General features: G+C 71.9%; 50 protein-coding genes, 1 tRNA gene and 1 pseudogene (2 of these 52 cut by a window edge). 18 read left to right on the top strand and 34 right to left on the bottom strand.

Annotated elements, in window-relative coordinates:
- From ACIP4X_RS10865 to ACIP4X_RS10880, 4 genes are all read left to right on the top strand, one after another.
- On the top strand, positions 1 to 285 hold the 3' portion of the coding sequence (locus ACIP4X_RS10865) for a nuclear transport factor 2 family protein (RefSeq protein ID WP_358733393.1). Its footprint begins 219 nt before the window's first position; only the last 285 of its 504 coding nucleotides appear in the window; the start codon falls outside the window, past its left edge; the stop codon is at positions 283 to 285.
- Positions 286 to 533: 248 nt separating this feature from the next.
- A complete protein-coding gene (folB, locus tag ACIP4X_RS10870; RefSeq protein WP_358733395.1) occupies positions 534 to 893 on the top strand; it encodes a dihydroneopterin aldolase in 360 nt (119 codons plus the stop codon).
- Positions 890 to 1,501: a 2-amino-4-hydroxy-6-hydroxymethyldihydropteridine diphosphokinase gene (gene folK / locus ACIP4X_RS10875; RefSeq protein WP_391458809.1), complete on the top strand. Its 612-nt coding sequence runs from the start codon at positions 890 to 892 to the stop codon at positions 1,499 to 1,501. The genes folB and folK overlap by 4 nt, the downstream gene beginning before the upstream one ends.
- Before the next feature lie 65 nt (positions 1,502 to 1,566).
- Positions 1,567 to 2,055 (top strand): DUF3180 family protein, encoded by a 489-nt coding sequence (locus tag ACIP4X_RS10880; RefSeq protein WP_391458807.1) that lies wholly within the window; start codon positions 1,567 to 1,569, stop codon positions 2,053 to 2,055.
- Between the two features lie 61 nt (positions 2,056 to 2,116).
- On the opposite strand, the gene folE is transcribed toward ACIP4X_RS10880, so the two are convergent.
- The 6 genes from folE to dacB form a co-directional block, all read right to left on the bottom strand.
- The gene (folE, locus tag ACIP4X_RS10885) at positions 2,117 to 2,722 is read right to left on the bottom strand and encodes a GTP cyclohydrolase I FolE (protein ID WP_141359601.1); all 606 of its coding nucleotides are present in this window, start codon (positions 2,720 to 2,722) and stop codon (positions 2,117 to 2,119) included.
- A 119-nt stretch (positions 2,723 to 2,841) separates the two neighbouring features.
- Complete coding sequence (gene ftsH / locus ACIP4X_RS10890; RefSeq protein WP_358733401.1) at positions 2,842 to 4,881, bottom strand: ATP-dependent zinc metalloprotease FtsH; 2,040 nt, start codon at positions 4,879 to 4,881, stop codon at positions 2,842 to 2,844.
- A 184-nt stretch (positions 4,882 to 5,065) separates the two neighbouring features.
- On the bottom strand, positions 5,066 to 5,626 hold the full coding sequence (hpt, locus tag ACIP4X_RS10895; protein WP_100568520.1) for a hypoxanthine phosphoribosyltransferase: 561 nt from the start codon (positions 5,624 to 5,626) through the stop codon (positions 5,066 to 5,068).
- A gap of 76 nt (positions 5,627 to 5,702) precedes the next feature.
- Entirely contained in the window at positions 5,703 to 6,905 is a 1,203-nt protein-coding gene (gene tilS / locus ACIP4X_RS10900) for a tRNA lysidine(34) synthetase TilS (protein ID WP_358733403.1), read from the bottom strand.
- Between the two features lie 193 nt (positions 6,906 to 7,098).
- On the bottom strand, positions 7,099 to 8,238 hold the full coding sequence (locus tag ACIP4X_RS10905; RefSeq protein ID WP_358733405.1) for a zinc-dependent metalloprotease: 1,140 nt from the start codon (positions 8,236 to 8,238) through the stop codon (positions 7,099 to 7,101).
- 221 nt (positions 8,239 to 8,459) lie between these two features.
- Positions 8,460 to 10,076 carry a D-alanyl-D-alanine carboxypeptidase/D-alanyl-D-alanine-endopeptidase gene (dacB, locus tag ACIP4X_RS10910; RefSeq protein WP_358733407.1) on the bottom strand — a complete coding sequence of 539 codons (1,617 nt, stop codon included), beginning with the start codon at positions 10,074 to 10,076 and terminating at the stop codon, positions 8,460 to 8,462.
- Positions 10,077 to 10,155: 79 nt separating this feature from the next.
- On the opposite strand from dacB, the gene ACIP4X_RS10915 reads away from it, so the two are divergent.
- Both ACIP4X_RS10915 and ACIP4X_RS10920 read left to right on the top strand, forming a co-directional pair.
- Entirely contained in the window at positions 10,156 to 10,647 is a 492-nt protein-coding gene (locus ACIP4X_RS10915) for an inorganic diphosphatase (protein ID WP_141366388.1), read from the top strand.
- A 120-nt stretch (positions 10,648 to 10,767) separates the two neighbouring features.
- Positions 10,768 to 12,510, top strand: a complete 1,743-nt coding sequence (locus ACIP4X_RS10920; RefSeq protein WP_358733409.1) for a threonine/serine exporter family protein — start codon at positions 10,768 to 10,770, stop codon at positions 12,508 to 12,510.
- A gap of 25 nt (positions 12,511 to 12,535) precedes the next feature.
- Here the strand turns inward: ACIP4X_RS10920 and ACIP4X_RS10925 are convergent, their stop codons facing one another.
- Entirely contained in the window at positions 12,536 to 13,516 is a 981-nt protein-coding gene (locus ACIP4X_RS10925) for a VTT domain-containing protein (protein ID WP_358733411.1), read from the bottom strand.
- A 157-nt stretch (positions 13,517 to 13,673) separates the two neighbouring features.
- On the opposite strand from ACIP4X_RS10925, the gene ACIP4X_RS10930 reads away from it, so the two are divergent.
- Positions 13,674 to 14,039, top strand: a complete 366-nt coding sequence (locus ACIP4X_RS10930) for a YbjQ family protein (RefSeq protein ID WP_358733412.1) — start codon at positions 13,674 to 13,676, stop codon at positions 14,037 to 14,039.
- A gap of 87 nt (positions 14,040 to 14,126) precedes the next feature.
- On the opposite strand, the gene ACIP4X_RS10935 is transcribed toward ACIP4X_RS10930, so the two are convergent.
- Complete coding sequence (locus tag ACIP4X_RS10935; RefSeq protein WP_358733414.1) at positions 14,127 to 14,888, bottom strand: MerR family transcriptional regulator; 762 nt, start codon at positions 14,886 to 14,888, stop codon at positions 14,127 to 14,129.
- Positions 14,889 to 14,997: 109 nt separating this feature from the next.
- On the opposite strand from ACIP4X_RS10935, the gene ACIP4X_RS10940 reads away from it, so the two are divergent.
- Together ACIP4X_RS10940 and ACIP4X_RS10945 are read left to right on the top strand one after the other, a co-directional pair.
- A complete protein-coding gene (locus ACIP4X_RS10940) occupies positions 14,998 to 16,281 on the top strand; it encodes an ion channel protein (RefSeq protein ID WP_358733415.1) in 1,284 nt (427 codons plus the stop codon).
- A gap of 79 nt (positions 16,282 to 16,360) precedes the next feature.
- Positions 16,361 to 17,773, top strand: coding sequence for a glutamate decarboxylase (locus ACIP4X_RS10945; RefSeq protein WP_391458800.1), 1,413 nt, complete (start codon positions 16,361 to 16,363; stop codon positions 17,771 to 17,773).
- 7 nt (positions 17,774 to 17,780) lie between these two features.
- Here ACIP4X_RS10945 and ACIP4X_RS10950 read toward each other — a convergent pair whose 3' ends face one another.
- Together ACIP4X_RS10950 and ACIP4X_RS10955 are read right to left on the bottom strand one after the other, a co-directional pair.
- Positions 17,781 to 19,241 (bottom strand): aldehyde dehydrogenase family protein, encoded by a 1,461-nt coding sequence (locus ACIP4X_RS10950; RefSeq protein ID WP_391458798.1) that lies wholly within the window; start codon positions 19,239 to 19,241, stop codon positions 17,781 to 17,783.
- A 148-nt stretch (positions 19,242 to 19,389) separates the two neighbouring features.
- Positions 19,390 to 20,214, bottom strand: a complete 825-nt coding sequence (locus tag ACIP4X_RS10955) for a helix-turn-helix transcriptional regulator (RefSeq protein WP_358733578.1) — start codon at positions 20,212 to 20,214, stop codon at positions 19,390 to 19,392.
- 355 nt (positions 20,215 to 20,569) lie between these two features.
- On the opposite strand from ACIP4X_RS10955, the gene ACIP4X_RS10960 reads away from it, so the two are divergent.
- Positions 20,570 to 21,049: an ATP-binding protein gene (locus ACIP4X_RS10960; protein WP_391458796.1), complete on the top strand. Its 480-nt coding sequence runs from the start codon at positions 20,570 to 20,572 to the stop codon at positions 21,047 to 21,049.
- Between the two features lie 94 nt (positions 21,050 to 21,143).
- On the opposite strand, the gene ACIP4X_RS10965 is transcribed toward ACIP4X_RS10960, so the two are convergent.
- The 8 genes from ACIP4X_RS10965 to rpmG all read right to left on the bottom strand — a co-directional run bounded on the left by ACIP4X_RS10965 (position 21,144) and on the right by rpmG (position 24,760).
- Positions 21,144 to 21,410, bottom strand: coding sequence for a DUF397 domain-containing protein (locus ACIP4X_RS10965; RefSeq protein WP_391458794.1), 267 nt, complete (start codon positions 21,408 to 21,410; stop codon positions 21,144 to 21,146).
- Positions 21,411 to 21,556: 146 nt separating this feature from the next.
- Positions 21,557 to 22,021 (bottom strand): SRPBCC domain-containing protein, encoded by a 465-nt coding sequence (locus tag ACIP4X_RS10970; RefSeq protein ID WP_358733423.1) that lies wholly within the window; start codon positions 22,019 to 22,021, stop codon positions 21,557 to 21,559.
- A 56-nt stretch (positions 22,022 to 22,077) separates the two neighbouring features.
- On the bottom strand, positions 22,078 to 22,425 hold the full coding sequence (locus ACIP4X_RS10975) for a metalloregulator ArsR/SmtB family transcription factor (RefSeq protein WP_358733425.1): 348 nt from the start codon (positions 22,423 to 22,425) through the stop codon (positions 22,078 to 22,080).
- A gap of 28 nt (positions 22,426 to 22,453) precedes the next feature.
- Positions 22,454 to 22,828 (bottom strand): VOC family protein, encoded by a 375-nt coding sequence (locus ACIP4X_RS10980; RefSeq protein WP_391458791.1) that lies wholly within the window; start codon positions 22,826 to 22,828, stop codon positions 22,454 to 22,456.
- An 83-nt stretch (positions 22,829 to 22,911) separates the two neighbouring features.
- Positions 22,912 to 23,148 (bottom strand): 30S ribosomal protein S18, encoded by a 237-nt coding sequence (rpsR, locus tag ACIP4X_RS10985; protein WP_358733428.1) that lies wholly within the window; start codon positions 23,146 to 23,148, stop codon positions 22,912 to 22,914.
- Positions 23,149 to 23,152: 4 nt separating this feature from the next.
- On the bottom strand, positions 23,153 to 24,337 hold the full coding sequence (locus ACIP4X_RS10990) for a GTP-binding protein (RefSeq protein ID WP_358733430.1): 1,185 nt from the start codon (positions 24,335 to 24,337) through the stop codon (positions 23,153 to 23,155).
- Positions 24,334 to 24,588 carry a type B 50S ribosomal protein L31 gene (locus tag ACIP4X_RS10995; protein WP_358733432.1) on the bottom strand — a complete coding sequence of 85 codons (255 nt, stop codon included), beginning with the start codon at positions 24,586 to 24,588 and terminating at the stop codon, positions 24,334 to 24,336. Before ACIP4X_RS10995 ends, ACIP4X_RS10990 begins: the two co-directional genes overlap by 4 nt.
- A 7-nt stretch (positions 24,589 to 24,595) precedes the next feature.
- Positions 24,596 to 24,760 carry a 50S ribosomal protein L33 gene (gene rpmG, locus ACIP4X_RS11000; RefSeq protein ID WP_100568502.1) on the bottom strand — a complete coding sequence of 55 codons (165 nt, stop codon included), beginning with the start codon at positions 24,758 to 24,760 and terminating at the stop codon, positions 24,596 to 24,598.
- A 62-nt stretch (positions 24,761 to 24,822) separates the two neighbouring features.
- Here rpmG and rpmB point away from each other — a divergent pair, with 62 nt between their 5' ends.
- From rpmB to ACIP4X_RS11020, 4 genes are all read left to right on the top strand, one after another.
- A complete protein-coding gene (gene rpmB / locus ACIP4X_RS11005) occupies positions 24,823 to 25,059 on the top strand; it encodes a 50S ribosomal protein L28 (RefSeq protein ID WP_358733434.1) in 237 nt (78 codons plus the stop codon).
- 35 nt (positions 25,060 to 25,094) lie between these two features.
- Positions 25,095 to 25,400 (top strand): 30S ribosomal protein S14, encoded by a 306-nt coding sequence (gene rpsN, locus ACIP4X_RS11010; RefSeq protein WP_358733436.1) that lies wholly within the window; start codon positions 25,095 to 25,097, stop codon positions 25,398 to 25,400.
- A gap of 105 nt (positions 25,401 to 25,505) precedes the next feature.
- Positions 25,506 to 25,766 (top strand): hypothetical protein, encoded by a 261-nt coding sequence (locus ACIP4X_RS11015; RefSeq protein ID WP_358733438.1) that lies wholly within the window; start codon positions 25,506 to 25,508, stop codon positions 25,764 to 25,766.
- A 91-nt stretch (positions 25,767 to 25,857) separates the two neighbouring features.
- Entirely contained in the window at positions 25,858 to 26,385 is a 528-nt protein-coding gene (locus ACIP4X_RS11020) for a DUF4232 domain-containing protein (RefSeq protein WP_358733439.1), read from the top strand.
- Between the two features lie 99 nt (positions 26,386 to 26,484).
- Here the strand turns inward: ACIP4X_RS11020 and ACIP4X_RS11025 are convergent, their stop codons facing one another.
- Complete coding sequence (locus tag ACIP4X_RS11025) at positions 26,485 to 27,606, bottom strand: DUF2786 domain-containing protein (RefSeq protein ID WP_401347836.1); 1,122 nt, start codon at positions 27,604 to 27,606, stop codon at positions 26,485 to 26,487.
- 125 nt (positions 27,607 to 27,731) lie between these two features.
- Here ACIP4X_RS11025 and ACIP4X_RS11030 point away from each other — a divergent pair, with 125 nt between their 5' ends.
- Together ACIP4X_RS11030 and ACIP4X_RS11035 are read left to right on the top strand one after the other, a co-directional pair.
- Entirely contained in the window at positions 27,732 to 28,502 is a 771-nt protein-coding gene (locus tag ACIP4X_RS11030) for a Clp protease N-terminal domain-containing protein (protein WP_358733442.1), read from the top strand.
- Between the two features lie 81 nt (positions 28,503 to 28,583).
- Entirely contained in the window at positions 28,584 to 30,278 is a 1,695-nt protein-coding gene (locus ACIP4X_RS11035) for a bifunctional 3'-5' exonuclease/DNA polymerase (RefSeq protein ID WP_358733444.1), read from the top strand.
- A 79-nt stretch (positions 30,279 to 30,357) separates the two neighbouring features.
- Here ACIP4X_RS11035 and ACIP4X_RS11040 read toward each other — a convergent pair whose 3' ends face one another.
- Positions 30,358 to 31,251 (bottom strand): glycosyltransferase, encoded by an 894-nt coding sequence (locus ACIP4X_RS11040; RefSeq protein WP_358733446.1) that lies wholly within the window; start codon positions 31,249 to 31,251, stop codon positions 30,358 to 30,360.
- Positions 31,252 to 31,546: 295 nt separating this feature from the next.
- Here ACIP4X_RS11040 and ACIP4X_RS11045 point away from each other — a divergent pair, with 295 nt between their 5' ends.
- Complete coding sequence (locus tag ACIP4X_RS11045; RefSeq protein WP_391458782.1) at positions 31,547 to 33,193, top strand: adenosine deaminase; 1,647 nt, start codon at positions 31,547 to 31,549, stop codon at positions 33,191 to 33,193.
- A 157-nt stretch (positions 33,194 to 33,350) separates the two neighbouring features.
- On the opposite strand, the gene ACIP4X_RS11050 is transcribed toward ACIP4X_RS11045, so the two are convergent.
- The 12 genes from ACIP4X_RS11050 to bldG all read right to left on the bottom strand — a co-directional run bounded on the left by ACIP4X_RS11050 (position 33,351) and on the right by bldG (position 52,546).
- Positions 33,351 to 35,699 (bottom strand): SpoIIE family protein phosphatase, encoded by a 2,349-nt coding sequence (locus ACIP4X_RS11050; RefSeq protein ID WP_391458780.1) that lies wholly within the window; start codon positions 35,697 to 35,699, stop codon positions 33,351 to 33,353.
- 275 nt (positions 35,700 to 35,974) lie between these two features.
- A tRNA-Thr gene (locus ACIP4X_RS11055) sits at positions 35,975 to 36,051 on the bottom strand.
- 116 nt (positions 36,052 to 36,167) lie between these two features.
- Positions 36,168 to 37,787 carry an alpha/beta hydrolase gene (locus tag ACIP4X_RS11060; protein ID WP_358733451.1) on the bottom strand — a complete coding sequence of 540 codons (1,620 nt, stop codon included), beginning with the start codon at positions 37,785 to 37,787 and terminating at the stop codon, positions 36,168 to 36,170.
- Positions 37,788 to 37,880: 93 nt separating this feature from the next.
- A complete protein-coding gene (locus tag ACIP4X_RS11065; RefSeq protein ID WP_358733453.1) occupies positions 37,881 to 39,086 on the bottom strand; it encodes a DNA polymerase III subunit delta' in 1,206 nt (401 codons plus the stop codon).
- Between the two features lie 205 nt (positions 39,087 to 39,291).
- On the bottom strand, positions 39,292 to 42,654 hold the full coding sequence (gene tmk / locus ACIP4X_RS11070) for a dTMP kinase (RefSeq protein ID WP_391458777.1): 3,363 nt from the start codon (positions 42,652 to 42,654) through the stop codon (positions 39,292 to 39,294).
- Positions 42,655 to 42,819: 165 nt separating this feature from the next.
- Entirely contained in the window at positions 42,820 to 45,678 is a 2,859-nt protein-coding gene (topA, locus tag ACIP4X_RS11075; protein ID WP_358733456.1) for a type I DNA topoisomerase, read from the bottom strand.
- 248 nt (positions 45,679 to 45,926) lie between these two features.
- The gene (locus ACIP4X_RS11080; RefSeq protein ID WP_391458775.1) at positions 45,927 to 46,124 is read right to left on the bottom strand and encodes a hypothetical protein; all 198 of its coding nucleotides are present in this window, start codon (positions 46,122 to 46,124) and stop codon (positions 45,927 to 45,929) included.
- Positions 46,125 to 46,447: 323 nt separating this feature from the next.
- Entirely contained in the window at positions 46,448 to 48,001 is a 1,554-nt protein-coding gene (locus ACIP4X_RS11085; protein ID WP_391458773.1) for a methyltransferase, read from the bottom strand.
- Positions 48,002 to 48,138: 137 nt separating this feature from the next.
- Entirely contained in the window at positions 48,139 to 48,756 is a 618-nt protein-coding gene (locus ACIP4X_RS11090) for a small secreted protein (protein ID WP_358733462.1), read from the bottom strand.
- Positions 48,757 to 48,947: 191 nt separating this feature from the next.
- Positions 48,948 to 51,350 carry a sodium-translocating pyrophosphatase gene (locus ACIP4X_RS11095; protein ID WP_358733463.1) on the bottom strand — a complete coding sequence of 801 codons (2,403 nt, stop codon included), beginning with the start codon at positions 51,348 to 51,350 and terminating at the stop codon, positions 48,948 to 48,950.
- Positions 51,351 to 51,663: 313 nt separating this feature from the next.
- Entirely contained in the window at positions 51,664 to 52,098 is a 435-nt protein-coding gene (locus tag ACIP4X_RS11100; protein WP_358733465.1) for an ATP-binding protein, read from the bottom strand.
- 106 nt (positions 52,099 to 52,204) lie between these two features.
- The gene (bldG, locus tag ACIP4X_RS11105; protein WP_009189842.1) at positions 52,205 to 52,546 is read right to left on the bottom strand and encodes an anti-sigma factor antagonist BldG; all 342 of its coding nucleotides are present in this window, start codon (positions 52,544 to 52,546) and stop codon (positions 52,205 to 52,207) included.
- Positions 52,547 to 52,628: 82 nt separating this feature from the next.
- Here bldG and ACIP4X_RS11110 point away from each other — a divergent pair, with 82 nt between their 5' ends.
- Positions 52,629 to 55,163: a DEAD/DEAH box helicase gene (locus tag ACIP4X_RS11110; protein ID WP_401347848.1), complete on the top strand. Its 2,535-nt coding sequence runs from the start codon at positions 52,629 to 52,631 to the stop codon at positions 55,161 to 55,163.
- Between the two features lie 301 nt (positions 55,164 to 55,464).
- Here the strand turns inward: ACIP4X_RS11110 and ACIP4X_RS11115 are convergent.
- Together ACIP4X_RS11115 and ACIP4X_RS11120 are read right to left on the bottom strand one after the other, a co-directional pair.
- A pseudogene (locus tag ACIP4X_RS11115) lies at positions 55,465 to 55,821 on the bottom strand (Rv3654c family TadE-like protein); the annotation flags it as partial.
- A 58-nt stretch (positions 55,822 to 55,879) separates the two neighbouring features.
- Positions 55,880 to 56,084 carry the 3' portion of a TadE family type IV pilus minor pilin gene (locus ACIP4X_RS11120; protein WP_401347850.1) on the bottom strand. The gene runs 188 nt beyond the window's last position, so the window shows 205 of its 393 coding nt (coding positions 189-393); the start codon falls outside the window, past its right edge; its stop codon occupies positions 55,880 to 55,882.

Consider the following 56,084-nt stretch of genomic DNA (forward strand, 5'->3'; position numbering starts at 1 on the left):
TCCTACGCGCTGATCATGGCGAACACCGACTACATCCAGTTCTTCCTGACCGACGTGCACGTCTCGGTGACCGGCGACACCGCCCTGGTGAACTGCACGGAGAACATCCTCAGCGGCGGCCCCGCACCGGCGGCCGGCGACGAGCTCGGCCCGCTGGTGGGACAGCTCGTCGTCGCCACCAACGTCTTCCGGCGCACCGGCCTCGGCTGGAAACTCTGGTCCCATCACGCCTCCCCGGTTCTGGCCGAAAACGACGGTGCCGAGGACGACGACACACCCGCCTGAGTGGGTAGGCGCCTGGGCAGGAACGCGGAGTGGCCGGAATCACGGACCTCGGGAAAAGGGCCGCCCACCGGTCCGTGAGCAACCGGGTCCTCCAGGGGAAACACACGGTGAAACCTGGCGGACCCGGCTCACCCCGCCTCCCCGCGGCCCGGCTCCGTCAGTGCCCGCGGGTAGATTCGTGCCAGACCGGTGTGCCGCCCGTACGCGGCAGGGACCGGTCGCCGCCGACGATTGCAGGAGTGATTCGCGTGGATCGTGTCGCGCTGCGCGGCCTGAGGGCCCGCGGGCACCACGGTGTGTTCCCCAAGGAACGCGAGGAGGGCCAGACCTTCCTCGTGGACATCGTCCTGGGAGTCGACACCCGGCCGGCCGCGGCCGACGACGACCTGGCGAAGACCGTGCACTACGGCATCGTGGCCGAGGAGGTCGTGGCCGTGGTGGAGGGCGAGCCCGTGAACCTCATCGAGACGCTCGCCGAGCGCATCGCCCAGGTCTGTCTGAAGCACGACGGGGTCATGGAGGTCGAGGTCTGCGTCCACAAGCCGGACGCCCCGATCACCGTGCCCTTCGACGACGTGACCGTCACCATCACCCGGAGCCGAGTATGAACGCGCCTTTCACCAAAGGGCCCACCGACCCGACCGTCCAGCCGGTGCCCGCCTCGGTCGTCGAGAAGGTCGACGCCGCCGACACCACGCTGCAGAACCCGAAGCGGGCCGTGATCTCGATCGGCTCCAACCTCGGCAACCGCCTGGAGACCCTCCAGGGTGCCGTCGACGCCCTGGAGGACACCCCCGGCGTCCGCGTCAAGGCCGTCTCCCCGGTCTACGAGACGGAGCCGTGGGGCGTCGAGCCCGGCTCCCAGCCGTCGTACTTCAACGCGGTGGTGGTCCTGAAGACCACGCTGCCGCCGTCCTCCCTGCTGGAGCGCGCCCACGCCGTCGAGGAGGCCTTCAGCCGGGTCCGCGACGAGCGCTGGGGTCCGCGCACCCTGGACGTCGACATCGTCGCCTACGCGGAACGCGTCTCCGACGACCCGGTTCTCACGCTCCCTCACCCCCGGGCGCACGAGCGCGCCTTTGTCCTCGCCCCGTGGTACGACGTGGACCCGGACGCGCAGCTCCCGGGCCGGGGCACGGTGGCCGATCTGCTGACCGCGCTCACCCGCGAGGGCGTCGAGCCGCGGGCGGACCTGGAACTCCGGCTGCCCGAGTAGTCGTTAAGGTCAGGGCGACGCAAGGTCTGCGACCGGCACCGGTCCGGGGGAGCTGAAGGGACACCGTGAGAGAGCTGCGTATCAGGCTGCTGGCAGGCGTGTTCGTCGTCGCCGGAGTGCTGTCCTGGGCGGGTGCCCGGCTGTGGACCGCGGTGGGAACGCTCCCCGGCGTCCCGCTGGCCGCCCCCATCGTCCTCGCCCTGATCGCCGCCGTCCTCCTGGCCACGGCGCTCTCCCTGCGGGCCCGGCTGAAGGCGCAGCGCGAGCGCCGGCCCGGCGCCAAGGGGGTCGACCCCATGATGGCCGCCCGCGCGGTCGTCTTCGGCCAGGCCAGCGCCCTGGTCGCCGCCCTCGTCGCCGGCGTGTACGGCGGCACGTGCGTCGCCCTGCTGGAACTCCTCGACATCCCCGCCCGCCGCGACCAGGCCTTCTACGCCGGTTTCTCGGTCCTCGCCGGGATCGCGGTGATAGCGGCCGCCCTGTTCCTCGAACGGGTCTGCAAGCTCCCGGAGGACGACGACCAGAACCCGCCGGGGGCGCAGCCGACGGCGTGAGCCCCTGCGGGCGGCGCAGAGGGTCGCCCGCGCGGCCCGGCGTGGCGGGGCGCCGTGCGCGTCAGCGCGCCATGATGAGGCTCATCGCCTCGTTCCGCGTCGCCGCGTCCCGCAGCTGGCCGCGCACCGCCGAGGTGATGGTCTTCGCGCCGGGCTTGCGGATGCCCCGCATCGACATGCACATGTGCTCGCACTCCACCACGACGATCACACCGCGCGGCTCCAGGATCTCCATCAGCGAGTCCGCGATCTGGGTGGTGAGCCGCTCCTGCACCTGCGGGCGGCGGGCGTAGACGTCCACGAGCCGGGCCAGCTTCGAAAGGCCCGTGATCTTCCCGCTGGTGGACGGGATGTAGCCGACGTGCGCGACGCCGCGGAACGGCACGAGGTGGTGCTCGCAGGTCGAGAACACCTCGATGTCCTTGACCAGCACCATCTCGTCGTGGCCCAGGTCGAACGTCGTCGTCAGCACGTCCTCGGGCTGCTGCCACAGTCCCGCGAATATCTCCTTGTACGCCCGGGCCACCCGTCCCGGTGTCTCCCGCAGGCCTTCACGGTCCGGGTCCTCGCCGACCGCGATGAGGAGTTCGCGCACGGCGTTCTCGGCGCGCTTCTCGTCGAACTCACCGAGGAAGCCCTCGCCGTCCAGCGTCACGGGGTCGGTCATGTGAAGCCTCGTTCCTGTCTGTCTGATCTGCGGACATGCGAAATGCCGCGTCCCCCAGGCTAGAACCTGGGGGACGCGGCATGCATTCCGGGGCCGGTGGACCCCGCGCGGGCCTCCGGTCAGTTGTCCGGACGGTCCTCCGGCACCTGCTCCGTGGCCGGGGCGGGCTCCGTCGCCTGGGACTTGACGGTGCTGATCGCCGCCGTCGAACCGTTGGCCCCGTTCGTCAGCGCGAGCTCCTTCGGCGAGAGCACCGGCGGACGGGTGGACGGGGTCCGGCGGGAGGAGCCGGTCCAGGCGGGCCGCGGCGGCCGCTTGACGATCGGCGCGAAGATCTCGGCGATCTCCTCCTTGCCCAGGGTCTCCTTCTCCAGGAGGGCCAGGACCAGGTTGTCGAGCACGTCGCGGTTCTCGACCAGGATCTCCCAGGCCTCGTTGTGCGCGGTCTCGATGAGCTTCTTGACTTCCTCGTCCACCAGCGCGGCGACCTCTTCCGAGTAGTCGCGCTGGTGAGCCATCTCACGGCCGAGGAACGGCTCGGTGTTGTCGCCGCCGAACTTGATCGCGCCCAGCCGCTCGGTCATGCCGTACTGGGTGACCATCGCGCGGGCCGTGGTGGTGGCCTTCTCGATGTCGTTCGCCGCGCCCGTGGTCGGGTCGTGGAAGACCAGCTCCTCGGCCGCGCGGCCGCCCAGCATGTACGCGAGCTGGTCCAGCATCTCGTTGCGGGTCGTGGAGTACTTGTCCTCGTCGGGCAGGACCATCGTGTAGCCGAGGGCCCGGCCGCGGGACAGGATCGTGATCTTGTGGACCGGGTCGGAGTTCGGCGAGGCCGCCGCGACCAGGGCGTGACCGCCCTCGTGGTACGCGGTGATCTTCTTCTCCTTGTCCGACATGATCCGGGTCCGCTTCTGCGGTCCCGCGACCACGCGGTCGATCGCCTCGTCCAGCATGTGGTTGTCGATCAGCTTCTTGTCACTGCGGGCCGTGAGCAGCGCGGCCTCGTTCAGGACGTTGGACAGATCGGCACCCGTGAAGCCGGGGGTGCGGCGGGCGACGGCGGACAGGTCGACGTCGGGCGCGACCGGCTTGCCCTTCTGGTGGACCTTGAGGATCTCCAGACGGCCCTGCATGTCGGGGCGGTCCACGGCGATCTGGCGGTCGAAGCGGCCCGGACGCAGCAGCGCCGGGTCGAGGATGTCGGGCCGGTTGGTGGCCGCGATCAGGATCACGCCGCCCTTGACGTCGAAGCCGTCCATCTCGACCAGCAGCTGGTTCAGCGTCTGCTCGCGCTCGTCGTGACCGCCGCCGAGGCCGGCGCCGCGGTGGCGGCCGACCGCGTCGATCTCGTCGACGAAGACGATCGCCGGGGCGTTCGCCTTGGCCTGCTCGAACAGGTCGCGGACGCGGGAGGCGCCGACGCCGACGAACATCTCGACGAAGTCGGAACCGGAGATCGAGTAGAACGGCACGCCGGCCTCGCCCGCGACGGCGCGCGCCAGCAGGGTCTTGCCGGTGCCGGGCGGGCCGTAGAGCAGCACACCCTTGGGGATCTTCGCCCCGACGGCCTGGAACTTGGCCGGTTCCTGGAGGAACTCCTTGATCTCGTGGAGCTCCTCGACGGCCTCGTCCGCGCCCGCGACGTCCGCGAACGTCGTCTTCGGGGTGTCCTTGGTGATGAGCTTGGCCTTCGACTTGCCGAAGTTCATCACCCGGGAGCCGCCGCCCTGCATCTGATTCATCAGGAACAGGAAGACGACCACGATGAGGACGAAGGGGAGCAGCGTGAGCAGGATGCCGACGAAGGGGCTCTGCTTCGACGGCGAGACCGTGTAGCCCTTCGGGATCTGCTTGTCCTGGTACTTGGTCTGCAGGGTGTTGGCGATGGTCACGCCCTGGTCGCCGATGTAGCTCGCCTGGATCTTCGAGCTGCCGTCGACCTTCAGGCCGTCCTTGAGCTCGACCTTGATGGTCTGCTCGTCGCCCGTGACCAGCTTGGCCTGCTGGACCCTGTTGTCATTGATCGCCGCAACGACCTTGCCCGTGTCAACCGTCTTGTAGCCGCCGGACTGACCGACGACATTCATCAACACGACCACGGCAAGGACGGCCAGCACGATCCACATGACCGGCCCACGGAAGTATCGCTTCACGTCCATCCATACGGAGCGGTGCCGCCCCGTCCCTCCTGCCACAGTGAGTTTGATAAGACAGTTCTTCTGACGGTACCCCAGCATCGAGGCTCGAAGCCGCACGGTAGGGCCGACGTACCCGTCTGCTTGCTCCAACGGCTCCGGCGCCGCCGGGGTTCCCGATCACGTTCCGCGCTTGAGCCCTTCGGGGTCAGCCGCCGTAGACGTGGGGTGCGAGCGTACCGACGAACGGCAGGTTCCGGTACTTCTCGGCGTAGTCCAGGCCATAGCCGACGACGAACTCGTTGGGAATGTCGAAACCGACCCACTCCACGTCGATGGCGACCTTCGCGGCCTCGGGCTTGCGCAGCAGCGTGCACACCTTCAGGGAGGCGGGCTCGCGCGAGCCGAGGTTGGAGATCAGCCAGGAGAGGGTCAGGCCGGAGTCGATGATGTCCTCGACGATCAGGACGTGCCGGCCCTTGATGTCGGTGTCGAGGTCCTTGAGGATCCGCACCACGCCGGAGGACTGGGTGCCCGCGCCGTACGAGGACACGGCCATCCAGTCCATGGTGAGGGGGGTGGACAGCGCCCGGGCGAGGTCCGCCATGACCATCACCGCGCCCTTGAGGACGCCGACGATCAGCAGGTCCTTGCCCGCGTACTCCGCGTCGATCTTCGCGGCCAGCTCGGCCAGCTTCGCGTCGATCTCTTCCTTGGTGATGAGCACCTTCTCGAGGTCGGCACCCATGTCTTTCGCGTCCACCCGCATCACTTTCGGTCGTCTCACCGGCCTCGACGGCCCTCCTCCGGACTCCGCGTCAGCGGGCCGGCGGGAGGGTCCCGGTTCAGCCTTGCCGAATCACCAGTCTGCCACCCTGCCGCTGGGCGACCACCCTGCCGGGCAGGTTGATGGCCTTCTGGCCGCGCCAGCCGGTGATCAGCCGGTCGACCTCCTCGATGTGCCGGGCGAACAGCGACCCGGCCGGAGCGCCGGCGTCGATGGCGGCCCGGCGCAGGATGCGGCGGCGTACGGCGGGCGGCAGGGCGTACAGCTTGGCGCACTCCAGACGGCCCGCGTCGTCGCGGACGGTGGCCTCGGCCTGGCCGGCCCAGGCGTCGAGGGCGTCGGCGTCGTCGCGGGAGAGCTGGGCGGTGCGCGCGAGTGCCTCCACGACGCCCTTGCCGAGGGCCTTCTCCAGGGCCGGGAGGCCCTCGTGGCGCAGCCGGGAGCGGGTGTAGGCCGGGTCGGTGTTGTGCGGGTCGTCCCAGACGGGCAGGGACTGGACCATGCAGGCCTTGCGGGCGGTCTGCCGGTCGATGTGCAGGAAGGGGCGCCGGTAACGGCCGCCGGCCCCCGAGACCGCGGCCATTCCCGACAGGGAGCGGATGCCGGAGCCGCGGGCGAGGCCGAGGAGCACCGTCTCGGCCTGGTCGTCGCGGGTGTGGCCGAGCAGGACGGCGTGGGCGCCGTGGCGCTCCACCGCGGCGTCGAGGGCGGCGTAGCGGGCGTCGCGGGCGGCGGCCTCCGGACCGCCGTCCCGGCCGACGGTGACGGCGACGGCCTCGACCGGGTCGAGGCCGAGGGCGCGCAGCCGCTGGGCGACCTCGTCGGCGCGTACCCCGGAGCCCGCCTGCAGACCGTGGTCGACGGTGACACCGCCGGCCCGGACGCCGAGCCTGGGGGCCTCGAAGGCGAGGGCGGAGGCGAGCGCCATGGAATCGGCGCCGCCGGAGCAGGCCACGAGCACGAGCGGTGACGGCGGACGCTCGGGCGGGGCCGGTGTGTCCGGTGTGTCCGGGGCGGCATGCGCCGCCGGTGCGGCGTGGGCGGCCGGCGAGCCGTAGGAGGCCTGCGCGGATGCCGCCCGGACGCGGCCCGGCTTCGACGCGCCGAGCGGCGGCTGTCCGGGGAGCTGCGCGGCCAGGGGGCCCGGCCGGGCGTGCGCGGCCGGTTGCGCAGGGTGGGGCGAGAGCTGTTCGTCGAGGATGTCGTGGAGGACGCGGCGTACCGCCAGGCGTATCGCCGCGACCGCAGGATGGGGACCCATGTCCGGTTCCCTTCACGGAGTCTTCGGGGGGTGAGCCCGATATCGGTCACTCAGAGTGCGTCGATGGTGACAGAAACAGGCCGTTCCCCGAGCATTGCACGCCTACGCATGGCTCACGGTCCCTCGGACGAGTGATTGAAGCGGCGTTCGTCTGCCGTAGGCCGGATTCCTCTTCCGGGCGTCGCACACATGGTCACGGTTCGGCCCTGCGGTGCACGCGGGCGATCCAGTCCTCCGGCTTGGAGATCTCCCCCTTGGTGGGGAGGGTGTTGGGCGAGGTCCACACCCGGTTGAAGCCGTCCATGCCGACCTGCTCGACGACCGCGCGCACGAAGCGCTCGCCGTCGCGGTACTGGCGCAGCTTGGCGTCCAGGCCGAGCAGCTTGCGCAGGGCCATGTCCAGGCGGGAGGCGCCCTTGGCACGGCGCTGCTGGAACTTCTCGCGGATCTCCGCCACGGTCGGTACGACGTCCGGGCCGACGCCGTCCATCACGAAGTCGGCGTGGCCCTCCAGGAGGGACATCACGGCGGTGAGGCGGCCGAGGATCTCGCGCTGGGCCGGGGACTGGACCATCTCGACCAGGGAGTGGCCGCCGTCGTCCTCCTCGCCCTCGGGACGGCCGCCCGCCAGGGACTGGGCGGCCTCGCGGATGCGCTCCAGGAGCGCCATGGGGTCGACGTCCGTCTCCGCCAGGAAGGACTGGATCTCGCCCTCGAGGTGGTCGCGCAGCCAGGGCACGGCGGTGAACTGCGTGCGGTGCGTCTCCTCGTGCAGGCACACCCACAGCCGGAAGTCGTGGGGCTCGACGTCGAGTTCGCGCTCGACGTGGACGATGTTGGGGGCGACGAGCAGCAGCCGGCCGCCGCCGGCCGAGCCGTCACCGGCGGGCAGGTCGCGGGCGGCGGGGGCGAAGGTCTCGTACTGGCCGAGAACGCGGGAGGCGAGGAAGGACAGCAGCATCCCGAGTTCCACGCCGGTGACCTTGCCGCCGACGGCGCCGAGGACCGCGCCGCCCGGGGTGCCGCCGCGCCGCTCCTGCATCTTGTCCAGGAGCGGTTTGAGGATCTCCCGGAACCCGGCGACGTTCGCCCGGATCCAGCCGGGGCGGTCGACCACCAGCACGGGGGTGTCGTCCGTCCCGCGCGTGCCCAGGCGGGTGAAGCCGCGCACGTGCCCCTCGGACGCCTTGGCGTGCCGGCGCAGTTCCGCGACGACGGCCCGCGCCTCGTCCCGGCTCACCTCGGGCCCCGGCCGCACCAGCCGGGTCGCGGTCGCGACCGCGAGATTCCAGTCGACCATCCCGGAACTTGCCGCACCACCGATGCTCGTCATGCGTCAACGGTACGTGAGCCCTGCCACTCGGGGCAGGCCGTGACGCTGGGTGAATCTGCCCTTCGTGTTCCAGCCACGCCCCTGGCGCACCGAGTCACCACCGAGCCACCCGGGCCTGCCGGGACCCGGCTCGGGACGCGACTACGCCACCCGCACGGCCGACCTGGTGGTCGTGAACCAGCCCGGCCTGAAGGGGCCTGGACCGGTCGTGAGCCGGGGTGTCAGGTGCAGGTGCAGGTTGCCAGGGTTGTGGCCGCGTGGTCCAGGGCCGTCTGGGCTGCTTCCGGGGCCGTGGTGTTCTCCGCGAGGAAGGCGAAGGCCAGGAGGTGGCCGTTGTGGGCCACGAGCGTGCCCGCGAGGGTGTTGACGCCCGTCAGCGTGCCCGTCTTGGCCCGTACGAGCCCGGCGGCGCCGTCCGTGTAGCGGCTGGTCAGGGTGCCGGTGAAGCCGGCGACGGGCAGGCCGGTGAGGACCGGGCGGAGGCCGGGGGCGGCGGGGTCGGCCGCCTTGGCCAGCAGGGCCGTGAGCAGGTCCGCGGTGAGCCGGTCGGAGCGGTCGAGTCCGCTGCCGTCGTGGAAGTCGGCGCCCTTCAGGGGCAGGCCCAGCTTCCTCAGCTGGGCGGTGATCGCGGCGGCGCCCCCGGCGAAGTCAGGCCGCCCGCCCGTCGCGGCGGCCGTCTGGCGGGCCAGGGCCTCGGCGATGTCGTTGTCGCTGTTGGTGAGCATCCGTTCGACCAGGCTCGACAGCGGGGGCGAGGAGACCGTGGCCAGGGTCTCCGCGCGGCCCGTCGCCCCGGCCGCGCCGGCGACCGTGGTGCGGACGCCGTGTCCGGACAGCAGGTCGGCGAAGACGCGGGCCGCGTCCGCCGCCGGGTCGGCCACGCGCGGGGCCGGTCCGCTGGTCGAGTCGCCGGTGCGGCCCTCGTCGGCCATCAGGGCGGTGACCGGGGCGAGGTTGTCGTTCACGCCGATGGGGTGCAGGGAGGTACCGGCGTACAGGGTGGTGTCGTAGGAGAGCGTCACCTCGGTCACACGCCGCTTGCTCAGCGCGGTCGCCGTGTCGGCGGCGAGGGTGCGCAGGCTCGCCAGGTTCCCGGCGTCCTTGCGTGCGGTGAGCGTGGGGTCGCCGCCCCCGATCAGGGCGAGTTTCCCGGTGCCGGGTTCCAGGGCGGCGCGGGTGGTGAGCCGGTGGTCGGGGCCGAGGGCGGACAGCGCGGCGACGGCGGTGGCGATCTTGGTGGTGGAGGCGGGGACGTGCGGGTCGTCGGCGTCCTGGCCGTAGAGCCGCTCGCCGGTGGTGACGTCGATCACGGCCGCCGCGTGGCGGGTGCCGAGGGCGGCGTCCCGCAGCAGCGGGTCGAGGGCGGCCGCGAGGGCCGAGGTGTCCGACGCCGGCCGCGCCGGGTCGCCCGCCCCGCCGAGGCCCACCAGCACCGGGACGGCACTGGGCGCGGGCTTCACCCCGCCGTCGGCCGCAGACCCGGACACATCGGATGCATCCGACGGATCCGGCGTACCGGTCCGGCGACCGTGATCTGCGCCACCCGTGCGCCCCAGGGCCGCGGCCCGGTCCCGCTCGGCCGTACGCTGGCCGGAGGAGTCCCAGGGCCCGGCGGCCGTCACCACACCGGCGGCGAGCGCCAGCCCGGCCGTGGCGGCACCCGCGGTGTAGTGCCAGGTCTTCGGCTTGGTGAGCCGCGTTCCGGCGGCCTCCGTGAGTCGCGCGACCCGCGGTCCCACGGTCCGCGCGGCCCGTACGAGCCGCGGCCGTGCGGCCCGTGCGAGACGGGCCAGGCGCGGTCTCGCGGCCCGCCAGGCTCTCAGCTCCGGCACGACCACCAGCCCCTTTCGCGATCACACACCTGCGTGAGGGACACTTAATCACCAGAACTATGTGCTGATCATGGAGGAGCCACCGGTGGAGTTCGACGTCACGATCGAGATTCCGAAGGGTTCGCGGAACAAGTACGAGGTGGACCACGAGACCGGTCGTATCCGCCTGGACCGTCGACTCTTCACTTCGACCAGCTACCCGGCGGACTACGGCTTCGTCGAGAACACCCTCGGCGAGGACGGCGACCCGCTGGACGCGCTGGTCATCCTGGACGAGCCGACCTTCCCCGGCTGCCTCATCAAGTGCCGCGCGATCGGCATGTTCCGGATGACCGACGAGGCCGGCGGCGACGACAAGCTGCTGTGCGTGCCGGCGTCCGACCCGCGTGTGGAGCACCTGCGGGACATCCACCACGTGTCGGAGTTCGACCGCCTGGAGATCCAGCACTTCTTCGAGGTCTACAAGGACCTGGAGCCCGGCAAGTCCGTCGAGGGCGCCGACTGGGTGGGCCGCACCGACGCCGAGGCGGAGATCGAGCGTTCCATCAAGCGTTTCCAGGAGCACGGCGGTCACTGAGCCCCACGCCTCCCACGCGCCGCGCCGTCCCCACGGGGGCGGTGCGGCCGTTCGCGTACCGGTACCTCCGTCTGCGCATACTGAGGCAGACGGAAGGTGTCGTTCAGGGAGCGTTTCTCAGTGACGGACGCGGAGGACCGCAAGCCGCAGTCGGACGAGGCGAGGAGTGCGTTCAGGGTTCCCGCCGGCTCGTCGGTGACCCGGATGACCCAGGCGATCCCGGTCGTACCGGCCGCCGACGCCGAGTCGTCCACGACGTCCGAGTTCGCCGTGCCCGAGGGGCTGACGGCGCCCAGGACGGGGAGCGCCGAGTCGGAGACCACGTCCGAGTTCGCCGTGCCGGACGGCCTCGGCGTCGCTCCGCCGCCGGCGGTGGAGCCGGAGGGGTCCGCCTTCAGCCCGCCGAGCACCTACAGCACCCGCCAGGGCCCGCCCGCCTTCACCCCGGCGGGCGGCATCCCGGCGATCAACCTGCCCAAGGACGTCCCCTGGCAGGACCGGATGCGCACCATGCTGCGCATGTCGGTGGCCGACCGGCCCGCGCCCGAACCGGTGCACAAGGCGGAGGAGGGCGGCCCCGCCGTCCCGCGCGTGCTCGACCTGACCCTGCGTATCGGCGAGCTGCTGCTCGCGGGCGGTGAGGGCGCCGAGGACGTCGAGGCGGCGATGTTCGCGGTCTGCCGTTCCTACGGCCTGGACCGCTGCGAGCCGAACGTCACCTTCACCCTGCTGTCGATCTCCCACCAGCCGTCCCTGGTCGACGACCCCGTGACGGCGTCGAGGACGGTACGCCGCCGGGGCACCGACTACACGCGCCTGGCGGCCGTCTTCCGGCTCGTCGACGACCTGAGCGACCCGGAGAGCCACCTCTCCCTGGAGGAGGCCTACCGGCGGCTGGCCGAGATCCGCCGCAACCGGCACCCCTACCCCGGCTGGGCGCTGACCGCGGCCGCCGGGCTGCTCGCGGGCACGGCCTCCGTCCTGGTCGGCGGCGATCTGATCGTCTTCGTGGCCGCGGCGCTCGGCGCGATGCTCGGCGACCGCCTGGCATGGCTGTGCGCGGGGCGCGGGCTGCCGGAGTTCTACCAGTTCACGGTCGCCGCGATGCCGCCGGCCGCGCTCGGCGTCGCGCTCACCGTGGCGCACGTCGACGTGAAGGCGTCCGCCGTCATCACCGGTGGACTGTTCGCGCTGCTGCCGGGGCGGGCGCTGGTGGCGGGCGTGCAGGACGGCCTGACCGGCTTCTACATCACCGCCTCGGCGCGCCTGCTGGAGGTCATGTACTTCTTCGTCGGCATCGTCACCGGCGTGCTGCTGGTCCTGTACTTCGGTGTGAAGCTGGGCGCCGCGCTCGACCCGGACGCCGCGCTCGCCATGAGCCGGCGGCCGGTGCTCCAGATCGTCGCGGCGATGCTGCTGTCGCTGACCTTCGCCGTGCTGTTGCAGCAGGAGCGGTCGACCGTGCTGCTCGTGACGCTCAACGGCGGTGTCGCGTGGTCGGTGTACGGCGCCATGCACGACGTCGGCAACATCTCCCCGGTGGCGTCCACGGCCGTGGCGGCGGGCCTGGTGGGCCTGTTCGGGCAGTTGCTGTCCCGCTACCGGTTCGCGTCCGCGCTGCCGTACACGACCGCCGCGATCGGGCCGCTGCTACCGGGTTCGGCGACGTACTTCGGTCTGCTGTCGATCGCGCAGAACCATGTCGACAAGGGGCTGGTGTCGCTGGCCAAGGCGGTGTCGCTCGCCATGGCCATCGCGATCGGGGTGAACCTCGGTTCGGAGATCTCCCGGCTGTTCCTGAGGATGCCGGGCGCCGCCTCCGCCGCGGGGCGCAGGGCGGCGAAGCGGACCCGCGGGTTCTGACCCGCGGCGCCCGCTCGCGCACGCCCTACGGGGCGCGGTAGTAGCCGCCGTTGTCCGGGTACTGCGGGTTCTGGTCGTAGCCGCCCTGGCCCTGCTGATCGCCGTAGGGCTGCTGCTGCGGGTACGGCTGCGCGTACTGCTGGCCGTATCCGTAGTGCTGCTGCTCCTGCGCGGGCTGGTTCTGCGCGGGCTGGTTCTGCGCGGGCTGGTTCTGCGGGGGCTGGTTCTGCGGGGGCTGGTTCTGCCCGCCGTACTGGTGCGGCGGCTCGATGCGGCGCAGACGGGTCGTGGCGTCGTCCATGACCGGCTGCTGGAACTGCTGCTGCTGTCCGTACGGGGCGGCGACGGGCTGCGGGGCGGGGGCGGCCGGCTCCTCGGGGTTCTTCTTCTCCTTGGAGCGGGCACGCAGGAACTCGATGATGATCGGGACCACCGAGACGAGGACGATCAGGATGAGGATCGCCTCGATGTTGTTCTTGACGACGCCGATGTTGCCCAGCCAGGAGCCGAGGAGCGTCACGCCCGCGCCCCACATCACGCCGCCGATGACGTTGAAGATCAGGAACGAGCGGTACCGCATGCCGCTGACGCCCGCGATGATCGGCGTGAACGTGCGCACGATGGGCACGAAGCGGGCCAGGACCAGGGACTTCGGGCCGTACTTCTCGAAGAACTCGTGCGCCTTGGTGACGTTCTCCTGCTTGAACAGGCGGGAGTCGGGCCGGTTGAAGAGCGACGGCCCGACCTTCTTGCCGAACATGTAGCCCGCCTGGTCGCCCAGGATCGCGGCGAGGCAGATCAGGGCGATGGCGCCCCACAGCGGGAAGTCGAGCTGCTTCGACGTGATCAGCAGACCGCAGGTGAACAGCAGGGAGTCGCCCGGCAGGAAGAAGCCGATGAGCAGACCCGACTCGGCGAAGACGATGAGGAGCAGACCCCAGATGCCGAAGGAGTTGAGCAGGTGGTTCGGATCCAGCCAACTCGGGCCGAGGGCAAGCGTCGTCACGGTTCCGGACTCCTGAGGGGTGGGGTGGTACGGCGTCGAGGGCGAGGCGAAGCCTCGTGCGGTGCCGCACAAAGCTACCAACGCAAGGTATACGCCCAAGGTTCCAGCAGTGCGCCGGGGATGGCGCCGCACGGTCCGCTCACGCCAAGCTTGCGCCATGAACATCGAGGAATACGGCGGCGGCCAGGAGCCCGAGCCGGACGTGCTGGTCGTGACGACGAACGACGTACCCGGCCACCGGGTGGAGAAGGTCATCGGCGAGGTCTTCGGGCTGACGGTCCGGTCCCGGCATCTGGGCAGCCAGATCGGGGCCGGTCTGAAGTCGATGATCGGCGGTGAGCTGAAGGGGCTCACCAAGACGCTGGTGCAGACCCGCAACCAGGCCATGGAGCGGCTCGTCGAGCAGGCACGCGCGCGGGGAGCCAACGCGGTGCTGGCCTTCCGCTTCGACGTGACCGAGGCGGCGGACGTCGGCACGGAGGTGTGCGCCTACGGCACCGCCGTGGTCCTGGTCCGGGAGTGACCGCCCAGGGCCCGGGTGCCTGCACCCGGGCCCCTCGTCTCTCCTGCGTCGCTCCTGCCGCATTCCTACGACTTTCTTGCCGCGTTCCTACGACGTGTGCCGCTCGGCGTTGGCGAGGATCGCGTCGTGCAGGTAGGCGGCCAGGCCCGGCCGGATCTTCTCGTAGGTGGCGGTGAAGCGCGGGTCGGCGACGTACATCCGTGCCAGGCAGGTGTGCATCTCGTGCCCGCAGTCGTAGTAGCTGCCGGCGATGAACCGCCGGTGCTCCTCGGCCACGTCCATGGCGGCCTCGGAGCCGGCCGGCGTGCCCGCGTCGAGCAGCGCCGCCATGCGCCGGTGGATCGCGTCCTGCTCCTCCGTGAGCCGCTTCCAGTCCTCCTTGGTGTACGAGGCGGTGCGGCGCCGGGACTGCCGGTAGGCCTCCGTGCCGCCCCAGCGCCGCTGGACCTCGTCGGCGTACTTCTCGGGGTCGTGGTCGCCGAAGACCTCGAACCGCTCCTCCGGGGTGAGATCGATGCCCATCCTGCGTGCCTCCATGGCGTGCTCCACGGCCGCGGCCATCTTCTTCAGCTTCTCGATCCGGGCGGTCAGCAGTTCGTGCCGGCGGCGCAGGTGCGCGGCCGGGTCCGCCTCCGGGTCGTCGAGCAGGGCCGCGACCTCCTCGAGCGGGAAGCCGAGCTCCCGGTAGAACAGGATCTGCTGCAGCCGGTCGAGATCCGCGTCGCCGTAGCGCCGGTGGCCCGCGTGGCTGCGCTCGCCCGGGACGAGCAGGCCGATGTCGTCGTAGTGGTGCAGGGTGCGCACCGTCACTCCGGCGAATCCGGCGACCTGTCCCACGGAGTAGCTCACTTCCGCTCCTTTCTCGGTACGCGGTCCACGGTGGCTCCTCACGCCGCGTGAGGTGCAAGCGTGTTTCGTTCCGGATGTTGTGTCGCTTTCGTCCGCTTATCGTGAGCCCGTGGCCCAGGACACCGCGCAGCAGGCACCGACCGCCCAGGCGGCCCCGGCCCGCGCCCTGCTGCCGCTGATCCTGCCCGCACTGGTCGTCGGGGTCGGTTCCAGTCTGCTGTTCCTGCTGGTGAGCGGGGTGGCGGAGCGGTTACAGGGGGTTCTGTGGGAGAGCCTGCCCGATGCCCTGGGCATCGGGCGCTACTCGGTCGTCTGGATGCTGGTCGTGCTCACCGCGACGGGTGTCCTGGTGGGGCTGGTGGTGTGGAGGGCGCCGGGGCACGCCGGACCGGCCCCGGCGACGCTGGGTCTGACGGCCGCCCCGGTGGCGCCGGCCGTGCTGCCGGGGCTGCTGGTGGCCGCCATGCTCATGCTGGCCGGCGGGCCGAGCCTCGGTCCGGAGAACCCCATCATCATGGCGAACGTGGCCCTGGCGTTCGCGCTGGGCCGCCGGCTGCTGCCCCGGCTGCCGGGCGCGCTGTGGCCGGTGCTGGCGGAGGCGGCGACGATCGGCGCCCTGTTCGGCACCCCGGTGGCCGCCGCGCTCGTCATCTCGGAGGCGCTGGCCGGACGGCCGGCCAGGGGGACGCTGTGGGACAACCTCTTCGCGCCGCTGGCCGCCGGGACCGCGGGCGCCCTGACGACCGGGCTGGTCGCCCGCCCCACCTTCGACCTGGGCCTGCCTCCTCTCGGCCGGCCGCACTGGGGCGACCTCCTGGCCGCGCTGGTGATCGCCTCCGCGGCCGCGCTGCTCGGCCTGCTCGCCGTGTATGCCTTCCCGTACGTCCACCGTGCCTTCGCGCGGCTCGGGCATCCGATGCTTGCCCTGCCCGCCGGTGGGCTCGTGCTCGGTCTGCTGGCGGTGCTCGGCGGCCCCCTGACGCTCTTCAAGGGGCTGTCGGAGGTCGCGGAGCTGGCCCGCGATCCCGGGGCCTGGACGGCGGGGCAGTTCGCGACGATGGCCGTGGTGAAGCTGGCCGCGCTGCTCGTCGCCGCGTCCTGCGGGTTCCGCGGCGGGCGGATCTTCCCGTCCGTGTTCGTCGGCGCCGCCTTCGGGCTGACCGCGCACGCCCTCGTGCCCGCGGTGCCCGAGTCGCTCGGCGTGGCGGCGGGCGTGCTGGGCATGCTCCTGGCCGTCACCCGGCAGGGCTGGGTGAGCCTGTTCACGGCCGCGGTACTCGTGTCGTCGCCGGCCGTCCTCGCCCTGCTGTGCGCCGCCTCGCTGCCGGCCTGGCTGCTGGTGACCGGCAGGCCGCTGATGCAGCTCGGGAAGGACGGTACGGCGATCCGCTGACCCCGCAGCCCCTCCTCCGCCCCTCGAACCCCCCGGTCCAGGAACCCATCGATCGCGTCGATCCCGCAGGAGACAGCCCATGCCGCTGCACCGAGGACACGAGAAGCCCGACGAGCGCCCTCTGTCCGTCAACCCCTTCTACGGGGAGGCGAATCCGGCCGTCGAGATGGCCGAGGCGCCGCCCAAGCACCGGCTCGGCGACACGCCCCTGCCGCCCTCGACGGCGTACCAGCTCGTGCACGACGAGCTGATGCTGGACGGCAACTCCCGGCTGAATCTGGCCACGTTCGTCACGACCTGGATGGAGCCGCAGGCCGGCGACCTGATGAACGAGTGCCGGGACAAGAACATGATCGACAAGGACGAGTACCCGCGCACCGCCGAACTGGAGCGGCGCTGTGTGGCGATGCTCGCCGACCTGTGGAACGCGCCGGACCCCTCGACCGCCGTGGGCTGTTCGACGACCGGGTCGAGCGAGGCGTGCATGCTCGCCGGGATGGCGCTCAAGCGGCGCTGGGCGCGGCGGAACGCCGACCGCTACCCCGGCCGGGACGCCCGCCCGAACCTCGTCATGGGCGTCAACGTCCAGGTGTGCTGGGAGAAGTTCTGCAACTTCTGGGAGGTCGAGGCCCGCCAGGTCCCCATGGACGGCGACCGCTACCACCTCGATCCGCGGGCCGCCGTCGAGCTGTGCGACGAGAACACCATCGGGGTCGTCGGCATCCTCGGCTCCACCTTCGACGGCTCCTACGAGCCGATCGCCGACCTGTGCGCGGCCCTGGACGCCCTCCAGGAGCGCACGGGCCTCGACATCCCGGTGCATGTCGACGGCGCCTCGGGCGGCATGATCGCGCCCTTCCTCGACGAGGACCTGGTCTGGGACTTCCGGCTCCCGCGGGTGGCCTCGATCAACACCTCGGGCCACAAGTACGGGCTGGTGTACCCGGGTGTCGGCTGGGCGCTGTGGCGGGACGGCGAGGCGCTGCCCGAGGATCTGGTCTTCCGGGTCAACTACCTGGGCGGTGACATGCCGACCTTCGCGCTGAACTTCTCCCGGCCCGGCGCGCAGGTGGTCGCGCAGTACTACTCGTTCCTGCGGCTGGGCCGCGAGGGCTACCGGCTGGTGCAGCAGAGCACCCGGGACGTGGCCCGCCACCTCGCCGAACGGATCGAGGCGTTCGGCGACTTCCGGCTGCTGACCCGCGGCGACCAGCTGCCGGTGTTCGCCTTCACCACGGCCCCCGACGTGGAGGCCTACGACGTGTTCGACGTCTCCCGGCGGCTGCGCGAGCACGGCTGGCTGGTGCCCGCGTACACCTTCCCGCCGAACCGGGAGGACCTGTCAGTGCTTCGCGTGGTCTGCCGCAACGGGTTCTCGGCCGACCTCGCCGAGCTGTTCCTCGACGACCTCGGCCGCCTGCTGCCCCAACTGCGCCGCCAGCCGTACCCGCTGACCCGGGACAAGAACGCGGCCACCGGGTTCCACCACTGAAGCCTGCCTAGAACGGGAAGCCGCTCCGGCCGTGCTGGACCGAGATCCACTTCAGCGTGGTGAAGGCGTCCAGGGTCGTCTCGCCGTTCAGACGGCCGATGCCGGAGTGCTTCTCGCCGCCGAAGGGGACGAGCGGCTCGTCGTGGACGGTGCCGTCGTTCACGTGGAACATGCCGGTGTCGATCCGCCGGGCGAAGGCGACGCCCCGTTCGACGTCCGCCGTGTGGACGGCGCCGCTGAGGCCGTACGGGGTGTCGTTGACGATCCGGACCGCCTCCTCCTCGCCGTCGAACGGGACGACGAAGGCGACCGGTCCGAAGACCTCCTGGCGGAGCAGGGAGGAGTCGGCGGGCAGGTCCGTCAGGACCGACGGCTCGACGAGGTTGTCGGTGACGGCGCCGTGCAGCAGGGCCGTGGCCCCCTCGGCGATCGCCTGCTGGACGACGCCCGACAGCGCGTACGCCTGCGTGGAGTTGATCACCGGGCCGATGACGGTCTCCGGGTCGCGCGGGTCGCCGACCTTCAGCGAACCGGCCTTGGCGACGAACTTCGCGGTGAACTCCTCGGCGACCGAGCGGTCCACCAGGATCCGGTTCGCGGCCATGCAGACCTGGCCCTGGTGCACGTACCGGCTGAAGACGGCCGCGTCGACCGCGTAGTCGAGGTCGGCGTCGTCCAGGACCACGACCGCGCTGTTGCCGCCGAGTTCCAGGACCGAGCGCTTGAAGTGGGAGGCGCAGACGGTGGCGACGTGCCGGCCGACCCGGTCGGAGCCGGTGAAGGAGATGACCTTGGGGACGGGGTGCTCGATGAAGGCGTCGCCGATCTCGGCTATGTCCGTGATGACGACGTTGAGCAGACCGGCCGGCAGGCCCGCGTCCTCGAAGATCCTCGCGATCAGGGAGCCGCCGGTGACCGGCGTGTCCTGGTGCGGCTTGAGCACCACGCCGTTGCCGAGGGCGAGCGCCGGGGCGACCGACTTCAGGGACAGCAGGAAGGGGAAGTTGAAGGGGCTGATGACGCCCACGACACCGACCGGCACCCGGTAGAGGCGGTTCTCCTTGCCGTCGACCGGGGAGGGCAGGATCTTCCCCTCGGGGCGCAGCGCCAGGTGGATCGACTCGCGCAGGAACTCCTTGGCGAGGTGCAGTTCGAAAGCGGCCTTCAGACGGGTGCCGCCGAGCTCGGCGATGATCAGCTCGGTGATCTCCTGCTCGCGCTCCTCGACCAGCCGCAGCGCCTTCTCGAAGACGGTTCTGCGGGCGTAGGCGTTGGTCGCGGCCCACTCCTTCTGGGCGCGGGCGGCCGCGCGGTAGGCCTGATCCACCTCGTCGACCGTGGCTATGGTGATCGAGGCCAGCTTCTCCCCGTCGTACGGGTTGAAGTCGATGATGTCCCAGGAGCCGGTACCCGGGCGCCACTCGCCGTCGATGTACTGCTGGGCGAGTTCGGTGAAGTAGGACGGCATGTGCTCCCTCGATCCCCTGCTGCGAGACGGTCGAAGCAGTCGGAGCCCCGGATCAACCCCCGATCACTTCTTCATGGTCTGATCACGTGTCATCGTACTTGTGAGCGAAGCGAGTTGGGTGCCCGATGCGTGTTTACGGAAGGCTTCCCTACGACAGCTGGAGCAGCCCGCGCAGCAGGTCGCGGCTCTCGTCCGGGCCGGGTCCGCCGTGCTGGAGTTCCTCCAGCGTCCGCTCGTACTGGGCGACGTCCTCGGGCTTGTCCAGATAGAGGGCGCTGGTGAGCTGCTCCAGGTAGACCACGTCCGACAGGTCCGACTCGGGGAAGCTGAGGATGGTGAAGGCCCCGGACTCGCCGGCGTGCCCGCCGAGGCTGAACGGCATGATCTGCAGCCGTACGCCTGGCCGCTCGGAGATCTCGATCAGGTGCTGCAACTGCCCGCGCATCACGTCGCGGTCGCCGTGGGGGCGGCGCAGGGCGGCCTCGTCCAGGACGATGTGGAGGTCGGGCGCGTTCTCCGAGACAAGGTACTTCTGGCGCTCCATGCGCAGCGCCACCCGCCGCTCCACGTCGGCCTCGCTCGCGCCCTGCATGCCGCGCCGGACCACCGCCCGGGCGTACGCCTCGGTCTGCAGCAGTCCGTGCACGAACTGCACCTCGTAGACGCGGATCAGGGACGCCGCGCCCTCCAGTCCCACATAGGTGGGGAACCAGCTCGGCAGGACGTCGGAGTAGCTGTGCCACCAGCCCGCGACGTTGGCCTCCCTGGCGAGGGAGACCAGCGAGGTGCGCTCCGTCTCGTCCGTGATGCCGTACAGGGTCAACAGGTCTTCCACGTCTCGGGTCTTGAAGCTCACCCGACCCAACTCCATCCGGCTGATCTTCGACTCCGAGGCACGGATCGAGTACCCGGCCGCCTCGCGCGTGATCCCCCGCGCCTCCCGCAGCCGCCTGAGTTGCGAGCCGAGCAGCATGCGCCGCACCACCGATCCTGGCTCTCCCGCGCTCACGTTCGCCAGCCTCCCCAACCGTCTTCAAGGCCCGCAGTCTGCCACTAATTCACTCCGAGCTGTACTCGCGCGATTACGGAAACGGAAAGGGATCAAGGACGACGCACGGGCTCCGGCCGGGCGGAAGACCAATGGATGACGGGAAGATGGCAGAAAAAATGGCCAGTAAGCGGTACGGGGAGGCCCATTTCGGTCGCGTGCACGTGCATCTGCCCTTGCATCTGCTCTGCGCATCCGAAACCATGGTCTCGCGCCACCGCTGCATCGCAACGACCGCGGATTACCGGGAGTGCCTCGCATGGGGACGAATGGATCGACCATGCTCGAGCCGTTACGACAGGGCCTTCCCCCGCTGGATCCCGCGGCCGTGGCCAGCGCCGCCTCCTGCGCGCTGCCCGCCCGCCACGAAGCGGCGCGCGAGGCAAGACGGTTCACCCGCACGACCCTTGACCGCTGGGAACTGGACGACCGGTTCGACGACGTCTGCCTGGTCGTGTCCGAGCTGGTCACCAACGCCCTGCGGCACGGACTGCCGGAGCCGTCGCCGGAGCCCGGGTGCGATCACGACTCGCCCGTGCGGCTGCACCTGCTGCGCTGGACCGGGCGGCTGGTGTGCGCGGTGCGCGACCCGAGCCGGAAGAGCCCGGTCGCCCGCGGGACGGACGACTTCTCGGCGGAGTCGGGCCGCGGCCTCTTCCTCGTGGACTCCTTCAGCGACGGCTGGGGCTGGCACCCGCTGACCGGCACCCTGGACGGCAAGGTGGTCTGGGCGCTGTTCCGGCTGCCGCCCGCCGAATGACGAACCGCGGCCCTCTTCGACGCCGTGGTTCTACGCGCGTCACCGCGCGTCGCGCCCCGATCACCCGGAGTCACACGCCTCGCGCGAGGCTAATTCAGCCCGCTATCAGGTGGTCGAACTCCCCGTCCTTGACGCCGAGGAGCATCGCCTCGATCTCCGCGCGCGTGTAGACCAGCGCGGGACCGTCGGGGAAGCGGGAGTTGCGCACCGCCACGTCTCCGCCCGGCAGTCGCGCGAACTCCACGCAGGAGCCCTGCGAGTTGCTGTGCCGGCTCTTCTGCCAGGCCACCCCTTGCAGCCCTGCGGCCGCCATGCCGTTGTACACGTCGCCCCCGTACCCGCCCTCGACGTCGTGGTCCACAGGTCGCTCCCCGGTGGTGCACTGGCTGGTATGGCCATTGATGCATCGGTCAACTGATCCGGATCATAGCCCTGTTCACATGCAGATGCGCGCGCAGATGCACGTGCACGGGGAGTGGTTCAGCGGTTACAGGCCTGCCGTCCGCATCACCCGAGCCGCTCCAGCGCCTGCCCCAGAACGCGCAGGACATGCGAGCGCCATCCCCCGTCCATGATCTCTCGCGCCATCATCTGTGCCGGGTCGTCCGGATCGAATCCGTCGTGCACCAGGAAGAGACGCGTGCCGCGGCCTTCCTGTTCCAACGTCCAGGTGAGTGTCCAGTCCGCGGGATTGGCCGGATCGGCATCCCTCCAGCGGACGGACAGCATCCGCTGGACGTCGTAGGCGAGGACCTCCACGTCGACGACGCCGGAGAAGCCGGAGTTGGGACGCGGGACGGAGGTCATCCGGTAGCGGTGGCCGACCTCCAGGCGGAAGTCCGCGGCTCCCGGCATCTGCCACTGCGCGAGGAGCGAGGGCTCGGTGAGGGCCCGCCAGACCTTGGCCGGCAGGTGTGGGTAGAACTGGTCGACGCGGATCGTGGTGAGGTCGTCGTGGGGGTCGGTGCTCATGTGCGATCGCCGTGGGGTGTGGGGGTCTCGGACGCGGTCACCGCAAGGGTCGGCGCTCAGGTGGGGCCGTCGTCGGGCATACGGTCCAGCAGCGCGCCGAGTTCCTTCATCCGGCCGCGCCAGAACCGCTCGTACGGGTGGAGCCAGTCCTGCACCTCGGCCAGCGGGGCCGCCTCCAGGCGGTAGATGCGCTGCCGTCCGGAGCGCTGTTCGGAGACGAGGCCGGCCTCCCGGAGCACCTTGAGGTGCTCCGAGAGGCTGGGGCGGCGCATGGCGAAGCGGTCGGCCAGCTCCTGGACGGGCTGGGGCCCCTCCTCGCGCAGCAGCCGCAGCACCTCGCGTCGCGTGGCGTTGGCGAGCGCGGCGAAGACGCGGTCCTCCGCGGCGGTGTCCGTCCCCTTCATGCGGTGCTCGTCCCGTTCATGGCGGCGGTCAGAAGCCTTCCTTCTCCGTCAGCAGCATCAGACCGTTGCCGTCGGGGTCCGTGAAGGAGGCCATGCGGCCCCAGGGCAGGTCGTCCGGACCCTGCACCGGGACGCCCGCCTGCGCGAGCCGCGCGCAGTCGGTGTCGACATCGGTCGTGACCAACATGATCCCCCGTGCCGATCCGGGCTCGAAACCCCCCATCCCCGGCCCGGAGAGCGTAAAGGCCGTCTGCGCGCCGGCGGGCGCCACCTGGAGCCAGCGCCCCTGGGGCATGTCCCGGTCGGCGACGGCCTCGAAGCCGAGGACGTCCGTGTAGAAGCGCAGCGCGCGGTCCAGGTCGGCGACGGGGAGGGTGACGAAGGAGGCGTGAGTGATGTTCATGGCGACGACATTAGGTAGGAGATTCCCTACGTGTCAACCGTAGGGAATCTCCTACCTGTCGCCCGCCCGCGCCGCCGGGCGGGTCAGCGGCCGGCGGAGTACGGCAGCAGTGCCATCTCCCGCGCGTTCTTGATCGCCCGCGCGAGAAGCCGCTGCTGCTGGGCCGTGACCCGGGTGACCCGGCGGCTGCGGATCTTGCCGCGGTCGGAGATGAACCGGCGCAGCAGATCGGTGTCCTTGTAGTCGATGTACGAGATCCCGGCCTGCTCCAAGGGGTTGGGTCGGGGCTTGGCGGGCTTGCGGTCGCTCTTGCGGGGCATCGGGTCAGACCTCCAGGAGGGTGTCGAAGGCGGACGCCAGGCCCCTCCAGGCCTCGCGTCCGGCGGCGTACTCGGCGTCGGTCAGCAGGCAGGACTCCAGCAGCAGCTCGAGACCGTCGCGGTCCAGGCCGGGGGAGGTGAAGACGAGGTGCTGGCAGCGGTCGCCGTGCTCCGGGTGCCAGTCCAGTGCGGCCGCGGCCCGGCGCACCGGCGGGACCAAGTCCCAGGCCGCGTCCGGCAGGGCGGCGAGCCACGGGCCCGTGCCCTCCACGCACAGCGCGCCGCCGGCCGCGTCCCAGTGCAGCAGCGTGTCGGGACGGTCGGCCAGCCAGAACCGGCCGCGGCTGCGCGCGGCGGCGCAGGTCAGGTCCTCCAGAGCCGCGTACAGCCGTTCCGGGTGGAAGGGGCGGTGGCGGCGCCAGACCAGCGTCGAGACGCCGTGCGCGTCGGCCTCGGCGGGCAGCAGCGCGCACGCCGGATGCTGGGCCGCCTCGGCCGCCTCGACGTCGAATCCGGCGAGGGCGGCGCGGACCAGCTCCGACCGTCCGGCGGCCTCCCCCGTCCCGGCCCGGGCAGGGGCGGTGCCCGCCGGGTCCCCGTGGCCGATCGGAACCCGGCGGGCCGTCGGGTGGAGTTGTGCCAGTAGTTCGCGGTCCTCGTCGTCGGCCTCCGGGGAGTCGGCGACGGCGAGCACGGGCGCGTACTCGAGCTGCCGGGCGAAGGTGTCGGCGACGGTCCGCTGGTCGGTGGCGGCCGCGGCGAGCCCGCCGTCGGCCAGATCGTCGCCGTTGCCGAGGTACGGCAGGACCAGGGCCGGGTCGACGGCGGTGACCACGCCGGTGACGGTGAGGCCGCCGGCCACCACCACCTCGGCCATCGCCTTGGGCTCCACGGAGTCCCACAGCTCGACCACCGCGAGCCGGGTCCGTCCGGCGTCGGCGATCCCGCGCAGCTCCGGCACCAGGTCCTCGCGCAGCGCGCAGCACGCGCAGTCGTTGACCAGGGGCGTCTCGCCGCGGGACAGCACCCCGGAGGCGTCCCGGACGGTCCGCACGACCGTGCCCGCGGGGGCCGTCGCCAGGTCGTGGTGGAGCGCGACGCTGCCGGGCACCTCGGTGAGGAGCCGCGCGACGGCCGCCCTCCGGGCGTCGGCGTGCAGTCCGCCGACGATCACCACCGACAGACTCACGCCCCGCCCCGCTTCCCGTACCGGCGCTCGAAGCGCTCCACGCGCCCGGCGGTGTCCAGGACGCGGGCGGTGCCGGTGTAGAAGGGGTGGCTGACGTCGGAGATCTCGACGTCGACGACGGGGTAGGTGCGGCCGTCCTCCCACTCGACCGTCTTCTCGCTGCTCATGGTCGAGCGGGTGAGGAAGGCGTAGCCGGCGGCACGGTCACGGAAGACGACGGGACCGTAGGCCGGGTGGATTCCCTTGCGCACGGCGGCCTCAGCGCTCCTCTCGGAAGTCGACGTGCCGGCCGGCGACCGGGTCGTACTTGCGCAGGGTCAGCCGGTCGGGATCGTTGCGGCGGTTCTTGCGGGTGACGTAGGTGTAGCCGGTTCCGGCCGTGGACCGGAGTTTGACGACCGGGCGGAGTTCATTGCGTGCCATGCCGCTATGCTACTGAAAATGAATTCCATTTACATCACCGATCGAGGAGAGGTAGGTCACCCGTGTCCGCCCACTGCATGCTGACCGGCGCCCGGCCCGGCTTCGGCAACCGAATCTCGCACTCCCACCGCCGGACGTCCCGCCGCTTCGACCCGAACATCCAGAGCAAGCGCTACTGGCTGCCGAGCGAGGGCCGCCATGTACGGCTCCGGCTGAGCGCGAGGGCCGTCAGGACCGTCGACACGATCGGCGTCGAGGCGGCCGTGGCGCGCATCCGCGCGCGCGGAGTGAAGGTCTGAGGAACCCCGGGCAGCCGAGGAAGCAGGGAGACGCCATGGCGAAGAAGAGCAAGATCGCGAAGAACGAGCAGCGACGGCAGATCGTCGAGCGGTACGCCGCCCGGCGGGCCGAGCTGAAGGAGATCATCCGCAGGCCGTCCTCGTCGCCGGACGAACGGCTCGCCGCGGAGCGGGAGTTGCGCCGGCAGCCGCGGGACGCGAGCGCCACGCGCGTGCGCAACCGCGACCAGACCGACGGCCGGCCGCGCGGTTACCTGCGCACCTTCGGCCTGTCCCGGGTGAGCCTGCGGGAGCAGGCGCACGCCGGGCATCTGCCCGGGGTCCGAAAGGCCTCCTGGTAGGGACCGGCCTTGGTGGCCTGCCGCGGTCGTAGCGGCCACCGGACGGGCGGACGGGCCGAGGCCGGGGGCTTTTGAAGTTGGCTCGCCACCGCCGGTGGCGAGGCCGTGGCCCTGATCGTCGACGGCAGGCAGGCGGCGCTCTTCTCGGCCGACCGGACCGTCCGCACCGGAACGGCGGCCGAGGAGGGCGCGCGGCACGTGATCCGCCTCGACGCGTGCGAGTCCCGTACGACCGGCACGGTGGACTCCGTCAACAGGACCGCGCTCCGCGTTACCTGGGAGGGTGGTCTCGGCACGGAGACGTACACCCGGTCGACCGGCGGGGCGCTACCGTCGGGCCTGCCAACGGCGAGCCCGGGCTCCTGACGTTCGCGAAGCCGATCGCGGGGCGGGCAACCACGCGGGGCGCTCGTGCGTGATGATCCCTGGGCATCGTCACGACCCAAGGGACCAGTTCATGCGCGCCATTCCGCTCACCGTCACCGCTCTCACCGCGGCCCTTCTGCTCACCGCCTGCGGCAGTGGCGGCGGCGACGCCGGCTCCGGGGACAAGAACACCGCCGGCAGGACCTGCCGGATCGGCGGGGTCGGGGTCCAGGTCGGCCCCGCCAACGCCGCGCCCGCCGCCGGGGACACGGGCGATGTGCCCGTCACCGTCACCAACCGGGGTGACCGGTGCACCCTGGAGGGCTTCCCGGGCGTCACCCTGTCCGCCGGCAAGGCCACGGCGACCGTCCCGCAGGACACGTCCGGCAAGCCGCAGAGGCTCACCCTGGCCAAGGACGACACGGCGTCCTTCACCCTCACCTACGTACGGGCCAAGGAGGGCGACACCAAGAGCCTCGCGGTGACATCACTGAAGCTGAGCCTGCCCGGGGCGTCCGACAGCCAGGACTTCCCGTGGTCCTACGGCCCGGTCCAGGGCAAGAAGAACGCGAACGACCCGGACGCCTCGGTGACGGCCTTCCAGCAGGCCGGCGACTGAACCGCGAGGCGGTTCACGCGGGTGGGCTCGGCCGCGACGCCGCTCACGCGGGTGGCGCCGCACCCCGTTCGTACGGGTGTCCGCCGGTCGCGGCAGCGTTCACGCGGGTGGTGCGACCCGTCCGTCGAGTGGCGCGCGGGACTTCACCTGGGCTCGGTCCGCCGCCCGGGACCCCTCTGCCCAGCCCTCCGTGTCGCTCACCCCGCGCAGCCGGGTGGTGGTCGTCTCCGGGAACAGGCGGTCCACGCGGTCGGTGACCGCGACGTCCCGGGTCGCCAGGACGGGCAGCAGGTCCGCGGTGACCTGCGTCTCGGCGGCGGCCGCGAGGCGGGCGCCGACCCGGTGGGCGTAGGCGGCGAGGAAGGACTGCCGGAAGGTCTTCGTCCGCTTGCGCCCGCCCGCCCGCTGGGCGGCCTCCGCCCTGGTCATCGCGGTGGTGGCCTGGACGAGGAGCGACGCGTGGAGCAGCTCGACCGCCTCCAGGTCGGCCTCGAAGCCGACGACGGTGGAGAAACCGAGGGCCTCGTTCCACACGGCACGGCAGTGGTTGGCGGTGGCGACGGCGTCCAGCAGCACGGCCTTGGCCTGCTCGTACGGCGGCTCGACACCGATCCGGCAGGCGCCGGGAGCGTCGGGCGCCGGGGTACGGGCCGCGAGCAGCGCCTCGTCGACGCTGTGCCGCGCCATCAGCTCCTGCGCCTTCGCGCTGAGCGCCTCCGCCTCCTCCGGGTACCCGGTCGCCTCCGCCTTGGCGAGCAGCGACCGGATCCGGGTGAGCATGCGGGACTCGGCCCGGGGCGCGGGGGTGGTCTCGTCCAGCGGTTCGAGCGCGGGGAGCCGCAGCAGCAGGCGGTAGAGCTCCAGGACGGTGGTGGCGTGCGTGAAGCGGTCGACGCGGGGCGGCTCCTCGCGGGGCAGTGCGTCGAGCTGGACGGTCCAGCGCGGGCCGCGCGACCGGTCGTCGCCCGACTGGGCGCGGACGAGCGCCGCGAGCAGCTGTGCGTGGACCTCGTCGAGCTCCCGCCGCACGAGCCGCGCGACATCGGCGGGCTGCCAGCCGCGCTGCCACGCGGTCGCCACGAACTCCCGGCCGCGCCGGAGGAGTTCGGCGTCCGCGGCGGGGTCGGCCGCCAGCAGGGAGGCGCCGGTGTCGAGGGCGTCGTCGGAAGGTGCGTACAGGGCGGCCCGGAAGGCGCGCTCGACGGTGCTGGACGTGCTCACCGGTCGATCGTGCCATGAGCAGCCCGAAAGTCTGTCCACACCCTGTGGACAACCGTCGGTCCCCGAAGACCGCGAGGCGTCAACCCGCGGTTGACACCCTAAGGTGCGCAACCTACGGTTGACACATGACGAACCCCACCATCAGGTCGAGCGTCCGTCTGGACGACCTCATCTCGGCCATCAAGACCGTCCACCAGGAACCTCTCGAACAGCTTCAGGACGCCGTGCTCGCCGCCGAGCACCTGGGCGAGGTGGCAGACCACCTCATCGGGCACTTCGTCGACCAGGCCCGGCGCTCCGGCGCCTCCTGGACCGACATCGGCAGGAGCATGGGCGTCACCCGGCAGGCCGCGCAGAAGCGGTTCGTGCCCAAGGAGTCGGCCGACCTCGACCCCAGCCAGGGCTTCAGCCGCTACACGCCCCGCGCCCGCAAGGTGGTCATGGCCGCCCACGAGGAGGCCAAGGCGGCCAGGAGCGCCGAGGGAACGCCCGCGCACCTGGTCCTCGGGCTGCTCACCGAACCGGAGGCCATGGCCGCGCAGGCCGTCGAGGCACAGGACGTCACCCTGGACGCCGTCCGCGAGGCGGCCACCGCCGCCCTGCCGCCGGCGTCCGACGACGCCCCCGAGCTGGTCCCCTACGGCTCGGCCGCCAAGAAGGCCCTGGAACTCACCTTCCGCGAGGCCCTGCGCCTCGGCCACAACTACATCGGCACCGAGCACATCCTGCTGGCCCTGCTGGAGCAGGAGAACGGCGAGGGCGTCCTCAGCGGCCTCGGCCTGGACAAGGCGCGCACCGAGGAGTACGTGGCGGCGGCCCTGGCGGAGCTGGTGAAGGACCGGTCCCGGCAGGACGAGGACCAGGAGCCGCAGGCGGACGGCGGACAGGAGGCCTGACCCGCCCGGGCAACGCGGCCGACCGCCCTCCTGAGCCGCGGGCGGGGCCCGTTGTCAGACCTGCCTGCGACACTCGCCGACATGACCGACCGGTGGGCTCTGGCGCCGGCCGAGGACGGCGGCGCCGAGGTCGCCCCCCTCGGCCGGGACGGCCTGCCCGCCGGCCCGGCGCAGCGGGCCGCGGACCTCGCGGAGGCGGTCCGCGGCAGGCCGGACGTCACACGCTGGGTGTGGCGGTCCACCGCCGAGGTCTATCCCCGCCTGCTCGCCGCGGGCGTACGGGTGGAGCGGTGCTACGACATCGAGGACGCCGAGACGCTCCTCCTCGGCCACGAGGGGCGCCACGGCGAGCCCCGCTCGGCCGCCGCCGCGCTGGCCCGGCTGCGCGGCGGCCCCGTACCGCCGGACCCGCCGCACCGGTCCGCCGAACCGGGCGCGCAGTCCCCGCTCTTCGAGCCGCAGAGCGTGCGCCTGCCGCTGACGGACCTGATCACGGTCTACGCCGAGCAGCAGCGGCGGCATGAACGAGCCGAGCACCCCGACCGCATGCGCCTGCTGACCGCAGCCGAGTCGGCGGGCACGCTGGTGGCGGCCGAGATGAACCGCGCGGGCCTGCCCTGGCGCGCGGACGTGCACCGCGAGGTGCTGCACGAACTGCTCGGCGAGCGGTACGCGGGCGGCGGCGAGCCCCGCCGCCTGGCCGAACTCGCGGACGAGGTGTCCGCGGCCTTCGGCCACCGGGTGCGGCCGGATCTGCCCGCCGATGTGATCAAGGCCTTCGCCCGGGCCGGGATCACGGTGAAGTCCACCCGCCGCTGGGAGCTCCGGTCCGTCGACCACCCGGCCGTCGAACCCCTGCTGGAGTACAAGAGGCTGTACCGGATCTGGGTCGCCCACGGCTGGTCCTGGCTCAAGGACTGGGTCCACGACGGGCGGTTCAGGCCCGAGTTCCTCGCCGGCGGCACGGTCACCGGTCGCTGGGTGACCAACGGCGGGGGCGCGCTCCAGATCCCGAAGGTCATCCGCCGGGCCGTGGTGGCCGACCCCGGCTGGCGGCTGGTCGTGGCCGACGCCGCCCAGATGGAACCGCGGGTGCTGGCGGCCGTCTCCCGCGACCCGGGGCTGATGGAGGTGGCGGGCCGGGACGCCGACCTCTACCAGTCGGTCTCCGACCGGGCCTTCTCCGGCGACCGCGCCCAGGCGAAGCTCGCCGTGCTCGGCGCGGTCTACGGGCAGACCTCCGGCGACGGACTGAAGAACCTCGCCGCCCTCAGACGCCGCTTCCCGAAGGCGGTGGCGTACGTCGACGAGGCCGCGCGGGCCGGCGAGGAGGGGAGGCTCGTACGGACCTGGCTGGGCCGCACCTGTCCACCGGCCGCCGGGGCGAGCGAGGACGCGGGCGGTGAGGCGGGCCTCCCGCAGGACGACCCGGCCCACGCGCAGCCCGCCGACCAGGGCTGGATGCCGGGGTACGCCTCCACCAACTCGCGCGCCCGCGGCCGCTTCGCCCGCAACTTCGTCGTGCAGGGCAGCGCCGCCGACTGGGCCCTGCTGCTGCTCGCCGCACTGCGCCGCACCTGCCGCGACCTGGCGGCCGAGCTGGTCTTCTTCCAGCACGACGAGGTGATCGTGCACTGCCCGCGGGAGGAGGCGGACGCGGTCGTCGAGGCGATCCGGCAGGCCGCGGAACTGGCGGGACGGCTGACGTTCGGCGAGACCCCGGTGCGGTTCCCGTTCACCACGGCGGTGGTGGAGTGCTACGCCGACGCGAAGTGACGGGCCCGCCCCGGCGGTTGCGTTCTCGTGGGTCGGACAGGCCGGACGGAAGCAGACGTCGAACGGGGGGCGGACGGGGTCACACGACCGGCGGCCGGCCGAGCCGGGTCAGCCGCCACACGGTCCGCCAGCGCATGGGCCGCCGCTCCCCCGCCGGCTCGCGCAGCCCCTCCACGAACCCGCCGCACCAGGCCCGCAGTCCGGCGAGCGACCGGGTCCGCGCCAGGGTCAGGAGCGTCCACACGCCGAGGTGGACCGGGATCAGCGGGAGCGGCAGCCGCCGCCTGACCAGCCAGACCCGGTTGCGGGCGGTGACCCGGTAGTAGACGGCGTGCCGCGCGGGCGAGGTCTTCGGATGCCGCAGGAGCAGCTCGGGCGCGTAGAGGATCTTCCAGCCGGCGTCGGCGGCACGCCAGGCCAGGTCGGTCTCCTCGTGCGCGAAGAAGAACTCCGCGGGCCAGTCCCCGGTCTCCTCCAGCATCGTCATCCGCAGGGCGTGCCCGCCGCCGAGGAACCCGGTGACGTACCCGCCCCGCATCGGGTCCGAGCCGCCGATCCGCGGCACGTGCCGCTGCTGGGTCTCGCCGTTCTCGTCGGCGATGCGGAAGCCGACGATGCCGAGGCGCGGGTCGGCGGCGTACAGGTCCCGTACCCGGCGCAGCACGTCGGCGTCGACCAGGAGCCCGTCGTCGTCCAGCTCCACGACCACGTCGACGTCCCCGAACTCCCGCAGCCGGGCCAGGCCGGCGTTGCGCCCGCCCGGACAGCCGAGGTTCTCGTCGAGTTCGACCGCCGTGACCTCGCCGGGCAGGGACAGCCGGCGGGCGAACTCGGGCAGCCGGCACCCGTTGCCGACGATCACGATGCGGGCGGGCGCGAGATCCTGCTTGGCCACGGACTCCAGCAGGGCGTCGACCTCGGCAGGCCGGTTGCCCATGGTCACCACCGCGACAGCGATCCTCGGCTCCACCACGGCCCTCATCCCATCCGACGACGACGGCGCCCGCGAGGCGCCCCTCGTTCACCAGGATGTCGCCTCGGCGGCGCCGGTTGCTCTGACGCCACCTCACTTTGCGCCCTCTTACCCCCGCCTCACCTCAACCCGCCCGGAACCGGTACGAAAACCACGCCGCATGACTTGTGTTCATCAGCCGTCCGGGTGTTGTCCGCCAAAATCCGCGCCGTCACCCGGTCGGGTACTGTCCGGCAAAAGATGTCCGGGAGAACCGCTTCGGCCGCGTTTGTTCCCCGATCATGCCGGAGTGAGCATGCAACGCCGAAGTTCCGCACGCCGCCGCCTCGTTCCGGCCGCCGTGGGCTCCCTTCTCGCCCTGTCCCTCCTGTCCGCCGTGTCCGCCGGCGCCCAGCCCGCCGTCGGAGCGCAACAGGCCGCCGATGCGCGACCCGGCGCCGGACTCCCGTCGCGTGCGGTGCCGCAGTCCCGGCCGGTGACGGTCGCGGAGGCCCGTACGGACGCCTACCTGAGATCGCTGCGCTCCCGGCCCGTGTCACTTCGCGGCTTCTTCGTGAGCCTGCCCAAGGGCGGGGACCTGCACAACCACCTCTCCGGCGCGGTGTCCACGGAGTATCTGATCGAGCTGGCCGCCGAGGACGGGCTGTGCGTCGAGACCGCGACGCTGACCGCCGTCGCGCCGCCGTGCGGGCCCGGTACCCGCCCCGCGGCGGACACCCGGAGGGACCGCGCCTTCCACGACGCGCTGGTCCGCGCCTGGTCCATGCAGGACTTCCCGCCCGGCGGCAACGGCCATGACCACTTCTTCGACACCTTCGGGAAGTTCGGCGAGGTGACCTGGCGGCACCGGGGCAAACTGCTCGCCCAGGTCGCCGACCACGTCGCGGGCCAGAACCAGTTCTATCTGGAGACCATGGTCAGCCCAGCCTCCGACGGCGCGAAGCAACTGGCCGCCGAGGTCGGCTGGGACGCCGATCTCGCCTCCCTGCACCGCAAGTTGGTGGCAGGCGGCAAGCTCGACAGGCTGGTCGCCGCGGCCCGCAAGGAGGCCGACGACGGCGACGCCGAGTTCCGCGCGACCGAGCACTGCGGCACCCGCCGTGCCCGGCCCGGCTGCCGGCTCACCATCCGCTGGATCTCCCAGGCCTCCCGGGGCAGCGCCCCGGAGCGGGTCTTCACCCAACTCGCCCTGGGCATGCGGCTGGCCGAGCGCGACCCGCGCTTCGTCGCGGTCAACCTCGTCCAGCCGGAGGACGGGAACGTCGCCCTGCGCGACTACAGCCTCCAGATGCGCATGGTCCACTATCTGCGCGGCGCGTACCCGAGGGCCCATGTCACGCTGCACGCGGGTGAGTTGTGGACCGGGCTGGTCAAGCCGCAGGACCTGGAGTTCCACATCAAGGAGGCCGTCGACGTCGCCCGCACTCAGCGCGTCGGGCACGGCGTCGACCTCGTCCACGAGGACGGCTGGCAGCGCACGGCCCGCACCATGGCCGCCCGCCAGGTCGCGGTCGAAGTGCCCTTCTCCAGCAACGCCCAGATTCTCGGCGTGAAGGGCGCCGAACACCCCTTCACCACGTACCGCCGCTACGGCGTCCCCATCGTGCTGGCCACCGACGACCCCGGCGTGTCCCGGATCGACATCAGCCACGAGTACCAGTACGCCGCCGCGACCTACGGCCTGTCCTACCCCGAGCTCAAGGACCTCGCGCGCGCCTCGCTCCAGTACGCCTTCCTGCCCGGTGCGAGCCTGTGGCAGGGCAATCCCACCACCGGGGGCTACCGGGTCGTGCCCGCCTGCCGCGGTGAACGCCCCGGCCTGCCCGTACGGTCCGCGGCGTGTCAGCGTCTGCTGTACGGCAGCCCCAGGGCGGAACTCGAGTGGCACCAGGAGGCGGCCTTCGCCGCCTTCGAACGCACACACGCCCGCACCACACGCTGAACCCCACCCTCCGCGCACCCTCCCCCGGGTGCGCGGAGGAACAGATCCAGGGAGGCCGCCACCGTTGTCCGCGCGTGCGCGCACGCCACGGCCGGGCGGTGAGACTACGGCCCGCCGATCACGTACGGATCACCGGCGCGGACCGCTGTTCGCCGCGCTACTGCTCCGCGTCGGGCGGCAGCAGCCCGTCCACGGACAGCCCTTCCAGACCGTCCAGCCCTTCGAGACCGTCCAGCCTCGCCAGTCCTGCCACGGACAGACCCTGAACCGGTTCGCCCTCCGCCGGCAGGGCCAGCTCGCACCAGATGGTCTTGCCGTCGCGGGCGTGGCGGGTGCCCCAGCGCTGGGTGAGCTGGGCGACCAGCATCAGGCCGCGTCCGCCCTCGTCGAAGATGCGGGCCTGGTGCAGATGCGGGGCGGTACTGCTGGCGTCGGAGACCTCGCAGATGATCGTCCGGTCGTGGATGAGCCGCATCTGTATGGGGGGCTGGCCGTAGCGGATGGCGTTGGTGACCAACTCGCTCACCACCAGCTCGGTCACGAAGCCCATCTCCTCCAGGCCCCAGGCGGCCAGCAGGCGGGCGGTGCGGGCGCGGATCCGGGCGACTTCGGCCGGTTCCGCGGCGATGTCCCAGGTGGCGACGCGCGTCTCGTCCAGGCTGTGCGGCCGGACCAGCAGCAGCGCGGCGTCGTCGGCCGGGGGCTCGGGCAGCAGCGTCTTGACCACGTGGTCGCACAGCGCTTCCAGCGAGTCGCACGGTTCGGTCAGTGCCTGGCGCAGTTCCTCCAGCCCCGCCTCCAGGTCGCGCTGCCGGGACTCGATCAGGCCGTCGGTGTAGAAGGCGAGCAGACTGCCCTCCGGCACCTCGACCTCCACCGCCTCGAACGGCACGCCGCCGACACCGAGCGGCGGCCCGGGCGGCAGGTCGAGGAAGTCGGCGCTGCCGTCCGGGGCCACGACGATCGGCGCCGGATGGCCGGCCCGGGCCAGCGCGCAGCGCCCGGTCACCGGGTCGTACACCGCGTACAGGCAGGTGGTCCCGACATCGGCGGAGCCTCCGTGCGCCGGGTCGGCACCGTCGTCGCCGGATTCCGCGGACTGCCGGTTCACCAGGTCGTCCAGGCGGGTGAGCAGCTCCTCGGGGGTCGGATCGACATCGGCCAGGGTGCGCACGGCCGTACGCAGCCTGCCCATGGCCGCGGCAGCGTGGATGCCGTGTCCGACCACGTCCCCGACCACCAGCGCGACCCGGGCGCTGGAGAGCCCGATCACGTCGAACCAGTCGCCGCCGACGCCGGCGCGGGCCGCTGCGGGCAGATAGCGGGAGGCGGCCGACACCGCCGACTGCTCGGGCAGCTGCTGCGGCAGCAGACTGCTCTGCAGGGTGCGCGCGATCTCGTACTGGTTCTCCAGCGCCGCGGCCTTCTCTATGCTCGCCGAGGCCAGCTGGGCGAGCTGGACGAGGACCGCCTCGTCGTCGGCCGTGAAGTCACCGCCGTCCGTCTTGTCCGAGAGCTGGATCAGCCCCAGGTTGCGGCCGTCGGTGGCGATCAGCGGGACGGCCAGCCAGCCGCGCATCGGCGGATGGACCGGGGCGTAGGAGCCGAAGCCCCGCCAGGCGGGATGCGCTTCCAGCTCGTCCTGGGTCATCCGCATCGGCCTGTTGTCCTTGCAGACCAGGACGTAGATCCCCTCTCCGGCCGGGGGCTCGTCGAAGAAGCGGTACTCGCCGTACTTGTCCGACAGGGAGACCGCGTTGATCGCCTGGGCCCAGCGGAGGTTCGTGGTCATGCTGGTGACCGACTGGTGCGTGCCAACCAGCGCCCTGGCCTCCTCGGTGGCCGTCTGGAGGGCGAAGTCCAGCGAGGGCGCGGCGTTGATGCGCAGACTGGCCCGAGCCAGGTCCTGCAACTGCTGTGATCGTCTGTGCTCGACGACGGCGGCGGCCGCGGCCCGCGCGTAGAGCCGGCCGTGCTCGGCCGCGTCCAGCCGCAACCGGATCTCGCTCATCACCGAGGCGCCCAGTTGCTCCAGGGCATGCTGCTGATCCGGGTCCCACAGCCGCGGCCTGGTGTCGATCACGTACAGCACGCCGACCGGCAGTTCCTCCAGGAGCAGCGGTACGCCCAGGTAGGCGCGCATGCCGGTGGCGGCGATCGCGCGGTCGGCACGGTGCGCGGAGTCGTGGCGGACGTCGTCGATGGCCAGCGGCCGGCCCGAGACCACCACCTCGGAACAGAAACACCAGTCGACCCGTTCCTGCTCCCCGTGCCACGGTACGGCCCTGCCGTTGTCGCCCCGGAAGTACTGCTGGTCCGCCCCGGCCAGGCTGATCAGCGCCATACGGGTGTCCAGCAGCCGCTCGGCCAGGTCCACGGACCGGGCGAAGGTGTCCGCGGCCAGCGCGTCGACGGCGCGGACGGCGTCCACCGCGGCCAGCCGTGCGGGCTCGCGCAGCACGGCGGCAGGGTTCGGCGGGTCGCCCGCCTTACCGAGCTCGGCCATGGCCCCTCCGCGCGTGCCGTGTGAGTACGTACCCCGCTTGGATCCGGCGTTCCAGGCCTTGGCCCTGAACCCCTGGGCCGCCCGAAGATGCCGCCGGACGTTCCAATCAGGGAGTCACCCTTGCCTGATTCCAAAAGTACGCCTGCCACCCGCGGCGGCGAACTCGACCGGCTCCGCGGCCGCGTGCTGGGGCCCGCGCGGCTCCGCGGAAGTCCTGGTAGTGCTATCGGTGAACGAAAAAGCCCAGCTCAGAGAGATGTGAGCTGGGCTTTCGATGGAGCCGCTTTCGGGATTCGAACCCGAGACCTACGCATTACGAGTGCGTTGCTCTGGCCATCTGAGCTAAAGCGGCGTGCTGCCGGCACCATGGTGCGATCAGCAACGTCCGTAAGTCTACACAGTTCCCGGGGTGCTTCGTACACGCCCCGGGGCGCCCCTGGGACGGGGGCGCCGGGGGCGGGGCGGTGGTTACGGGCAGCGCTTGCCGTTCGCCGGAGGGGTTCCCTCGAGGAGATAGGTGTTGATCTCGGAGTCGATGCAGCCGCTGCCGCGGCGGTAGGCGGTGTGGCCGTCGCCGTCGAAGGTCAGCAGGCGGGCCGAGGCGAGCTGGCGGGACAGGCCCTGGGCCCAGCGGTAGGGGGTCGCCGGGTCGCGGGTGGTGCCGACCACCACGATGGGTGCGGCTCCCTTGGCCTCGATGCGGTGGGGCAGACCGGTGGGCTTCACCGGCCAGTACGCGCAGTTCAGCGTGTTCCAGGCGAGGCCGCGGCCGAAGACCGGGGATGCCTTCTCGAAGGCGGGGAGGGCTTCCTCCACCTGCTCGGGGTCCGTGAAGGGGGCCGGCAGGTCCAGGCAGTTCACGGCCGCGTTGGCGTACATCAGGTTGGTGTAGTGGCCGCCGGAGTCGCGCTCGTAGTAGCTGTCGGCGAGGGCCAGCAGCGCGGCGCCGTCGTTCCGCTTCATCGCCGACGTCAGCGCCGCGCGCAGTTGCGGCCAGGCCGCCTGGTCGTACATCGCCGCGATCACCCCGATGGTGCCGAGGGATTCGCCGAGGCTGCGGCCGCCGGCGTCACCGGCGGGGATCGGGTGGGCGTCGAGCTTGCGGAAGAAGGCGGCGAGCTGGTCGCCGACCTGCTGAGGTGTCGCGCCGTGGTCGCCGAGCGGGCAGTCGTTCTGCCGTACGCAGTCCTTCGCGAACGACTGGAAGGCCCCGTCGAAGCCCACCGCCTGGTCCAGGTTCATCCGGCGCGCCGACAGCGAGGGGTCCATGGCCCCGTCCAGGACCAGGCGGCCGACCCGTTGCGGGAACAGCCCGGCGTACGTCGCCCCGAGGAAGGTCCCGTACGAGGCGCCGACGTAGTTCAGCCTTCCGTCGCCCAGCACCGCGCGCAGGATGTCCATGTCGCGTGCCGCCTCCACGGTGGAGACGTGCCGCAGCAGCCGGGCGGCGTGCGTGCCGCAGCCCTCCGCGAACTTGCGGTACGAGGCGACGAGCGCGTCGATCTCCTTGCGGTCGTCGGGCGTGAAGTCGGTCTGCGTGTACGCGTCCATGTCCCGGTCGTCGAGGCACTGCACGGCGTCGCTGCGGGAGACCCCGCGCGGGTCCATCGCGACCAGGTCGTAGCGGGCGCGGACCTCCTCCGGGTAGCCGGCACCGGCGAAGTGCTGGAGATACGCGATGGCCGAGCCGCCCGGCCCGCCCGGGTTCACCAGGAGCGAGCCGAGCCGCTTGCCCGGGCCGGACGCCTTCTTGCGGGCCACGGCCAGCCGGACGTCGCCGCCGTCGGGCCGGTCGTAGTCGAGCGGCGCCTTGACCGTCGCGCACTCGAAGCCGGCCACCCCGCAGTCGCGCCAGGCCGGCTTCTGCCCGTAGTACGGCGCCAGGGCGGCCGGCGTGGACTGCGGCAGCGCGGCCAGCTCCGCGACCGCCGCGGGCTCGGTCCGGCGCTGCGTGGTGCCTGGGGAGCAGGCCGAGACCAGCAGGGCGGCGGCCGCCAGGAGGGTGCCGCCCGCGCGTGCCGCGCGGAGGGGGGTTCGGGGCCGAGGGCCTCTGCTGCTGTTCGGACTGAGGGCGCGCCTGATGTGCATCCAGCGAGCGTAACTCTCCGCGATCACAGGAGTGCGTTACGTGCGGAGCGTTGCTCGTACGAGTGACGCCGGTGTCAGGGCGACCGGGCCCCGTCAGCCCGCTCTCAGGGCCATCGTCATCGCCTCCACCGCCAGCAGCGGGGCCACGTTGCGGTCGAGGGCGTCGCGGCAGGCCGCGATGGCCTCTATGCGGCGCAGGGTGGACTCGGGCGAGCCGCCGCGGGCGAGGCGCTCCAGGGTGTCCTCGACGTCCACGTTGGCGATGGCGATGCGGGAGCCGAGCTGGAGGGCCAGGACGTCCCGGTAGAGGCCGGTGAGGTCGGTCAGGGCGAGGTCGAGGCTGTCGCGCTGGGTGCGGGTGCGGCGGCGCTTCTGCTTGTCCTCCAGGTCCTTCATCACGCCTGCCGTGCCCCGGGGCAGCCGGCCGCCCTGGGACGCGCCGAGCGCCGCCTTCAGCTCCTCGGCCTCCTTGACGTCCATCTCCTCCGCGAGCGCCTTGGCGTCGTCCGCCGCCGCGTCGACCAGTTCCTGGGCCGCCCTGAGGCAGCCGCCTATCTCGTCCACGCGCAGCGGGAGCTTCAGGACGGTGGCCCGGCGTTCGCGTGCGGCGGGGTCGGTGGCCAGGCGGCGGGCCCGGTCGATGTGGCCCTGGGTGGCGCGGGCCGCGGCGGCCGCGACGGCGGGTTCGACGCCCTCACGGCGTACGAGCATGTCGGCCACGGCGTCCACCGACGGGGTGCGCAGGTTCACGTGCCGGCAGCGGGAGCGGATCGTGGGCAGGACGTCCTCGACCGAGGGGGCGCACAGCAGCCAGACCGTACGCGGGGCGGGCTCCTCGACGGCCTTCAGCACGGCGTTGGCGGACTTCTCGTTCAGCCGCTCGGCGTCCTCGACGAGGATCACCTGCCAGCGGCCGGTCGCCGGGGCGGTGAACGACTTGCGCACGGTGTCCCGCATGTCGTCGGCGAGGATCTGCGTGCCCACGGCGGCGACCGTGTTGACGTCGGCGTGGGTGCCGATCAGCGCCGTGTGGCAGCCGTCGCAGAAGCCGCAGCCCGGGACCCCGCCGAGGGCGCGGTCGGGGCTCACGCACTGGAGGGCGGCGGCGAAGGCCCGCGCCGTCTGCGTGGTCCCCGCGCCGGGCGGTCCGGTGAACAGCCACGCGTGCGTCATCTTCGACGCCTCCGGCGGCGGCGCGCCCGTGGTGGCCGCGGTGACCAGGGCGTCGGCGTCCCGGGCGGCGGCGGTCAGCTGTTCACCGACGCGCTCCTGCCCGACGAGGTCGTCCCACACGCTCATGGGTCACGCCGCCTCTCGTCATGTCGTCATGTCCGTCATGGTTCGTGATCCGGGAACCATTGTGCGGGGCGCCACTGACAACGCGGCGGGCGGCTCCGACGAGCCCCACGCCGACGGCCGTCTCCGTGACGCGGGCCGGGCCCCGCCGGCATGGGTGAAGTCTCCATGGGCGGAGCCTCGGCGCCATGCCGGCACGGGGTTCGGCTCAGCGCCGCCGGCCCCTGCCCCGGCCGCCCTCGCCGTCGTCGGGCGCCTCGCCGTCCTCGCGCGGGCCCAGCAGTTCGTCCGCCAGGGTCGGCAGGTCGTCGAGGGGCGTCTCCTCGGCCCAGTCCGGCCGCGGCCGCCGCCGGGCGACCGCCTCGGCGTCGACCTGGGGCAGCTCCCTCGTACGGTCGTCGCCGTCGTCGTGCCGAACGGCCCGGAACCGCTCGCCCCGCCCGTCCCGCTCGTCCCGGAAGAAACCGGGCGGTACCCGGTCCGCGGGATCCTCCCCGCGCACCGGGGGCAGGACCGCCGTCTCGTCCGCGGCCCCCGGCGTGAAGGCCGGCAGTACGGCGGTCTCGTCCACGGCTCCCGGCGGGACGGGCGGCAGTACGGCCGTCTCGTCGGCGGCGCCCGGCGCCACCACGGGCTTCGGCAGCTTCGCGGTCACCTCGGACTCCGACTCGCCCGCCGTCCGCCGACGCCCCGGTTCCGCCGACGCGCGGGACGTCCCACGGGAGTCCTCGCCCGAGCCGCGGCCCCTGTCCTGGTCCGAGCCCCGGCCCGTGCCCCGGTCCGAGCGCCCGCCCGAAGGCTCGCCGCCCGTCCGCTCGTCCCGCACCGGCGGCAGCACCGCGGTCTCGTCCACGGGCCCGCCCGAAGCGTTCGTCGGCGTCACCACCGGCGTCGGCACGGTCAGCGCCTCCGGCGGCACCGCCGCGGCCGAGGGTTCCGTGGAGCGGCGGGGACCCGTCTGTGCGGTGGCCGCCGCCTCCTCCGCCGCCCGTCGGGCCTCCTCGGCCCGGCGCAGGGCCTCCTCCGCCTTGCGCTGCTTCTCCAGCCGCCGTGCCTCGGCCTCGGCGCGCAGCCGCTGCTCCTCCTCGGCCTGCCGACGCCGCTGCTCCTCCTCGACCTTGCGGCGCTCCTCGGCCTCCGCCCGTGCCCGCTCCTCGGCGAGCAGCCGGGCCTGTTCCTCCTCGGCCTTGCGGCGGGCCTCCTCGGCGCGCCGGCGGGCCTCCTCGGCCTGCCGCTCCGCCTCGAGCCGCTGCGCCTCCTCCAGCTCGCGCCGCTTGCGCTCCTCCTCCTCGGCGCGCAGCCGGGCCAGCTGCTCCTGGCGTTCGCGCTCCTGGCGCTCCTCCTCGGCCTTGCGCCGGGCCTCCTCCTCCGCCCTGAGGCGCGCCTCCTCCTCGGCCTTCCTGCGCGCTTCCTCCTGCGCCTTCTGCTCGGCCTCGGACAGCGGCAGCATCTGGTCGAGCCGGTGCCGGACGACCGTGGTCACCGCCTCCGGCTCCTGCCCGGCGTCCACCACGAGGTAGCGGCCGGGGTCGGCGGCGGCCAGCGCCAGGAAACCGGACCGCACGCGCGCGTGGAACTCGGCCGGCTCCGACTCCAGGCGGTCGGGCGCCTCCGTGAACCGCTCGCGGGCGGTCTCCGGCGAGACGTCCAGCAGGACCGTCAGATGCGGCACAAGGCCGTTCGTCGCCCAGCGGGAGATCCGCGCGATCTCCGTCGGGGACAGGTCGCGGCCCGCGCCCTGGTAGGCGACGGAGGAGTCGATGTACCGGTCGGTGATCACCACGGCGCCCCGCTTCAGCGCGGGCCGTACGACCGTGTCGACGTGCTCCGCGCGGTCGGCGGCGTACAGCAGGGCCTCCGCGCGGTGGGACAGTCCCTGGGATGACACGTCCAGCAGGATCGAGCGCAGCCGCTTGCCCACGGGAGTGGCACCCGGCTCGCGGGTGAGGACGACCTCGTGGCCCTTGGACCTGATCCAGTCGGCGAGCGCCTCGGCCTGCGTGGACTTTCCGGCGCCGTCGCCGCCCTCCAGGGCGATGAAGAACCCGGACTGCGCGGGAGCCGTCACCGGGTCATCGCCGCCCCGCAGGGCGTCGACGAGGTCCTGCCGCAGCGGTACGCCGGAGCGGTCGTCGACCTTGGCGAGGACCAGCGCGGCCACCGGCAGCAGCAGCGCGCCGACCAGCATCAGCGTGAACGCGGCGCCGCCGTGCGCGAACACGAACCGGCCGTCCTGGAGCCGGTGCGGGCCGATCCCGGCCGCGACCACGGGAGCGAGTACGGCACCGAGCGCCACGAACACGCACACCACCGCGTGCAGGTGCTCGGTCATGCGGGGCTTGCGGTAGTCCTCGGCTTCCTGGTCGAGCAGTGTGTGCCCGGTGTTGGCGGCGGCGCCCGCGCTCACGCCGGCCAGCGCGAGGATCAGCAGGACCGTGGTGACGTCGGGGACCAGTCCGGCGGCGAGCAGGGCGACGCCGGTGAGGGCGATCGTCAGGGCCAGCAGCCGCCGCCGCGACAGGGAGACCAGCGCCCTCGGCGCCGTGCGGATGCCGACCGCGACCCCGCCGGTCAGGGCGAGCACCGCCAGCCCGTACAGCACCGGACCGCCGTGCAGGTCCGTGGCGTGCAGCACGCAGACGGCGACGGCGGCGGCGATCGCCGCGGCGACGGACGCGCAGGCGAGCACGAGCAGCGGCACGGCACCCGTGCGGCCCTTGTCGACACCGGAGCCCGTCTTCGGGCGGCGCAGTCCCTCCAGCGGCGAGCGCGGGCGCGGGGTGCGGGTGCCGGGCAGTTCCAGGTAGGTCAGCACGGACAGGGACGCGGCGAACAGGCCGGCCGCGACGTACGCGCCCAGGGCCGCCTGGTGCTGGTCGAACCAGGCGACCGCGGTGCCCAGGAGGTTGTTGACCAGGGAGGCGACGACCAGGGCGGCGGCCGCCAGCGGGACCGCCAGGAAGGTGGTCCGCAGCGACAGGCGGCGCAGGGCGTCCATGTGGTCCGGCAGCGGGCGCACCGTGGCGCCCTCCGGGGGCGGGGCGGGCAGCAGCGCGGGGGCCGCGCCCTCCCGGCACACGCTCCAGACGCGCTCGGCGGCCCCGGTCACGAAGACGGTGACCAGCAGGAGGAGCAGGGCGTTGTCCGGCGTCCAGTCGATCCACAGCGGGGCGACGATCAGCAGGGCGGCACGCAGCCCGTCGGCGCCGACCATGGTCCAGCGCCGGTCGAGCGGCCCCTCCTGGGAGGTGAGCGAGGTGAGCGGTCCGAGGAGGACCGCGCCGAAGAACAGCGTCGCCAGGACGCGTACCCCGAAGACCGTCGCCACTGCGAAGGCCACGCCCCGATAGCCACCGCCGAAGGGGCCGGTGACGGCCGCCGTCTGGAGGGCGAGGACGACCAGGACCAGGAGCGCGAGGGTGTCCCCGACACCTCCGGCCAGTTGGGCGCTCCACAACCGCCGCAACTGCGGCCGGTGCAGCAGGGCGCGGACGGCGCGCTCGCGGGAATCGGTCAGGAGAGCGTCGTCGGGTGCGGAGGTGTGGGCCGTTGGCTGCTCGGCTCGCGTCATGCGTTCAGCCTATCGGGACGCACCGACAGCATGGAGTGACCGACCGGACGTACGCACGCCCCGACACCAAAGTGATGCCGAGGCGTGCCTTTTGCAAAGGAGCCCTGAGGGATCCGCGAGGCGACCGGCCCTCCGGAGAGGAGCCGTGACGGATCCGCCGCGCGATCAGTCGTCCGCCGCCTTGGCGGCCGTCGCCTTCGCGGCCGTCGCCTTCGCGGTGGTCTTCTTGGCCGCCGTCTTCTTGGCGGTGGTCGTCTTCTTCGCCGCGGTCTTCTTCGCGGCCGTGGACGCCGTCTTCTTCGCCGTCGTCTTCTTGGCGGCGGCCTTCTTCGCGGTCTTCTTGGCCGGGGCCTTCGCGCGCTTCTCGGCGAGGAGCTCGAAACCGCGCTCCGGGGTGATCTCCTCGACACTGTCGCCGGAGCGCAGGGTCGCGTTGGTCTCGCCGTCGGTGACGTACGGGCCGAAGCGGCCGTCCTTCACCACGACCGGCTTGCCGCTGACCGGGTCCGCGCCGAGCTCCTTCAGCGGCGGCTTGGCGGCCGCCCGGCCCCGCTGCTTGGGCTGGGCGTAGATCGCCAGCGCCTCTTCCAGCGTGATCGTGAAGAGCTGGTCCTCGGACTGCAGGGAACGCGAGTCCGTCCCCTTCTTCAGGTACGGACCGTAGCGGCCGTTCTGCGCGGTGATCTCCTGGCCCTCCGCGTCGGCGCCGACGACACGCGGCAGCGACATGAGCTTCAGGGCGTCGTCCAGGGTGACCGTGTCCAGGGCCATCGACTTGAACAGCGAGGCCGTCCGCGCCTTGACCGCGTTCTTGCCGGTCTTCGGGGTGCCCTCGGGGAGCACCTCGGTGACGTACGGGCCGTAGCGGCCGTCCTTGGCGACGATCGTGCGGCCGGTGGCCGGGTCGGTGCCCAGCTCGAAGTCACCGCTCGGCCTGGCGAGCAGTTCCTCGGCGAACTCGACGGACAGCTCGTCGGGGGCCAGGTCGTCCGGGATGTCGGCGCGCTGGTGGGTGTCGGTCTCCTTCTCACCGCGCTCGATGTACGGGCCGTAGCGGCCGACCCGCAGCACGATGTCGTTGCCTACCGGGAAGGACGACACCTCGCGCGCGTCGATGGCGCCCAGGTCGGTCACCAGCTCCTTGAGGCCGCCGAGGTGGTCCCCGTCGCCGTTGCCGGCCTCGGCGGCGCCGCCGGGACCGCCCGCGGCGAGAGCGCCTTCGGGCGCCGTCTCGCCGAAGTAGAAGCGCTTCAGCCACGGCACGGCCTTCGCCTCACCGCGCGCGATGCGGTCGAGGTCGTCCTCCATCCGGGCGGTGAAGTCGTAGTCGACGAGCCGCCCGAAGTGCTTCTCCAGGAGGTTGACCACGGCGAAGGACAGGAAGGACGGCACCAGGGCCGTGCCCTTCTTGAAGACGTAGCCGCGGTCGAGGATCGTGCCGATGATCGACGCGTACGTCGACGGGCGGCCGATCTCCCGCTCCTCCAGCTCCTTGACCAGGCTGGCCTCGGTGTAGCGGGCCGGGGGCTTGGTGGCGTGGCCGTCGACCGTGATCTCCTCGGCCGTGAGCGCGTCGCCCTCGCCGACCTGGGGCAGCCGGCGCTCGCGGTCGTCGAGCTCGGCGTTGGGGTCGTCGGCACCCTCGACGTACGCCTTGAGGAAGCCGTGGAAGGTGATCGTCTTGCCGGACGCGCTGAACTCGACGTCCCGGCCGTCGGCGGCGGTGCCGCCGATCCTCACGGTCACGCTGTTGCCGGTCGCGTCCTTCATCTGGGAGGCGACCGTCCGCTTCCAGATCAGCTCGTAGAGCTTGAACTGGTCGCCGGTCAGGGACGTCTCGGCGGGCGTGCGGAAACGATCACCCGAAGGACGGATCGCCTCGTGCGCCTCCTGCGCGTTCTTGACCTTGCCGGCGTACGTACGGGGCTGCGGCGGCAGGTAGTCGGCGCCGTAGAGGTGGGTGACCTGGGCGCGCGCGGCGGTGATCGCCGTGTCGCTCAGGGTCGTGGAGTCCGTACGCATGTACGTGATGAAGCCGTTCTCGTACAGCTTCTGCGCGATCTGCATGGTCGCCTTCGCCCCGAAGCCGAGCTTGCGGCTGGCCTCCTGCTGGAGCGTCGTCGTACGGAACGGCGCATACGGCGAGCGGCGGTACGGCTTGGACTCGACCGAGCGGACGGAGAAGCGGGTGTCCTCCAGGGCAGCGGCGAGCGCGCGGGCGTTCGCCTCGTCCAGGTGGAGGATGCTCTCGCTCTTGAGCCGGCCCAGGGAGTCGAAGTCGCGGCCCTGCGCGACGCGCCTGCCGTCGACGCTCTGCAGCCGTGCGACCAGCGACGACGGGTCGCTCGGGTCGCCCGCGCGGCCGGTCGCGAAGGTGCCGGTCAGGTCCCAGTACGCGGCGGAGCGGAACGCCATGCGCTCGCGCTCCCGCTCGACCACGAGCCGCGTCGCCACGGACTGGACCCGGCCCGCCGACAGCCGCGGCATGACCTTCTTCCACAGCACGGGCGAGACCTCGTAGCCGTAGAGGCGGTCGAGGATGCGTCGGGTCTCCTGGGCGTCGACCAGCCGCTGGTTGAGCTGGCGCGGGTTGGCGACCGCCTCCCGGATGGCGTCCTTGGTGATCTCGTGGAAGACCATCCGCTTGACCGGGATCTTCGGCTTGAGCACCTCCTGGAGGTGCCAGGCGATGGCCTCGCCCTCGCGGTCCTCATCGGTGGCGAGGAAGAGCTCGTCGGATTCCTTCAGCAGATCCTTGAGCTTCTTGACCTGGGCCTTCTTGTCCGCGTTGACGACATAGATCGGCTGGAAGTCGTGTTCCACGTCCACACCGAGGCGGCGGACCTCGCCCGTGTACTTCTCCGGGACCTCCGCGGCGCCGTTGGGAAGGTCGCGGATGTGCCCGACGCTCGCCTCGACGATGTAGCCGGGGCCGAGGTAGCCCTTGATCGTCTTCGCCTTGGCAGGCGACTCGACGATGACGAGTCGGCGGCCGCCCTGTGCGGTCTCGCTGGTCGGGGACAACTTCGCTCTTCTCTCCGGTCGACGCTGGGGCCTCCCCAGGCCTTGATTTCCCGGGGGTCGGGTCGTGGTGACGCTGCGGAGTGTGACGGTACATCCCGCCCCCGTGTCAAACGGGAAAAGCCCGCAACGGCCACTCGAACGGTAACCCGACTACCCCCCTTCCTGCCGCCCGGAGTGCTCACCAGGCCGTTCGGGCTGATGCGGAGGGTGATTTCTCAGTTACGGAGACCGGACCGGCGCCACGGCTCTCACAGCCGGCCGAAGCACCACACGCCGAGGGTCAGGGCGGTCACGGCGGCCAGCGTCGCGACGGCCGCCGACGCGGTCCGCGGCAGGCCGGCGGCGATGGGTTCCCGGCGCCGGACCCGGACCGCCGTCCACCCCAACAAGGCCGCTCCGAACAGGGAGAACACCGTTCCCGTGAAGATCGCCGGACCGCTCTCCATGTGCGTACCCTCCCGCCCCCGGACGCCCCGGTACGGGAGGCTGACAGCCGCGGGCGACGACGACACGAACCCGCGGTGAACACGAGTCGTCCCGCTTCCCGGGGCAGTGCCCCCAGCCCTTGCGCACGTGACGGGAATCAAGCTCTCCGCTTTTTTTCCGCCTTTTCCCGCCCGACCCCCAGCAAAGATCGAAAAGCGGGGCCGAGACCGATCGAAACGGACTCACAGGCCACGGAAACGACGAGAACTCGCCGTCGCCCCCGCAGCCTCACCGGTCACTCGAACCGGCATCGAGCCGATCACCGATCCGGCCGTCGAACCGGTCACTGAGCCGGTTCTGCCCCCGGTTTCTGCGCCGGTTCGATGAAACCCTGCTCCACCAACAGGCGGATCTGGGCCGGTGTGCGGTCGCGCAGGAGAAGCGGACTCTCGCCCATCAGCTGGGCGATGGCGTCCAGGATGCGGCCGGCGCTGAGCGTGCCGTCGCAGACACCGGCGAAGCCGGCGCCCACCGTGTCCACCGCGGTGGCCCGGCGCATCCCCCGGTTCTGGCGCAGCACGACATGCTCGGGGTCCTCGGCGCCGGGCAGTCCGACCTGCTCCTGGACCACCTCGCGCACGAGCCGGAAATGACCGTCGAGCAGGGCGGCGTCGTCGTGTTCCCGCAGGTAGTCGACGCGGGCGAAGTGCGCCCTGACCGTGTCGCCGAGCGGCTGCTCCACCGGGTGCGGCCACTCCTCCACGGTGATCGAGGGCGTCGCGGAGCTCGTCCTGCGCAGCGTGATCCAGCCGAAGCCCACGGCCCTGACCTTGCGCGCCTCGAACTCGTCCAGCCAGGCGTCGTACCGCTGCTGGTACTCCGCCACGTCGCCGCGGTGGTCGCCCGCGTCCCGCAGCCACAGCTCGGCGTACTGCGTGACGTCCTGCACCTCGCGCTGCACGATCCACGCGTCGCACCCGCGGGGCACCCAGGACCTGAGCCTGTCCTGCCAGTCCTCCCCCTCGACGTGCTGCCAGTTGGCGAGGAACTGCGCGAATCCGCCCTCGTTCAGCCGGTCGCCCGCCTCCTGAACGAGCGTGCGGCACAGATCGTCCCCGGCCATCCCACCGTCGCGGTACGTCAGCCGGGCGCCCGGGGAGATCACGAAGGGCGGGTTCGACACGATCAGGTCGAACCGCTCGTCGTCGTGGACCGGCTCGAACAGCGAGCCCTGGCGCAGATCGGCGGCCCGCGCGCCGGACAGCGCCAGCGTCAGGGCGGTGATGTGCAGCGCGCGCGGATTGACGTCGGTCGCGGTCACGCGCGTGGCGTGCCGGCCGGCGTGCAGCGCCTGGATGCCGGAGCCGGTGCCGAGGTCGAGCGCGGAGCCCACCGGTGTGCGGACCGTGATGCCGGCCAGGGTCGTGGAGGCGCCGCCGACACCGAGGACGACCCCCTCGTCCCGGCTGCCGATCCCTCCCGCGCCGCCGACCGCACAGCCCAGGTCGGACACGATGAACCAGTCCTCGCCGTCGAGTCCGCCGTAGGGCCGGACGTCCACGGCCGCGGCGACCTCGTCCGCGCCGACGCGCACCAGCCAGCCGGTCTCCAGGCACGCCTCGGCGGGCAGGACGTCCGCCACGCGCGCGTACGGCACCGGCTGCTGGAGCAGGAACAGCCGGACCAGCAGCTCCAGCGGCGTGTCGCCGCGTGTGGCCCGGAGCGCGGGAACGGTCTCGCTGCGCGCCAGCGCGGCGTACGCGGGCGCGCCGAGCAGTTCGAGCAGTCCGTCGGCGGTGAAGGAGGCGCCCAGCAGGGCGTCCCTGAGCCGGGCGGCGACGTCAGGTCGGTCGGAGGCGGGCAGTGCGGGCAGGCTGGTGTCACTCACGCCCCCCATTGTGTCGGCTCACTCCGACAGCGCACGCGCGCGTGCGGGTCCGCGCCGTGTCTCCGACCGACAGCGTCTCCGACGGACAGCACACGCGCGCGTGGCTCAGCGGGCGTGTCCCAGCGCGCGTCGTGCGTCCGCGTACCTCAGCCGCTCGTCGCCGGGGACGAGGCCGAGGAGGACGGGGTGGCGGAGGCGGACTTGCAGCTCGGCTGCTGGGCCATCGCCCTGCCGACGTCGCCCTCCTCGAGGTTCTTCAGCGCGTCGTTCCCGGTCCGGCTCAGCTTGTCCAGCCGGGTGGCGATGTCCTTGAGGCCGTCCGCGAACTTCGCCTGGTTCTTGGTGTCGAGCTTGTCCACCTGCTCCTTCAGGGAGGTGTACGAGGCCGACAGGCCGTTGAGCTCCTTGACCGCGTCCTGCTGCTTCTTCTGGCCGTTGTCGACCTCGGGTGCGCCGGCCGTGTTCACGGCCTGCCCGATGGCCTTGTAGGCGTCGGCCATGTCCTGGAAGGCCTGCGCGTCGGTCTTCTGGACCTGGGCCGGCGCGCTGTTGTCCGAGGTCTCCTTCTGGATGGCGGTGTTCGCGGCCTCGATCTTCTTCGCCTGCGGCTGCACGGCGTCGCACACCTGCTTGGCCCAGGTGTTCAGCGCCTCGTTCTTGCTGTCGGCGGCGCTGTCGGTGCAGCCCGTCAGCGCCAGTACGAGTACCGCACCGCCGGACAGTGCGGCCGCAAGCTTCTTGTTCACCGGTTTGGTCCCTTCCATGACTCCCGGCCCCGGAACATACACGCCGTGTCGGCCGCACCAGGGAGTCGGTCGCCCCTTGTGTGGTGTCTTGAGGCCATTTGAACCAAGCGAGAGAAGGCTCACGGGGAGCGTCCGCACACGCGGCGGGCGGGCGACGCGTCGTACGCGCCGCCCGCCCGCCTCCTGAGCTGGGCCCGGGATGAGACCGTCTACGAAACCACCGCGGCATCGGCTGACTTGGAGACCGTTTCGGCGTTGTCGTCCCCCACGGCGATGCCGCGCCGCTTGGAGATGTAGACCGCGCCGACGATGACGGACAGCGACAGGACCGCGACCACGATCCGCACGCCGAGACTCTTGTCGCTGCCGTAGGAGAACTTGATGACCGCGGGCGCGATGAGCAGCGACACCAGGTTCATCACCTTCAGCAGCGGGTTGATCGCGGGTCCCGCGGTGTCCTTGAAGGGGTCGCCCACCGTGTCGCCGATCACCGTGGCCTCGTGGGCCTCGCTGCCCTTGCCGCCGTGGTGGCCGTCCTCGACGAGCTTCTTGGCGTTGTCCCAGGCGCCGCCGGAGTTGGCGAGGAACACCGCCATCAGTGTGCCCGCGCCGATCGCGCCCGCGAGGTAGGCGCCCAGCGCACCGACACCGAGCGTGAACCCGATGAAGATGGGCGCCATGACGGCGAGCAGCCCGGGTGTGGCGAGCTCACGCAGGGCGTCCTTGGTGCAGATGTCGACGACCTTGCCGTACTCCGGCTTCTCGCTGAAATCCATGATCCCGGGCTTCTCGCGGAACTGCCGGCGCACCTCGAACACCACCGAACCCGCCGAGCGTGACACCGCGTTGATCGCCAGCCCCGAGAAGAGGAAGACGACCGCCGCGCCGGCGATGAGGCCGACCAGGTTGTTGGGCTGCGAGATGTCCATGATCAGGGTCATCGGCGTGCCCGGGCCGGTCAGTTTCTCCCCGACGTCACGCGCGCCCGTGGTGATGGCGTCCCGGTACGACCCGAAGAGCGCCGAGGCCGCGAGGACGGCGGTGGCGATGGCGATGCCCTTGGTGATGGCCTTGGTGGTGTTGCCCACCGCGTCCAGGTTGGTGAGCACCTGGGCGCCCGCGCCCTCGACGTCGCCGGACATCTCGGCGATGCCCTGAGCGTTGTCGGAGACCGGGCCGAAGGTGTCCATGGCGACGATCACACCGACCGTGGTGAGCAGTCCGGTACCGGCCAGCGCCACCGCGAACAGCGCCAGCATGATCGACGTACCGCCGAGCAGGAAGGCCCCGTAAACGCTGAGGCCGATCAGCAGGGCGGTGTAGACCGCCGACTCCAGGCCGACGGAGACACCGGCGAGGACGACGGTGGCCGGGCCGGTGAGCGAGGTCTTGCCGATGTCTCTGACCGGCCGCCGGGTGGTCTCGGTGAAGTAGCCGGTCAACTGCTGGATCACCGCGGCCAGCAGGATGCCGATCCCGACCGCGACCAGGGCGAGGATCCGCGGATCGCCGTCCTTGCCCCTGATCGCCGCGTCGGTGACGCCGGTGAGACCGGAGTACGACGACGGCAGGTAGAGGAAGACGGCGACCGCGACCAGGGCGAGTGAGATCACCGCGGAGATGAAGAAGCCGCGGTTGATCGCGCTCATGCCGCTGCGGTCGGCGCGGCGCGGCGCCACCGCGAAGATCCCGATCATCGCGGTGAGCACGCCGATGGCCGGTACCAGCAGCGGGAAGGCGAGTCCGTCGTTGCCGAAGGCCGCCTTGCCCAGGATGAGCGCGGCGACCAGCGTGACGGCGTACGACTCGAAGAGGTCGGCCGCCATGCCGGCGCAGTCGCCGACGTTGTCGCCCACGTTGTCGGCGATGGTCGCGGCATTGCGGGGATCGTCCTCCGGAATGCCCTGCTCGACCTTGCCGACCAGGTCGGCGCCGACGTCGGCGGCCTTGGTGAAGATGCCGCCGCCCACCCGCATGAACATCGCGATCAGCGCGGCACCGAGGCCGAAGCCCTCCAGTACCTTCGGCGCGTCGGCCGCGTACACCAGCACCACACAGGAGGCGCCGAGCAGGCCGAGCCCCACCGTGAACATGCCGACGACACCGCCGGTGCGAAAAGCGATCTTCATGGCTTTGTGCGAGACGGCGGTGAGATCCTTTTCCGGTTCACCCGCCGAAGGGGTGGCTTCCCGGGCCGCCGCGGCGACACGTACATTGCTGCGCACGGCGAGCCACATGCCGATATAGCCGGTCGCCGCCGAGAAGGCGGCTCCGATCAGGAAGAACACCGATCGTCCGGCGCGCTGATTCCAGTCGTCCGCAGGCAGCAGCAGGAGCAGGAAGAAAACGATCACGGCGAATACGCCGAGCGTGCGCAGCTGGCGGCCCAGATAGGCGTTCGCGCCTTCCTGGACCGCTTCCGCGATCTTCTTCATGTTGCTGGTGCCCTCGCCCGCTGCCAGCACCTGGCGGACCAGGATGCCCGCGACCACGAGCGCGGCCAGCGCGACGGCCGCGATGACCGCCACGATGATCCGATTGTCGTTGGTCAACACTGCAGCTGCGAAGGTTGTGGGGTGACCCGACTGCTGAGGGGTAGAAAGCCCCGCCATTCGTCCTCCTTGACGCTTGGGCTGAGCTCAAGATGTGGACGGATTGTAGGTAGCGGAACCTGATCAAAACAGAGCGCGGCAAACCGAATTGCCCTTCACCTGCTCTTCAGCAAATGATCGACGTCACGCCACGGAACCCGAAAGAGGTAATGGTTCAAAACCATTGACCCGCGATCAATGCTTGATCAAATGATCTGCCGACAGGTCGTGAATTCATTCACGAATTCAAATGTACCTGGTGGAAGCGGCCACGCAACAAGAAGGGCCCTGCGAAGCAGGGCCCTTCTTGTTGCGCCGAACGGGTGAGGCAGGGTCAGGGAAGCGTTGCGACCGGCGGCGGCGTGGTCGGCCAGGTCATCTTGATCAGCCCGCCGTGCTCCCCTGCGGAGACCTCCACGTCGTCGACGAGACCGCTGATGACCGCGAGGCCCATCTCGTCCTCCTCGGCTTCGGTCTCGTCCACCGCGCCCGGGGCATCCCCGGCGTGGAACGGCGCGTGCCGGGCCTCGTCGCCGACCTCGATGGAGAACTGCTTCTCCTCCTCGGTCAGCATCACCTTCACCGGTGCCGAGATCCCGCTGTTGCGATGCAGCCCCACAGCCCGTGAGCAGGCCTCGCCGACGGCGAGTCTGACCTCGTCGAGGACGGCCTCGTCCACTCCGGCCCTGCGCGCCACCGCTGCCGCCACCAGACGGGCGGTCCTGACGTGCTCGGGCAGCGCGCTGAAGCGGAGTTCGACGGTGGCCATGCATCCCCCTCGGAGCTACGGGCGTGCTGTCCGGAGGGCCGGGCCGCCGAAATGCCCGGCCTCCGCTTGGAGTCTTCCGCCCCGGTCACCGGCCCGGGGCCGGCGGTCAGTCGGTGGCTGCCACCGCTTCGTCCACCGAGGTGTGGATCGGGAACACCTTGGTGAGACCGGTGATACGGAAGATCTTGAGAATGCGCTCCTGGTTGCACACCAGGCGCAGCGAGCCCTCATGGGCACGCACTCGCTTCAGGCCACCGACCAGTACGCCGAGCCCGGTGGAGTCGAGGAAGTCCACGCCCTCCATGTCGACGACGAGGTGGAAATTCCCGTCGTTCACCAGCTCGACCAGCTGCTCGCGCAGCTTGGGCGCGGTATATACGTCGATTTCGCCACCGACCTCGACGACCGTACGATCGCCGACGGTACGGGTCGACAGGGACAGGTCCACGGATCCTCCAGCACCTTGCTATCGAGCGGTCGCCCCTCAGGACACCTCGGCTTGAAGCCCCCGGGACGGTTCGCCAGCCGCGATGGCATTCAATCACTTACCGGCAGGCGTGCACGACGCCTTGGTCCCATTGTCCTGCACGCCGGTGACAGACTCGGTGCCGATGGCCAAGAATCACCGATCCGATCGATCCCCGGTCGCCCCCGTCACCCGCCTGGCGCCGGGCGCGGTCCTCGACCGGCTCGCCGCGGGGCAGAGCCGGGCTGCGCGCATCACTCATACGGAGCACTTGCCCCCGCGCGCGGGGCGCCATGCCGTCTGGCCCGACCGGATTCGGCCGGAGGTGATCGCGGCGGTCCAGGCGTGCGGAATCGAGCACCCGTGGGCGCACCAGGCGCGCGCCGCGGAACACGCCCTGGACGGCGACTCCGTCGTCGTCGCCACCGGCACCGCGTCCGGCAAGTCGCTGGCCTACCTCGTCCCGGTGCTCTCGACCCTGCTGGACGGCTCCGAGGCGGCCAACGGCCGCGGCGCCACAGCCCTGTACCTGGCCCCCACCAAGGCTCTCGCGGCCGACCAGTGCCGCGCGGTGAAGGAACTCGCCCGGCCGCTGGGCAAGGCCGTACGCCCCGCGGTGTACGACGGCGACACACCGCCCGAGGAACGCGAGTGGATCCGCCAGTACGCCAACCACGTCCTGACCAACCCCGACATGCTGCACCGCGGGATCCTGCCCTCGCACCCGCGCTGGTCCTCCTTCCTGCGGGCCCTGAAGTACGTCGTCATCGACGAGTGCCACACCTACCGCGGTGTCTTCGGCTCCCATGTCGCCCAGGTCCTGCGCCGACTTCGCCGGCTGTGCGCGCGCTACGGCGCCTCTCCGGTCTTCCTGCTGGCCTCGGCGACCGCCGCGGAGCCCGCGGTGGCCGCCCGCCGCCTCACCGGCGTGCCCGTGGTGGAGGTGGCCGACGACGCCTCGCCCCGCGGTGAACTGGTGTTCGCCCTCTGGGAGCCCCCGCTGACCGAGCTGCGGGGCGAACGGGGCGCGCCCGTCCGGCGTACCGCCACCGCCGAGACGGCGGACCTGCTGACCGACCTCACTCTCCAGGGCGTGCGCTCGGTCGCCTTCGTACGGTCCCGGCGCGGCGCCGAGCTGATCTCGGTGATCGCCCAGGAACGGCTGGCCGAGATCGACCGGCCGCTCTCCCGGCGTGTCGCGGCCTATCGGGGCGGCTACCTGCCCGAGGAGCGCCGCGCCCTGGAACGCGCCCTGCACTCCGGCGAACTCCTGGGCCTGGCCGCCACGACCGCCCTGGAACTGGGCGTGGACGTGTCCGGCCTGGACGCCGTGCTGATCGCCGGTTACCCGGGCACCCGCGCCTCCCTGTGGCAGCAGGCGGGCCGCGCGGGGCGCTCGGGTCAGGGCGCCCTCGCGGTGCTGGTCGCCCGCGACGACCCGCTGGACACCTTCCTCGTCCACCACCCGGAGGCCCTGTTCGACCAGCCGGTCGAATCCACGGTCCTCGACCCCGACAACCCCTACGTCCTCGCCCCGCACCTGTGCGCGGCCGCCGCCGAGCTGCCGCTCACCGACGAGGACACCGAACTGTTCGGTCCGGCCTGCGCCGAGCTGCTGCCGCAGCTGGAGGCCGCGAAGCTGCTGCGCCGCCGGACGAAGGCCTGGCACTGGACCCGCCGGGAGCGGGCCGCGGATCTCACCGACATCCGCGGCGAGGGCGGACGGCCGGTGCAGATCGTCGAGTCCGGCACCGGCCGGCTGCTCGGCACGGTCGACGCGGGCGCCGCGCACACCACGGTCCACGAGGGCGCGGTCCATCTGCACCAGGGCCGCACGTACCTGGTGCGCTCCCTCGACCTGGACGACTCGGTCGCCCTGGTCGAGGAGGCCGCCCCGCCCTACACGACGGTCGCCCGCGACACGACGGCGATCTCCGTCCTGGAGACGGACACCGAGGTGCCCTGGGGCGACGGCCGCCTGTGCTACGGCTCCGTCGAGGTCACCAACCAGGTGGTCTCCTTCCTGCGCAGACGTGTCATCACCGGCGAAGTGCTCGGCGAGTCGAAACTCGACCTCCCTCCTCGTACGCTGCGCACCCGCGCGGTGTGGTGGACGGTCACCGAGGACCAGCTCGACGAGGCCCGCGTCAACCCGGAGATCCTCGGTGGCGCCCTGCACGCGGCGGAGCACGCGTCGATCGGCATGCTGCCCCTGTTCGCCACCTGCGACCGCTGGGACATCGGCGGCGTGTCCGTCCCGCTGCACCCCGACACCCTGCTGCCCACGGTCTTCGTCTACGACGGCCATCCGGGCGGCGCGGGCTTCGCCGAACGCGCCTTCCACACCGCGCGCGCCTGGCTCTCCGCCACCCGCGAGGCCATCGCCTCCTGCGAGTGCGACTCCGGCTGCCCGTCCTGCATCCAGTCCCCCAAGTGCGGCAACGGCAACGACCCGCTGCACAAGAGGGGGGCGGTACGTCTGCTGACGGTCCTGCTGAAGGCGGCTCCGGAGGAAGAGGCGGCGGAGGCGGAGGTGGAGGCGGAGGCTGAGATCGGGGCGGAGATCGGGACTGAGACGGAGGCTCAGGCGGATGCCTAGCGAAGGTGGGGTTTAGCCCAGGCGGGTGAAAGGTGGCGGCGCGATGGATCTGGCGAAAGTCGTGGGCCCCGGTATGGAGCCCGCAAGGGTCGTAGAGCCGGCTGTCCCTGCCGTGGCTCCCGCAGAGGACGTAAAGCCGGCTGTCCCTGCCCTGGCTCCCACAGAGGCCTCGGACCCTGCCGTGCGCCCTCCAGGCCGCACGGACCCTGCTGTCGGCTCCCCCGGCCCCCACCGCCCCTGCCACGGGCTCCCCGGGCCCCACAGAGGTGTCCGCGGGGGCAACCGGTGCCACCGGAGCATCCACCGGGATCGCCGGCCCCGCTCTCGCCCTCACCTCAGCGGTGAAGGGTCCCCGTTGCGCCGCCGCTGTGACGTCCGAGGTGTCGCCCACGACCGCGCACCGGGCGAGCCGGGCGCCCTGTGCCCGGGCCACCTCCTCCGCCCGGGCACAGGCGGCCGTGCCGCCCTCGGCCCAGTGGCCCGCCGCCGCCAGAGCGGCGAGGTCGGCGGCCCCGGCCGCGCGGTGCCGGTCGACCACCGCCTCCCCCAGGGCGAGACCGATGCCGAACACCACGCACAGCAGGGCGATCGCGCCGACGCTCCACACGGTGGCGGAACCACGGTCCGACAGACGGCGCCCATCACACCCGCCACCGATGAGCCGGCGGAGGCGGCGGGACCCCGGAAGGCGGCCCCTCACGTCCCCGTCCTCCGTTTCACGTCCCCGCTCCCCGCTGTGCGCGCGTCCCGGTCATGTCCTCCACCTCCGCCACGGCTTCCTCCCTCAGCTGGAAGGGCAGCACGCCCAGCCCCGGCGGGTCGGCCACGACGAGCACGTGCACGTGGTCTCCCCGGCGGGTCACCGTGACTGTCGCGCCGTGCGGTGCCACGTCCCGGGCCACTCGGGTCACCGAACCCTCG

The sequence above is a fragment of the Streptomyces sp. NPDC088817 genome (genome assembly GCF_044750345.1).
Classification (GTDB): Bacteria; Actinomycetota; Actinomycetes; order Streptomycetales; family Streptomycetaceae; genus Streptomyces.

What these genes read in the sequence shown, in the direction of transcription:
- ACIP4X_RS11020 (WP_358733439.1), top strand. Translation starts at nt 25,858, where the DNA reads ATGCGCGCCATTCCGCTCACCGTCACCGCTCTCACCGCGGCCCTTCTG.
- ACIP4X_RS10960 (WP_391458796.1), top strand. Translation starts at nt 20,570, where the DNA reads ATGCTCGAGCCGTTACGACAGGGCCTTCCCCCGCTGGATCCCGCGGCC.
- ACIP4X_RS11035 (WP_358733444.1), top strand. Translation starts at nt 28,584, where the DNA reads ATGACCGACCGGTGGGCTCTGGCGCCGGCCGAGGACGGCGGCGCCGAG.
- ACIP4X_RS10950 (WP_391458798.1), bottom strand. Translation starts at nt 19,241, where the DNA reads ATGCCGTCCTACTTCACCGAACTCGCCCAGCAGTACATCGACGGCGAG.
- ACIP4X_RS11045 (WP_391458782.1), top strand. Translation starts at nt 31,547, where the DNA reads ATGCAACGCCGAAGTTCCGCACGCCGCCGCCTCGTTCCGGCCGCCGTG.
- ACIP4X_RS10970 (WP_358733423.1), bottom strand. Translation starts at nt 22,021, where the DNA reads ATGAGCACCGACCCCCACGACGACCTCACCACGATCCGCGTCGACCAG.
- ACIP4X_RS11030 (WP_358733442.1), top strand. Translation starts at nt 27,732, where the DNA reads ATGACGAACCCCACCATCAGGTCGAGCGTCCGTCTGGACGACCTCATC.
- ACIP4X_RS11095 (WP_358733463.1), bottom strand. Translation starts at nt 51,350, where the DNA reads ATGGCGGGGCTTTCTACCCCTCAGCAGTCGGGTCACCCCACAACCTTC.
- tmk (WP_391458777.1), bottom strand. Translation starts at nt 42,654, where the DNA reads ATGACGCGAGCCGAGCAGCCAACGGCCCACACCTCCGCACCCGACGAC.
- hpt (WP_100568520.1), bottom strand. Translation starts at nt 5,626, where the DNA reads ATGCGGGTGGACGCGAAAGACATGGGTGCCGACCTCGAGAAGGTGCTC.
- ACIP4X_RS11065 (WP_358733453.1), bottom strand. Translation starts at nt 39,086, where the DNA reads ATGAGCGTGTGGGACGACCTCGTCGGGCAGGAGCGCGTCGGTGAACAG.
- ACIP4X_RS10975 (WP_358733425.1), bottom strand. Translation starts at nt 22,425, where the DNA reads ATGAAGGGGACGGACACCGCCGCGGAGGACCGCGTCTTCGCCGCGCTC.
- tilS (WP_358733403.1), bottom strand. Translation starts at nt 6,905, where the DNA reads ATGGGTCCCCATCCTGCGGTCGCGGCGATACGCCTGGCGGTACGCCGC.
- rpmG (WP_100568502.1), bottom strand. Translation starts at nt 24,760, where the DNA reads ATGGCACGCAATGAACTCCGCCCGGTCGTCAAACTCCGGTCCACGGCC.
- ACIP4X_RS10930 (WP_358733412.1), top strand. Translation starts at nt 13,674, where the DNA reads ATGAACATCGAGGAATACGGCGGCGGCCAGGAGCCCGAGCCGGACGTG.
- ACIP4X_RS10980 (WP_391458791.1), bottom strand. Translation starts at nt 22,828, where the DNA reads ATGAACATCACTCACGCCTCCTTCGTCACCCTCCCCGTCGCCGACCTG.
- folK (WP_391458809.1), top strand. Translation starts at nt 890, where the DNA reads ATGAACGCGCCTTTCACCAAAGGGCCCACCGACCCGACCGTCCAGCCG.
- rpsR (WP_358733428.1), bottom strand. Translation starts at nt 23,148, where the DNA reads ATGCCCCGCAAGAGCGACCGCAAGCCCGCCAAGCCCCGACCCAACCCC.
- ACIP4X_RS10955 (WP_358733578.1), bottom strand. Translation starts at nt 20,214, where the DNA reads ATGCTGCTCGGCTCGCAACTCAGGCGGCTGCGGGAGGCGCGGGGGATC.
- ftsH (WP_358733401.1), bottom strand. Translation starts at nt 4,881, where the DNA reads ATGGACGTGAAGCGATACTTCCGTGGGCCGGTCATGTGGATCGTGCTG.
- ACIP4X_RS11080 (WP_391458775.1), bottom strand. Translation starts at nt 46,124, where the DNA reads ATGGAGAGCGGTCCGGCGATCTTCACGGGAACGGTGTTCTCCCTGTTC.
- ACIP4X_RS11085 (WP_391458773.1), bottom strand. Translation starts at nt 48,001, where the DNA reads ATGGGGGGCGTGAGTGACACCAGCCTGCCCGCACTGCCCGCCTCCGAC.
- ACIP4X_RS11060 (WP_358733451.1), bottom strand. Translation starts at nt 37,787, where the DNA reads ATGCACATCAGGCGCGCCCTCAGTCCGAACAGCAGCAGAGGCCCTCGG.
- ACIP4X_RS10905 (WP_358733405.1), bottom strand. Translation starts at nt 8,238, where the DNA reads ATGACGAGCATCGGTGGTGCGGCAAGTTCCGGGATGGTCGACTGGAAT.
- ACIP4X_RS11090 (WP_358733462.1), bottom strand. Translation starts at nt 48,756, where the DNA reads ATGGAAGGGACCAAACCGGTGAACAAGAAGCTTGCGGCCGCACTGTCC.
- folE (WP_141359601.1), bottom strand. Translation starts at nt 2,722, where the DNA reads ATGACCGACCCCGTGACGCTGGACGGCGAGGGCTTCCTCGGTGAGTTC.
- ACIP4X_RS10945 (WP_391458800.1), top strand. Translation starts at nt 16,361, where the DNA reads ATGCCGCTGCACCGAGGACACGAGAAGCCCGACGAGCGCCCTCTGTCC.
- ACIP4X_RS11100 (WP_358733465.1), bottom strand. Translation starts at nt 52,098, where the DNA reads ATGGCCACCGTCGAACTCCGCTTCAGCGCGCTGCCCGAGCACGTCAGG.
- ACIP4X_RS11050 (WP_391458780.1), bottom strand. Translation starts at nt 35,699, where the DNA reads ATGGCCGAGCTCGGTAAGGCGGGCGACCCGCCGAACCCTGCCGCCGTG.
- ACIP4X_RS11110 (WP_401347848.1), top strand. Translation starts at nt 52,629, where the DNA reads ATGGCATTCAATCACTTACCGGCAGGCGTGCACGACGCCTTGGTCCCA.
- rpsN (WP_358733436.1), top strand. Translation starts at nt 25,095, where the DNA reads ATGGCGAAGAAGAGCAAGATCGCGAAGAACGAGCAGCGACGGCAGATC.